The following is a 57671-nucleotide window of genomic DNA, read 5'->3' as shown; positions in this document are numbered from 1 at the left end:
CCCTTTAACTGTTGAGGAACAAAAAGCTATTGACTTTGCAGTACAAGAGGCTAAGAAAAACGATGTCATTATTGCCGTTTTAGGCGAAGGAGAAAATCAAACTGGGGAAAGTAAATCAAGAACTGGTTTAAACTTACCCGGCCGCCAAGAAGAATTATTAAGAGTGCTTTACGCAACTGGTAAACCCATAGTGTTAGTTTTAATTAACGGGCAGCCTTTAACCATTAACTGGGCAAATAAATACATTCCATCTATTTTAGAAGCATGGTTTCCGGCTGCATTTGGTGGGCAAGCCATTGCCGAAACTTTGTTTGGCGATTATAACCCAGGAGGAAAATTACCCATAACTTTCCCTAAAACTACCGGACAAATTGAGTATAATTTCCCTTTTAAACCGGGTTCGCAGGCTAACCAATCTTCTGGTACAGATAAAAATAATGGTTATGGAAATACCAGCGTTAACGGTGCACTGTACCCTTTTGGTTATGGTTTAAGTTATACAACTTTTGAGTACTCTAATTTGAAATTAAGTAAAGATCGTATCAACAGTCAGGAGGAATTAAAAGTTACTGTTGATTTAAAGAATACCGGAAACCGCACAGGAGATGAAATCGTTCAGCTTTATATCAAAGATATGTTTAGTAGTGTTACTACCTATGAAAGCCAATTACGTGGTTTTGATAGAGTAACGCTAAACCCTAATGAGACAAAAACAATTTCATTTACTATTAAACCGCAAGATTTAGAATTATTAGATAAAAACATGAATTGGGCGGTAGAACCCGGCGAATTTGAAGTGAGAATAGGTGCCTCATCAGAAAATATTAAATTGATAAAAAAGTTTATGGTACATTAATTTAAATTTTGCTTTTAAGAGTTTTTTGTTTTAAAGCCCAAATAAGCATCTACTATTAAATTATCCGATTTTTAAAAATAATTCTGCTGGTAGATTAAAGAAATCCCTTAATTTTTGAGCCGTTCTCAGCGTAATTTCCTTTCTACCTGAAAGCACAGAAGAAACATGACCTTTACTGCCAATAAGCGGTTCAAGGTCTTTGTTTTTTAAGCCTTGTTCATTCATTTTATCTCTGATGACTTCCAAGACATCTATTTCGGGCATTGTTACAGTTTTATCCTCATAATCTTTGATTAAAAGCAGTAATACACCTAATTCATCATCTTCTGGCGTACCTTGTTCCGCAAGGAATATTTCCATAGCCCTATCAACTGCCTTTTGGTGTTCTTCTTCTGTTTTTATCAATTTCCAGTTCATTGCTTTATAAATTAAGATTGTAAGAAACCGTTGTTACATCTATTTTATCGTACTCCTTATGTGTACCAAACCAAATAGTGTAACAAGCATTCTGCCTAAAATTAATAGAGACCACCAACCTATAATCATTACCTTTGATATTAAAAACTACCCGTTGGTTATTTACCAAACTGGCATTACCATATACCGCTTTTAATTCGTTGAAATTCCCAAAACTTTGTTTTAGAATCTCATTATACCAAACCAACAACTGCATTTTAGCTTGCGGATATTTTTCCGTGTAATAAATAATTGTCCTACGGTTGATGACATTCATGAATAACAAAGATAAATAAAAGTTTTCAAAAAGAAAACCTATTATTATTGAAGGAAGAAGTAGACAAACGTGGGTCTACCATTGATATTTATAAAAAGTACATAGCATTATTTAATCACTCCAATAACCAATTAAGAAATTCTACTTCTATAGCTAAACTGGTTAAATACCCTACTTAACAGGGTGCTAACAGGGTATTAACAGGGTACTAACAGGGTCATAACTCGTTTTTAACAGGGTAAATAACCCTATAAAGACCTTTTAATTTACTTGTTAGTACCGCTTTATTACTCTGTTAATACTTGCTTTGTATCAAATTTATGTTGAGGTCTCTATCATTAAGAACAATCTTAAAAATGATGTCATCATGTTTAAGAGCTTGGTAAGCATGATTGAATAATCTAGTTTTTTGATTTAATTGTACATGTTAATAGTGTTCTTACATGGGTATATTTAACCCGCTCTAAGACATAAATTTCCAAGTATAGAACCATCAAAAATGAAACTGCTTCTTTCACTTTCTTTATTCTGCATCATTAGCTCTTACGCTATAGCAAAAGAAAAATCTATTTCTCTTGCTGGTCAATGGAGATTTGAAATTGCAGATGCAACTTATCCGGCTTTTAACCAAACATTAAAGGGGAAAATTCGTCTACCCGGCACTATTGATGATGCCGGTATTGGACCAAAAAATACTGCAACAGCTACGCTTGAAGGACCTTACAGGAAGTTTAATTATGCAGGACCAGTTTATTATCAACGAGAGATTGAAATACCTAAAAATTGGAAAGGAAAGCGAATCAGCCTGTTTTTAGAACGTTGTCGTTGGACTACCAAAGTCTGGATTGATGATCAATACTTAGGAACTCAGGAGAGTCTTGTAGCACCTCATACTTATGAATTTGGGACAAATATTAAACCTGGGAAACATAAACTCACCATCTGTGTAGATAATACGGTAAAGCTAGATCTTGGTCGTTTCGTTTCTGCACTTTTTGGTGGTACATGGGGTAATATGAATGGCATTATCGGCCGTATTGCATTAGATGCAACACCACCAGTATGGATTCATAATATACAGGTTTATCCGAATATTGCTAAAAAAAATGCAGTGGTAAAAGTAGGTATTGGCAATGTAACAGGCAGGGCAGATAGTGGTGTGATGAATATCAACGGAAAAAACATTAAAGCCTATTGGGATAAAAAAGGAGGACAGGCCGAAGTAGAAATAGATATGAGTACTGCAAAACTATGGGATGAGTTTACACCAAATATGAGCAAGGTTATGGTGAGGTTGGGTGATGATGAACGTAATATTCAATTTGGGATGCGAGAGTTTGGAATAAAAGAATCGCAATTTATTTTAAATGGTAGACCAATTTACTTGCGTGGTACTTTAGAATGTTCGATTTGGCCACTTACAGGATACCCACCAACTGATGTTGAAGCTTGGAAGCGTATCTATAAAATCATGAAATCGTACGGGCTAAACAGTATTCGTTTTCATTCTTGGACACCACCCGAGGCAGCATTTATTGCGGCAGACCAAGAGGGTATCATCGTACAAACAGAAGCCCCACAAGCCAATGTGGCAGCAGGTCAGAATCCTGAAAGAGATAAATTCATTGAAGCAGAGTTAAAACGTATTGTTGATACCTATGGCAATCATCCATCCTTTTGTTTAATGACACCAGGTAATGAATATGGTGGCAAAGATGAAGTATTATCACGATGGGTTCAGATGCTTATAACGCATGATTCTCGTCATGTTTACTCCTCTCCTTCTAATGCACAAAAGACTCAAAATCGTCAGTTTACCGTAACCGTTGGTGGCCGAGGGATATTTGGGCCTGGTACTTTTCGAGATTTAAGAAATGCTGTTATTAAAGAGAAAATACCAATAATAGGTCATGAAATTGGAGAATGGATGTATTATCCTGATTTTAAAGAAATAAAAAAATGGAATGGAGTGATGGAGTTGAAGAATTTTGAAATGATTCGTGATGATCTTAACAAAAAAAATCTTCTTGACCAAGCACCAAAATATGTAGAAGCAAGCGGGAAATTTGCTACCTTATTGTATAAAGAAGAAATTGAAGTTCATTTGCGTACTCCGGGATATGGAGGATTTCAACTGCTAGATTTACATGATTATCCAACTCAAGGAACTGCATTGGTGGGTCCTCTGGATGCTTTTTGGAAATCTAAAGGCTTTGTTACGCCTAACAAGTTTCGTGAATATTGTTCTAGTACTGTCCCGCTATTACGTATGCCTAAACGAACTTATACGCAAGATGAATCTTTTAATGCAAGTATTGATGTGGCACATTACGGTTCTACAGATTTATCAAAAGCACAAGTTCATTGGAAGATTAAAGATGAGCGAGGACATTTGGTAGATGAGGGAAATCTTAAATCTGATGTTTTACCAACTGGAAAATTAAGTTCTATAGGAAATATTCAAGCATCTTTACTGAGTGCAAAAGCTCCTTGTAAGCTTACGGTAACAGTATCATTAACAAATGGAGTAAAAGCAATTAACAGTTGGGATATTTGGGTATATCCAACAAAAGTTGTAACCGAAGCTCCATCAACCGTAACGGTATGTAACAGATGGGATGTTGCCAAAAAAATGCTTGAAAGTGGCAAAAAAGTAGTGTTTTTTACGCATCATACTTACACCAAATCCTCTATGCCTGGCAGGTTTTTACCTGTCTTTTGGAGCCCAATATGGTTTCCTACGCAAAGACCAAATACAATGGGCTTATTGTGTAATCCGGATGAACCGTTCTTTGCAAAATTTCCTACTGAAAATCAAAGTAATTGGCAATGGTTTAACCTTATGGAGAACGCTCGTTTTTTCAATTTAGATAGTACTCCGGCCGCTTATCGCCCAATAATTCAGGTTATTGATAATTTTAAAAGAAACCATAAACTCGGAGTTGTTTTTGAAGCTACAGTTGGTAAGGGTAAGCTTTTAGTTTGTGGTTTTGATCCAACGGCAGCCCCTGAGGATGCTGCTTGTCGCCAATTTTTAAGCAATTTATACGATTACGCCGGTTCTGATAAATTTGAACCCACGCAAGAGCTGAATTTAGAAATACTTGATAAGCTTTTTACACCTGAAATTGCCAGTATCATTTCAGATAGTTTTGATGCAGTTGGGAAAAGAGAAACCTTTAAACCAGAAAATGCTATTGATGGTGATCCGATAACTTCTTGGCAGAGTAAAGGCAAAGACCCTGTCTCTCCTTATCCGCATGAACTTATTTTAGAACTATACCATCCTACTAAACTAAAAGGACTTACTTGTCTTCCAGCAAGAGATCCTGAATATACCGGAGAAAAAGCAAGCTGGATTAAAGATTACGCCATATTTGTTAGTGATGATGGTAAAAAATGGGAAAAGTCTTTAGTTGAAGGTGCCTTCAGTTATGATAATAAAATAAAGACGATTCTTTTTCCAGAGCCTGTAGCAGTGAAGTTCTTAAAACTTGTTGCCTTAAATGGCTTTAACCCTAAAGATCCTAAAGCATCATTAGCAGAAATAACACTTATTAAAGCTGATTAAAAAATATTCAGTAGCAGATTACTAAATATTTTTTAAGAATAGATACATTCAAAATCCGAATCAACATGCTGATGATAAATCATCATCTTGATTAAACAGTAAATGGAATTTTCGAAAATATCCTCTCTATAGTTAAGCATTCAAGCCATCCACAATTTTAAAAGAAGGTTTAGCCTGAAAGCTTGATGGAAAAAGACATCATCATACTTTTAAAGTTTATCTCATATATCGGAGAGGAAGGTTCTATCATTTATCTCATGTAATGATTTAGAATTAAAATATGTATTTAATTACCTATTAATACACACCCCATCATGGCTATTACAAGCATTTTCTAAAAAGCTAGACTTTGGTACAATCAAAATAGACTCTAGTACAATACTAAAGTTTATGTTTTGTCTAACATTGCTTTATAAACCAAATAAACCGATAAAGAAAATTTCAAATCAAATGAAAAGCGCACCTCATGTTGTGATGAACGCAGATGTTGGCGGTTCGCACATTATTGCAAAGCTTGTTTATAACAATCAGCAGCAACTCATAAGAGAAGTTAGCATAAACAAGGATTGCGAACATTTTAATTTCACTATACTTGGTCTTACGATTGGCCATAAAGGTATTTTGATGGTTAAAAATGTAGCCCAATTCAACACAGTTTTCTGCTTAAATGCGAAAAGAATGACTTTGAGTTACTTGGAAGAAATCAAGTATAATAAACCTAATTATAAACCAAACTAAATTTAGAAGTATGAATTTCTATGGTAGAAGCACTATACGTAAAAAGCAAAATTATACCTCCTTTAAAAGAAGTTTGCCCATGGTAAAACTTACACTTGTTTTAATTACAGCAATTATCTTGCAGACTAATGCCTTTGGATATGATCAAATTATTCTTTCAAAGCAATCAGAAAGCTTCAAGCAAACACAAAAACAGCTTACAGTTACAGGTAAAGTAACCGATCAAAACGGAGAAGCCTTACCTGGGGTAGTTGTAAAAGTAAAAAACACCAATACTACTTCACAAACTAATGTTGAGGGTAAATACAGCATAAAAGTTTCGGATGAAAATGCCATTTTGGTATTCTCTTATTTAGGTTTTAAAACCACGGAAAGAAAAATTGGTAATCAATCCATCATTGATGTTCAGTTAAGTGAAAATTACACCAATTTAAATGAGGTAGTAGTTGTAGGATACGGAACACAGGCTAAAAGTGAAATCACGGGTTCGGCAAGCTCTATAAAAGCCGATCAGCTAGATCAATTTGCAGGCGGTTCTATCAATACCAGCTTACAAGGTAAAATAGCAGGTTTGCAAATCACTACAAATTCTGGAGAGCCTGGGGCTGGTGCCAATATTACCTTAAGAGGTGTTTCTTCCATTAACGGGGCAAGTCAGCCTTTATTTATCATAGATGGAATACCTGTAAATAATGACACCTTTGAATCCTTAAATGATGGTGCCTCTTTTAGTCCTTTAAATGACATCAACCCAGCAGATATTGCGTCTATTGAAGTATTAAAAGATGCAGGAACCGCATCTATCTATGGTTCAAGAGCATCTAACGGCGTTATATTAATTACTACTAAAACAGGAACAAGTACTAAGCCAACGATTAATTTAGCCTACAATAGTAGTTTTGTTGATATAACTAGAAAAATCGGAGTTCTTAACGCTACACAGTTTAGAAGTGCAAATTATGATGCTGCTATTAATGCTACGGGCTTACCTCCTACACGTATTCCTTTATATGATTCTTTACACCCATATTATCGTGATTCTTATGATTATCAGGATATCATGTATCGCGAAACCTTTCAGCAAAAGCTAGATTTAAGTGTAAGTGGTACTTCTAAAGAGAAAAATGTAGATTATTTTATTAGCGCTGGTTACAGAGATTTAGCACCCATTGTTATAGAAACACAGTACAAACAAGTTTTTGGTAATGCCAAAGTAAATTATAATATCAGTAAATTTATTAAAGGCTCTACTAACTTTAATCTTTCAAACTTTAATTATAACAGACAAGATAATAGTATCATTTTTAGGTATTTAGGCAGTTTTCCGGTTTATAGCCCTTATGATCCTATTACGGGAAATATTATTCCTTTGTTTGAATCTTCCAGACCAAATCCTTTAGCGCAAGCTTTATACATGACCAATGATATCAAAAGATGGCGTATTTTAGGTAAACAGGAATTTACAGCTACTTTATTGAAAGGGTTAGATTTTAGAACTAATATTTCATTAGATTATAGTAGTACAGAGAGCTTTTTCTACAACCCTCCTATTTTATCCACTAACTTATCAGCACAATCCATTTTCAGTGATTATCGTCCTGAGATGAGATCTTCAATTGTAAATGAAAATACATTGACGTATAAAAAAACGATTAAGAAAAAGCATAATTTCAATTTTTTATTGGGTCAATCTTATCAGATTTTTAAAACCAACAGCACTTTTGTTAGGGGGATAGGAAATATCGACAATCAAATTACTTCTATTAGTGGCTCGGCAAGTATTTCAACCTTTAACCAAAGTATGCAAGAGAACGTTTTACTTTCTTATTTTACCAGAGCAAATTATAACTATAAAAGTAAATACCTATTTTCTTTCTTAATGAGAAGAGATGGTTCTTCGAGATTTGGAACTGCTAATCAAAACTCATATTTCCCTTCGGTATCTGGAGGCTGGCGTTTTTCTGAAGAAAAATGGAGCAAAAAATTAGGTTGGTTATACGATGGTAAATTAAGAGCGAGTTACGGTATCACCGGAAATCAAAATATTGCTAATTATGCTTCAAAAGGCTCTTTAGGAAGAGCAGGCTCTTATTTGGGTGAAGTTTCTATTACTGCTGATGCTCTAGGTAATGCAGATTTAAGATGGGAAACCACCAAACAACTTGATATAGGTACGGATTTATCCTTCTTTAAAGGCCGACTAAATTTTACAGCAGATTACTACACTAAAAACAGTAACGATTTATTGTTTAACGTACAAATACCTACCCAAACAGGTTATAGCTTTATTCCTTTTAATTTCGGTAGTTTAAGTAATAAAGGTGTTGAGCTATCTGTAGACGGAGTAGTTATTGATAAAGCCTTTAAGTGGTCATCAACAGTAACATTTGGTTTAAACAGGAATAAAGTTACCGCATTACCTGGTAATGAAGATTACAGACCAACTAATTTCAGTTTGGCCCGTGTTGGCGAAGCTGTGGGTGTTTTTTATGGCTTTAAAGCTTTGGGAATTTATGCCCGAGATGAAGACAATGTTTACATAGACGCTAATGGACAAATTTCTCAATATAAAAGGGGTTCGGCTGATGGAGATGTATACAAAGGTGGTGACGTTATTTTTGAAGATATTAATAACGATGGTATCATTGATATTGATGACCAGCAAATTATAGGTAATCCAACACCTAAAGCTTTTGGTGGCTTTCAAAACACTTTTTCTTACAAACGCTTTACCCTAAACCTATTTATTAACGCCGTTTTTGGTAATGATGTCTTTAACGATTTAAACAGACGTTTGGATGGTAATCAATTTGATGTTAATTATTCTACTAAGCAATTGAGAAGATGGAGACAGCAAGGTGATGTAACCGATGTTCCACGACTAGAAAGAGGTGACCGCATGAGAAATTATTCGGTAAGTAGCTTGTTTGTAGAAGACGGTTCTTTTATCAGAGTTCAAAATGTTGCATTAAGCTATAACCTACCACCAAAGGCTATAAAAAATATTGGATTAAACGCTGCTAATTTAGGCTTTAGTGTTCAAAATCTATTCACTTTTGGTAGTTATACAGGCTATGATCCAGAGGTTAGTGCCGGAAACAACCCACTAGGGTTTGGTGTTGACAATGGTTCGTTTCCTAGAACCAGATCTTATAACCTATCTCTAAACATTAAATTTTAATTACATGAAAAATATCATCAAACTTTTAACCGGATTAAGCTGTCTTTTAGCAGTTATTAGTTCATGTAAATCTGCTTTAGATCGTGACCCTTTAACAGAATATGCCTACGATAATTACTGGAATGAGCCTTCGCAAGCCAGTGCTGCCTTAAGTGGAGCTTATTTTAGGCTACAATCTACCTTAAATACAGAGTTTGTTTTATACGGAGAAGCCAGGGCAGATATGCTTGCCGTACCCAGAGAAGACAATGTAACCAACTTAGCACTTTTAGGAAATAGGTTAAACCCTGATTTAGCAATTACAGACTGGACCAACTTTTACAGAGTGATTAGCCAAGCTAATTTGATTGTTAAGAATGTAAAAGAAATGAGGGAAAGAGGTATATATGCCAACCAAACTACCGAGTATAATAGAGTTTTAGGTCAAGCTTTGGGCCTAAGAGCGTACTGTTATCTACTGATGACTAAAGTTTGGGGAGATGTCCCTTTAATTACCGAGCCTATATTAAATAATGGAGACATTAACTCTTTTAAAACCCCAAGAACAGAAGTTCTGAAAGTTTATACACAAATTGCGACAGATTTATTGCAGGCAAGGGATTTATTACCAGCATCTTATACTGATGCTAAAAGAACCAGAGCTACGCTAACCAAAGGAGGAATAGATGCAATTCTTACTGACTATTACATGTGGCGCAACAACGTTGATAGCGCATTAATTTTCTCCAGAAATATTCTAGATAATACCGCACAATACAGATTAGCAGCATTATATGATCCTACAATAGACTATTTAAGCAGGCCACAAGTAGACATTGATAATACGGAATATGCTAAAATGTTTATTGATGGATTTAGTCAGGAATCTATTTTTGAGATTGAATACAGCTTTGATGAGGGTACTACTTCTGGGTTATTAGCTTTATTTGCTGGTGGTGATGGTGTAGCCCAGTTTGTAGCCAATGCTAACTTTGCTTCTAAATTTTCATCAACAGATTTAAGGAATTTAACTAATTTTAGATCTAGCGTACAAATATTTAAACAATTTCCTAAAGGAACTTTTGATAGAAACACCCAAAACGACAAAAATGTAATATTGTACCGATTGGCAGATATCATGTTACTAAGAGCCGAAGCTTTTATTGCCAAAGGAGATAGAAATGCTGCTTGGAATTTACTTAAAAGAATTAGAGAAAGAACATTTGGACCTGTAGAAATACAAACTCCGAATTCAAATTCACCAACAGGTTATGTAATTAATAATCCAAATCCCAACAACAAATTTGATACTGGTCCAACGGGTAGTATTGAAATGGCTGCATTTATGGCACTTCCAAGAAATGCAGCAATTGATGTTATTTTAGAAGAAAGACAAAAAGAACTATGTTTTGAAGGCAAAAGGTGGTTTGATTTGGTAAGAACAGGTAAAGCAATATCAGTTATGGGACCAATAAATGGATTAAATAATCCGGAAAACATCCTATTTCCAATTAACTTAAATGTGATTAGGTTAAACCCATCGATAGAACAAAATAATTTTTACAAATAAAATCAAGAAATGATGAAGAAAATAACTTATCTAAAGATTTTTATCTGTACGGTAATACTCAGTATGAGCATCACCTCTTGTGAAAAATTTTCACTACTTAAAAATGAAAATGTAGAGCATATTTCAGCTGGTGTAAACCTTAAAACTAAGACTATATGGGAGTTTATATCAGAAAATAACTTTCATGAAAATGACCCTACCAAGATTGGTTTATTTGGTAAAGCCATACAACAGGCAGGTTTAAAAGATTTATTAAACGATACTAAAAAAAATCTTACTGTAATTATTCCTAATGATGATGTATTGCAAACCTTTATTACGGGCTTAGGCTATACTTTTGTAGAAGATGTACCTCCAATTATTCTAAAAAACATATTACTTAATGGTATTATTGAAGGCCGTGTAAGATCTTTTGACTTAGCAGCGGGCGTAAATTATTCATACCCTAGTTTAAGTAATGATAGTTTATATCTTACACGCTCTATAGCTACTGGGAATGAATATGTATTAACCGTTAATTCATCGCCAAATGCAAGCTCTGTCAACGCTAGCGTTAGAACTCAGAATCTAGAAATGATTAATGGAGTAGCGCATGTGGTAAACAGTTTCACTTATTATATAGCTAAAACAAATCCTCAAGATCAAGTAAATCCAGCAAATGTTTCTATTTTAACTGACACCATTTATGTGACCAAAGATACCTACCTTCAGAATGGAACTGCTAACAGGACATTAAACTATGGAAGTATACAAGACGTACAAACTAAATTGTTTGGTGCTACAGGTAATGCAGCAAGTTTTAGTAAGAGAACCTTAACCCAATATGCCGTTAGAGCGCCCCGTTTTAATGGTAGAATTGGAACTGTAAAGCTTGAAATGTATTTCAATACCATTCAAAATGCTACTACTATGAACTTTTTTGAAGACCAAAATATTGATTGGAATGAGAGTACAGTTAGCTGGGTCACTGCTCCAACTTTTGGTGCTATTGCTATTGGAAGTTTAAACTTAACTCAAGCCATGAGGAATACGTGGGCAAATATTGATATTACCTCTTTCTATAATGCAGCATTAACGCAAAATAAAACCTTTGTAAATATTGGTGGCGCTGTTGTTCAAGACCTAAATTCACATTTTCGCTCTAAAGAATTTAACAACGGAGCACTAAGATCTAGATTGATACTTAGCAGTCCACCAGTAAGTATTATTAGCCCAGCAGCAAATAATCCATTAGAAGTTCAGGTTTCAAACCCAGTTAAAGTATTGTCTTTAAATGAGCTTAAATTTCAAGGTACTGCTGATAAAAACATTTCTTATACGCTAACTCAAGCTCCTCAAAACGGATTCTTAGTTTTAAATGGTATCCCCTTACTGGTAAACTCTTCTTTTACACAAGAGCAGATAGCCAAAGGTGTAGTAAAGTACTTATACAATGGCACTGCTCCAATTACAGATACTGCAATTTTAGAGGCTAGAGATTTCCAAGGAGGTATATATAATCAGTTAGTTAACTTAACATTTAATATCAGATAATTATATCTGAAATATAGTTTTAGAGGCTGTCTCAAATCACCACTTTGTGTCAGGCTGAGCGGAGTCGAAGCCTTTTCTGAGTATATCAGAGAACATTTCGACTCCGCTCAATGTGACAAATATGATTTTTGAGACAGCCTCTTTTTTTATCTATGTAGAGATGACTGAAAGACATGATGATGCTATATTTTTGGTGGAATAAATAATTTCAACCATTTAAGAATTACACTGATATCCCTCATTGTAAAATAATTCAAACAAAAGAAATTAATACAAGCTAAACTTTAGCCGAGTCCATTTTTTTTATTAGTTTAGTACAAGCCAACATAAACGGGTAAAATATCATTGCTTTTTTTCTGTAGATTTTTAATAACAATCTGTGAGAGGATTACTTCTTCTTACAAAGATATTTTTAGACGTAAAATATCTATTGGCACTCTATTGCTGCTTTTTCTGCTACTCATACAACAGACTAGCTCTGCTCAGGTTAAATTCTTTAGCCAACAATTAGACAATAGTACAGGTTTATCTAACAGCTGTTTAAATTCCATCTATCAAGATTCTGATAAACTGATGTGGTTTGGAACTTGGGACGGCCTAAGTATGTACGATGGCTCCTCTTTTCACATATTTGAATACAGCCAAAGCAATACTAAAAAAAGTATCAGAAGCAATATAATTTATCAGATAAAGGAAGATAAAAACAAGAATATATGGATTGCAACAATTGAAGGCATATCTAAGTATGATAAGTTAACCGGGAATTTTGAACACTATTTTTATAGTAAAGACCTTAATGATAAGGTTATAAACAAGGGCTTTCTTTTAGCAAAGGATTTAGATGGAACTATTTACGGTATCCAGAAAACTGATTCGTTTGTTAACTATTACGATACCAAAACCTCTAACTTTAAGAGATGCTATTTACCTGAATTTAAGCAAGGGAAAATATCTAAAATTATAAGTGATCATTCTAATAGATTATGGATTGTTACCAGAGGCGGAGGTTTGCAGGCTTATCAAAAGCGAAACAATAAGTTTACCAAAATTAAAAATTTAAACCTGCCAGATGATGTAGTAGATGTTTATGATGTCAACAGCACTATATTTTATACTACCTCTAATAAACAACTGTTTAAAGCAAATGAGCAACTTAATTTTAAACAAGTAGCTGTTTTACCAAATGCTTTAAAAGCCATTACTTTCTTTAAAAACAACTATATCCTAGCTTGGTCTTCTAAAGGACTAGCTGAATATAATACTGATTTTAAGCCTTCTAATAATTTAGAAGATGAGCTGCAGCCTTTACAAAATACAAGAATTACTTCTTTATATGTAGGCACTCAAAACATACTTTGGATTGGTACTGATGGAAGTGGTGTAGTTAAAATTGCCGAAAAGCAAAATCATTTTGGTTTGGTAAAGCAATTGCCAGGAGGAGGAAAAATCAATACTCCTATTAGAGCCTTTAATGAAGTTGATCATCAATTATGGATTGGAACTAAAGGAAATGGTATCATCACCATAAGCAATTTGGGTAAACCTAATGCCTCTAGCAGTTCCATCAAAACGTTTTATTCTGTTTATGGCTTATTAGATAACTGTGTTTATTCTATCCAAAAAGGGAAAGATAATTTTGTTTATGTAGGTTCTGATGCATTAGGCGTTACCTTGTATGACCAGCAACAAAAAAAATGGTACACTTGGGACAAAATCTTAGAACATGATAAATACGACTCATTTAACTCTGTTCATAGTATTTTAATCGATAGAGACAGCTCTGTTTGGTTAGGATTAGAAACTTTTGGATTAATCCATGTTAAAATAAAAAGAAATAAGACTGGCTTACCTACCATCCAATACTTAAGAAAATATCCGTATACAGGTAATAGATTTGGACCTGGTAATAATGTGATTTATACTTTAGAGAACGGCAATAACAATCAGCTTTATGTTGGTTGTAGATATGGTGGATTGAGCATCTTTAACAAAAAAACAAAGACTTTTAGGACCATCAACGCCTTTTCTTATAAAAATAGTCTTTCAAATAATGATGTTCTGGCCTTATATAAAGATAAAACCAATAAACTTTGGATAGGCACCAGCTATGGACTGAATTATATTGAAGAAAAGGACTTAATTAAAGACAAGCCTGTTTTTAAGAAAATCACTAAAGAGAATGGTTTACCAAATAATACCGTTCATACCATTACGCAAGATAACGAAGGTTTTATTTGGGCAAGTACAAATAAAGGTTTGGTGAAGATTAATCCAAAATCTTTACAAATAGTAAGGTTTAAAGCAGCAGATGGCCTACAAAGTGATGAATTTAGTGATAACGCTGTTTGGAAAAACAGTGAAGGCTATCTGTTTTTTGGTGGGATTTATGGCTTTAATTATTTTCTCCCAAAGAATATAAAAACCAATAATTATCAGCCTAATTTGCTGCTTAGTGAAATTCAAATGGCTGGATTGTCAGAAGAAGTATCACAGTTTAACATTTTAAGTGCGAAAAATAATGCTCGTCCAAAAGAATATATTTTATCTCCGGGCGATAACTTTTTCGAGCTTAGAATTAAAGCAATAGATTATACAGGTTCTGAAAAATCTAATTATACCTATTTTTTAGAAGGAAATGATAAAGTGTGGCATTATTTAAGCCAAGACAATAAAATCACTTACAGTAATATTCCACCCGGTAATTATACCTTGAAATTAAAGTGGTCTAATGAAAGTGGCGTTTGGACTAACGAAGTTATAGCCTTTAACCTTCAAATAAAGCAATATTTTTGGCTTACATGGATAGCTTTTCTAGGCTATTTTGTTATAGCCGCATCAGGGCTTTATGTTTTTTATAGATATAGAAGAAATAAGGTGAAAATGCAATATGAGTTATCTATGGAGCACATGTTGAGAGAGAAAGACGAAGAAGTTCATCAAGAACAACTTAATTTCTTTACCAATATTGCTCATGAATTGCAAACGCCGTTAACACTTATATTGGGTTCTCTTGAACGCTATTTTCTTAAAGCAAAAACAGATACCAAACAAGGTCATAATTATTTTCTTTCCATTGTAAATCAACAGGCTTCTCGATTAAACTACTTGGTTTATCAGCTTTTAGAGTTTAGAAAAGCCGAAGCAGGGCATTTAAAAAACCATTATAGTTTTGTGAATATTAGTACACTTTTAACTAATATTTCTGAACTTTTTTTGCAGGTAAATGATCAAAACAAATTTCAATATAGTGCACAAATAGAACCTGATATAGAAATTTGGATAGATAAGGACAAGCTAGAGAAAATCATCTTTAATTTACTTTCAAACGCTTTTAAACATACTCTTGCAGGTAATACTATTCAATTTTCTGTAGTTAAAAATCTAGTAAATCAGCAATTAGAAATTAAGGTATCAAATTCTGGATATAATTTATCTGAAGAAGAATTATCTAATTTATTTGACAGATTTTTTGTTGCAGATGATACACAACAAAGCAAAATAAGCTCGGGAATTGGTTTAGCATTTACCAGAGAACTGGTTAACTTGTTAAACGGAGAAATAGCTGTTTCATCAAAAAATAATTGGATTTTTTTCACTGTACAATTACCGCTTAATTACATTCCTGCCGAGGAAGAGAAATTGAAGCACAGCAAAGATAGTTTAGATACACCATCTTACCTACTTACTTCTATGGCTATTGAACAAGATGGTACTGAAGATAAAATTATATTAGATAATAATAAACAAGCAATTCTAAATAGCGTTGAAAATCAAGAGAAGAAAAGTATTTTAATAATTGAGGATGAACCTTCAATCAGGTACCTATTAAAAGATGTTTTAAAAGATATTTACAATGTTTACGAGGCCGAGAATGGTAAAAAAGCATTAGATATTGTAAGAAAAATAATTCCTAACCTTATCATAAGTGATATTATGATGCCCGACATGAGTGGCTTAGAAGTTTGTAATATCATTAAAAACACCCCAGAAACATGCCACATACCATTTATCATTTTATCTGCCAGAGGAACTATTGATCAGCAAAATGAAGGTTATGAGGCTGGTGCCGATGCTTACCTCCCGAAACCATTTCATACAGAAAATTTATTATTAAGGGTTAGAAAATTATTGGAATATCAGCAAAGATTACATGATTTGTTTCATAAAGATCAATCTCCAATAAAAATTCCTGATGTTGGAATGAAACATAATGACAAAGAATTTTTAGAGCAAACCATCGCTTTGATAGAAGAGAAAATGGACGACGAAAGTTTAGATGCCGTTTATCTTGAAAATAAGCTAGGGATGAGCAAGGCCAACTTCTATAAAAAGCTCAAAGCTTTGTCTAATATGACACCTGGAGAATTAATTAAAAGTATTCGTTTACAACAAGCTTCTGAATTATTAAAAAATTCTGAGCTCACAGTTTTAGAAATATTTTATAAAACAGGCTTTAGCAACCTATCTTATTTCTACAGAGAATTCAAAAAGAAGTATAATTGCTCACCAGCAGAATATAGGGCAAACCACAAGTTACCGTTAAATTAACCCTCTTCTTGATGTTTTAGGACTAGTATATAATATTTAAATACTATAGTACAATAACTCATTTTAGGATAAACGTAAAATTGTATTCATTAAAAAACACTTTTTTTTAATATAAACCGTACCAATTAATCCTAAAAAAATGAAAAAAACTTTACTTATCTCTGCACTTGTATTCTATTTCGGAATAAAAGCTAATGCACAAACAACCTTATTTAGTCAGGATTTTAGTGCATCAAGTACGCTAACAGATTATGCTGATGGTTCAGCAGCTAACAAATTTACAGCTATATTTAGTGGTAATACCACTACTTCTACCCCATCAATAACCAATAATGCATTAAGAGTAGTTAAGACAACAGCGGGGTCTGCTAGTAATAATCCTTTTTATGCGATTCGTACCAGCGGATTTGGAAGTGCCAACATAGACTTAGTTCAATGTAAATTTAACTATACAGTTTCAAATGCTAGCCTTTTTCAAACTTCACCCAATGTGAATTTTTTAATTGGAAGCACAATAACAGGAGATGCTGTTGTTGGAACAAATTTTCATAGCAGAATAGCAATAACACACTCATCAACTACAGTAAATAGTTGGTTTGTATCAGGTAATGGGGCCACAACACCAGTGGGAACACTTTACACTGGAACTCAAACCATTACTCTTGTTGCGAACAATTCTGGTGCTTCAAAATCATATATTGCTCCTGATGGTTCAACAATAGCAACCGTTGGCGACGATAGATTTGATATTTGGGTTGGTAATAATTTAGAAGTAAATGAGGCGACTGCTTCTGCAACAGCATCCACTCTATCAAGTTTTAAATTTACCATACCTGGTCAAACGTTAGCTGGAACTTTTGACTTTGATGATATAACTATCACCTCATTACCTACCACTTTACCCATAAGTCTAACCTCTTTCAGTGCTAAAGCGGTTGATAAAAATGTTTTATTAAACTGGGAAACTGCTTCTGAGCAAGATAATGATTACTTTGAAGTATTGCGTTCTGCAGATGGTAAAAAATTTACGGCAGTAGCTAAAGTTGACGGTGCTGGCAATAGCACAAGCGTAAAAAACTATAGTTTAGTAGATGACAACCCATTTGCCGGAACTAATTATTACAAATTAATACAACATGATTTTGATGGTAAAACATCTGAATCAGAGGTGATTTCTGTAAATTCAAAAATTGCCGCCTCACAGCTTTCTGTTTACGCAAATCCGTCAGATGTAAAAATCACACTTTCATCAGCAAATAAAACAAAAGGTAAATTGCAGCTTTTTGATATCTCAGGAAGAAAATTAGCAGAAACCTTTGTTGAAGTAAATAAAGGCTACAATACGTTTTCTTTACCTGCTACACTTCAAAACGGAATACATATTTTAAGCTATAACACAGAAAGTGAAATCATTAACCAAAAGTTTCTGAAATAATGATTCTCTTACTTTCATAACAGCCTGATTATTAATTAAAATTAAACTTAATGAAACGAAATTATCTCATTAACAATAGCACACAATTACTTGCAACAGTAATGTTAGCAGTAACGATGGTATTATTCTCATGCAAGAAAATTGGCACTGAGGAAGAAAAAAAAGTAATTCTTAAAGATTTATTTGTTGAACGTGAGCCTTATAATTTCATACTAGGTACCCATGCTATTTCAGGAAGTTATAAATTAACAAACAGTAATGGCTTAATAGAGCAAGCTCAAAAAGTGAGAGAGATGGGCTCTAACATTCTTAAAATTTCTTTGGGTAAAAACTCTCCTGAAACTTACGGAATCAGAGAGACAATTGCTAGTAAAACTACATTAGATCTTTTTGCAAATAATGCAGCCTACAAAATAGCATGTGATTTGGATTTCAAATACATTTTCTTTTGGGTTCATACTTTAACAAATGTTGACTGGAAAAGCACTATTACGCGAGCAAATGAGAAAATTTTATATGATGAAATGTACAATTTTGCCACCTATATCCTTAATAGGTACAACAATTCAGGAAAAACATTTTTAATTGGAAACTGGGAAGGTGATTGGTTATTAATTCCTAATTACGACCGTAATGTAACACCATCTCCGGCTGTTTTAAACAATATGGCTAAGTGGTTTCAGATAAGACAAAAAGCTATTGATGATGCAAAGGCAGCAAGCACATCACAAAATGTTTATATGTATCATTATATAGAGGCTAATTTGGTTGAGAAAGGCATGAATGGTCAACCTTGCGTTGCACAATCGGTTATACCTCAGGTAAATGTAGATTTAATATCATATTCTAGTTATGAAGCTATCAAGGATAAAAGCTATGCTAGAAAAAAGACCGACTTAACTGCTATTTTTAATTATTTAGAATCAAAACTTCAACCTAAATCTGCACTCCCATTTTCTAGAAGAGTATTTATAGGAGAATACGGTTATCAGGCTGACGCATCAAGACCTGCTACTTTCCAACAACAATTTGATGAAAGCAAAGAAATCATGAAAATATCATTTGAGCTAAATATACCTTTTGCACTGCATTGGCAAATGTATAATAACGAGTATGATGATGTTACCAAAGCGTCTAAGCAGATGTCATTGATTAATGAACAAGGGGAAAAAACAAGGTTGTACCATTTGCATCAGAGTTTTTATCAACAAATGAATAATTATCTAAAGGAAGAAAAGCAAAAGAATAATGCCTATCCAACTTCAGAACAGTTTAGGACTAAAGCAATTGAAGTATTAGCTTCACTTTAGTTGTTTTTGAAACACCTTATATGAATAAATTTGATTTTAAAAACCTCCTTCTTTAAAGGATAATTAGTTTCTATAATTAAGTAATTAAGCCTGTTGTTCATTTAGAAATTAGAAGAAATAAGATTGTTAATAAGCTTAAAATATTTCAAAACTTATCTACTAAACATAGACAAAGGCAACATAAGGAAAAGAAATTCAGACTAGTTTTTTAAGCTCCTTGAATATCGTATCATCTGCGCCGATGGGAAAAAGGCCAGCATGACTGAATCTTGATTTTAAACTTACAGAAACTAGTTACAAACTACCAATGGTCTGATAAATTAATGGACTATTAGAAACCAATGATATATAATCAAATGAACATAAAGAGTCTTGTATCACTATTCATAATTTTTTACGGTCTACAACTTAGGGCTCAAGATAAAGACGACTGGCCTATTTTAAAGCATTACGACCAAAATCACCTCCTAAATATTGCACTTCCTTTAGGTGGTATTGGTACTGGTACGGTTTCTTTAGGAGGACGTGGAGAGCTGCGTGATTGGCAGATCATGAATAAGCCTGGGATTGGCTACAGCACTGTAACTGCCGGAAACAACGCTCCTTTCTTTGCTATTTTTATGCAGCCTGCCGGTGAAAAACCTGTCACTAGAGCGCTCATTGGCCCTTTTGCTGATACTGAATATCAGCATTACGAAGGCAGGCCCGTTAATCAGCATGGTTTCCCAAGATTTGCAAATGCGAGTTTTGATGCTTCTTATCCTGTAGGGATGGTTAACTTATCAGACCCTAATTTGCCATTAAAAGTTAAAATCATCGGGTTTAACCCTTTAGTTCCTGGAGATGCAGATGCAAGCGGACTTCCAATTGCTGTACTTACCTATCAGGTTACAAACTTAACATCAAAGCCTATGACAGTTTCTGTTTGTGGGTCTATGCGCAATTTTGTGGGAAGAGATGGCAGCAATTATCATCGTGATTGGAAAGGAGACTTTATTCCTGATGGTGCAAAACAAAACCAAAATACTTTTAAAGACAATGGAAAGTTTAGCGGTATTTATATGTACTCTGACAGTGTAAATAAAGCTGATCCTGCTTTTGGTACCATTGGTTTGCTAACCGATGAAAAATCTGGAGTAAGTTACCGTAGATCTTCTTTAGCCGACGGCTGGGTGGGGCTTTCTACTCTAGATTTCTGGGACGATTTTAGCGTAGATGGCGAACTAACCGACAAAATCAAATTAAATGATAATGATCCTATGGCATCTCTGGCGGTTAAAAAAGAGATAGCACCCAACAGTACCGAAACCTTTCAGTTTTATATCACTTGGAATTTCCCCAATAGATTTGCATGGTCAAAAACCGTTGTAGGTAATTATTACAGCACCAAATATGCAAATGCTTGGGATGTGGCAGAAAAAGTTATCCCACAAATCCCTACTTTAAAGCAAAAGACAAAGCTCTTTTTAAATGCATTTATCAATTCTTCCTTACCCTTAGTTGTAAAAGAAGCAGCACTTTTTAACCTCAGTACGCTACGTTCTCAAACTGTATTTAGGATAAAAGATGGACACATGATGGCATGGGAAGGTGTGATGGATGAATTTGGTTCTTGTAAAGGTTCCTGTACCCATGTATGGAACTATGAAGTAGCAACTCCTTTCCTTTATGGTGAATTGGCAAAAACTATGAGGGATGTAGAATTTAATTATGCCTCTAGAGATAATGGTTTTATGGCTTTTAGGGCAGATTTACCCTTATCAGAAGCATCTAAAGGCTCAATAGCCGCTGCCGATGGGCAAATGGGTACCATCATGAAGTTTTATAGAGAATGGCAGTTATCGGGTGATAACCAATTTTTGAAAGCTAATTGGCCTAAGGTAAAAAATGCCTTAGCTTTTGCTTGGGTAAAAGGTGGATGGGATGGTGATGTAGATGGTGTGATGGAAGGATGCCAGCATAATACCATGGATGTTGAGTATTATGGACCAAACCCACAAATGCAATTTTGGTATTTAGGAGCACTAAGGGCTGCGGAAGAAATGGCTAAATTTTTAAAAGATGATGCCTTTGCCAAAAAGTGTAATATGCTGTTTAAAAAAGGAAGCGCATGGACAGATGCAAACCTTTTCAATGGAGAATATTACATCCATAAAATTCAACTACCTACAACTGACATTTTTCCAGGACTAAGAGGCGGAGGTAAAATAGATATCAATAAAATGAAAAATCCGAACTTTCAGTTGGGTAAAGGCTGTCTGGTTGATCAGTTAGTTGGACAATACATGGCACATATCTGTGGATTGGGTTACCTAGCTCAAAAGGAGAATATCGATACCACGCTAAAATCAATTATGAAATATAATTATGTGGCAGATTTCTCTTCTACATTCAACAATATGCGCTCCTTCGTAATGGGCAATGAAAGCGGACTGATTATGGCGAGCTGGCCAAACGGACGAGAAAAAGTTCCTTTCCCTTATTTTGCTGAATCTATGACCGGTTTTGAATATACTGCTGCTGTTGGGATGATGTATGAAGGCCAAATGGATAATGCACTAAAATGTATTACGAGTATCAGAGATAGATTTGACGGAAGAAAAAGAAATCCTTACGATGAGCCAGAATGTGGTCACCACTATGGTAGAGCCATGGCTAGCTGGGCCTCAATTCTAGCGCTAAGCGGTTTTCAGTACTCTGGAGTAAAAGGCAGTATTTCATTCACCTCAACTCCTGGGAATTATTTTTGGAGTAATGGGTATGCTTGGGGTACTTGTAAAGTAGAGAATAAAAAAGCGGTATTAACTGTTTTAAATGGTACGCTTTCATTCTCAAAATTCAGTTTAGGCAATATATCAACGAAAGTAAAGCCCACTATATTGAAAGCTGGTGAGCAAAAAGAAATTAATTTATAATTTGATGAGAACGTTAAAATATTTATTAGCCCTTTTACTGATAATTAGTTGCGCTATTGCTTGTAAAAATGAAGCTTCAAAAATAGAGGAATCAACTTCTGAATCATGGAAATTAGAATTTAAAAAGAAGCTTTCAGAATACGGCCATAGAAATTGGATTTTAATTGTTGATAAAGCTTTTCCCTTGCAAAATTCTACCGGTATTGTTACCATTGATACCCACCAAGACTTGCTAAAAGTACTTGATTATACTTTAAGTCAAATAGATAGTTCATCCCATGTAAAACCTCTAATCTATACAGATAAAGAGCTCAACTATATTAGCAAAGAACAAGTTGAAAATATAGGTGATTACCGAGCTGCCTTATTAAAAAGTATTGGGAAGTATCAGCCCCAAAGCATGCTGCATGACTCTGTTTTTGTGAATATAGATAAAGCTTCAAAATTGTTTAAGGTGCTTGTTTTAAAAACAGATGAGGTAATACCCTATTCTTCGGTATTTATACAATTGGACTGTAAATACTGGACCACTGAAAAAGAGAATAATTTAAGAACTAATATGAGATTTCATCCTTAAGACCTGAAACAGAAAGAATTGGTTAGATATTTTTAAAAATTTTGAGGGCAATTGTATTTTTCCATTAGAGAAGGACTTTTAATGCCGCTTTTAATTAGAATCTGGTTTGTATAAAATATTTCTAAACTTAAGTAAGCATAATATAGTCCTCAATCAAATTGATGATTGTTAAACAGTAACTTATCCTCTACTAAGATATTTATTTATGCCTTTGCTTAACCCTTTCTGATTGGGAATTAAAGTTCATGATGTAGTTACTTAAGGATTATAGTTTTAGGACTCATATATAACTTTTAGATACTATAGTACAATCATTCACTTGAGGATAAACGTAAAATTGTTCTTATTAAAATGATTGAGTGAAGAATTTTATGATAGAAAATTAAGATCAAAAATTATAAACATTTAGTCTCTGCATTTTCTAAAGCCCATTATAAATTAAAATAGTAACCTATTATTCAGTTATTCTATTCATTTAAATATCAAATGATAGAAAATTTTTAAACGAAAAATATGAAACACTTAAGAATTAAACTGTTTTACATTGCCTTATTAATTATTCAGTTCAAAATTGTAAACGGGCAATCTGCAGCTGTACAACAAAAGGATGGCTCATTAAAACTGATTAAAAACTCGGGAGTAAAACCAAGAAATATTGTTTTTATTTTAACAGATGATCATCGCTTTGATGCTTTAGGATTTTTAAAAGCTCAATCATTTATTAAAACTCCTCATCTTGATTTTCTTGCTTCAAATGGTGCTTATTTGCCTAATGCATTTGTTACCACCTCGTTATGTTCGCCATCCAGAGCATCAATTTTAACTGGTATTTACGCACATAAACATAAAGTAGTAGACAATAACAACCCGGTATCTAAAGACTTAGTTTTTTATCCTCAGTATTTACAAAAAATAGGTTATCAAACTGCAATGATTGGTAAGTGGCACATGGGCGGAGAATTTGATGGCCCGCAAAGAGGTTTTGATTATTGGGTTTCCTTTAAAGGACAAGGTTCTTATTTACCAGAAAAAAATGGATTAAATGTAAATGGTAATCGTGTTAAACAAAAAGGATATATTACTACAGAGTTAACCGATTATGCTTTAGAATTTTTAGATAAAAGAGATGCTAAAAAGCCTTTTATGCTTTATTTATCGCATAAAGGAGTGCATGCAGATTTTATTCCAGAGGATAAGTACAAAGGAATGTCTGGCGATTTAGCCTTTAATCCACCGCTTAACATGAATGTTGGCACACACCAAGGTGCACCCATGTGGTTACAAAATCAACGTAATTCTTGGCATGGTGTAGAATATCCATATCACAGCAACTTAAATATTGGAGAGTATTATAAAAGATATGCAGAAACGCTTTATAGTGTAGATGAGTCTGTTGGTAGAGTAATCGAATATTTAAAGAAGCAGAATTTACTAGAGTCTACCCTAATTATTTATATGGGAGATAATGGATTCCAATTTGGCGAACACGGACTTATTGATAAACGTGTAGCTTACGAAGCATCTATGCGAGTGCCCATGCTGGCTTATTGTCCAGAAATGATTAAACCAGGAACTGTGGTAAAACAAGTAGTTGCAAATATTGATGTAGCATCTACTTTTTTAGAAGCAGCTGGTTTAAAATCCCCTAGCTATATGGATGGAAAAAGCTTTTTACCTTTCTTAAAAGGAGAAGATCAACCTTGGAGAAATGGTTTATTGTATGAGTATTACTGGGAACGCAATTACCCTCAAACACCTACCATTCATGCGCTAAGAGGTGAGCGTTATAAGTATATACACTATACCGGAATTTGGGATACTGATGAGTTATACGATTTGATTGATGACCCATTAGAGACTAAAAACCTCATTAGAAATCCCAAATACAAATCAATTGTGAAAGAGATGAATACCGAGCTGTTTAAGCAATTAACAGAAACAGGAGGCATGTTTATTCCGCTAAATCCCGATAGAGGAGGTCAAAGTATTCTAAGATATGAGTTTGGTTCGCCAGCAGCACAATTTCCCTCATATCTCAAGAGAGAAAAAACAGAGGCTCCGGGAGCACAGCATTAAAATTTTATCTAAAACAAAAGTCGGTCTGGATTTAAAAGAACGACTTTTCAAGACAATGTCAATCATTTTATGTGATGCAAATTTTGATTAGTATATAACCTAAAAATTAAACCTTATTGATGTTTTTAAAGAGGACTGAAACAGTGTCTCTCTAAAGTTTTTAATATAATTTCCCCAAACACCATGTTAAAAGACAACTTTTTTAAATTAAAAAAAACAACTATTTCTAGTTGTTTAATGTTTGCTTTTTCGGTTGCAGTAGCTCAAGACAAAATAAATTATGGTTTGTCTCAGCCACAAGATCCTGCAACGCTCCCTAAATCTAAGGTGCCTATTGTTTTTCCTCAAAAGAAAGATAAAATAAATGCGGTTACTGTTTTAAAACCCTTAAACCATAACGAGTTTGAAATTACAGGTGGTTGGGAAATGATACAGGCATCAGAAATTAATGGTTCTGGCGAGTATGTTTCTAACCCAAGTTTAAGTACACCAAAATGGTATAATGCAACCGTACCTGGTACTGTTTTAACAACCTTAGTGAATCAAGGTGTTTATCCAGACCCTTACTTTGGTTTAAACAACTTGGCTATTCCGGAAGATTTATCAAGACAAAATTGGTGGTACAGAACTACTTTTAAAACTCCAGACCTAAGCAATAAAAAGAAGGTTTTATTGGTTTTTAATGGCATTAATTATCAAGCCGATATTTGGATAAACGGTAAGTTATTGGGAAAAATTAATGGTGCTTTTAAAACAGGAAGCTATGATATTACCAAATATTTAAAAACTACTGGAGAAAATGCAATTGCAGTAAGAATTATTCCACCGCAAAACCCTGGTATTCCTCATGAAGAATCTCCTACAGCTGGTCGTGGTCCAAACGGAGGTCTTTTAACTTTAGATGGTCCTACTTTTATTGCATCAGAAGGTTGGGATTGGATGCCAGGTATTAGAGATAGAAATATTGGTATTTGGCAAGATGTAAGACTTAAATTAGTTGATGAGGTAACTATTTTAAACCCTCACATCGTAACAGATTTACCACTTCCTGATACTACAAAAGCTAATGTTTTTATCAGTACGGAGCTTGTAAACCAATCAAAAACGAACCAAAAAGTTGTTATAACCGGTAAAATCGGAGAAATAAAATTCTCGCAAGAGCTTGAATTAAAAGCTGATGAAACTAAAAAAGTTTCTTTTTCACCAGATCAATTTCCACAATTAAAAATGAAGAACCCACGTTTGTGGTGGCCAAATGGTTATGGTAAGCCAGAGTTATATCAATTAAACTTAACTGTTGCCATTAACGGCAAAATTTCTGATGAAAAATCAGTTCGGTTTGGAGTAAGAGAATATACTTATGATTTAACGGTTGATATGCCATCAGAACCAGCAAAAAGAGTTGAATTGAATCCTATTACCGCCTTTAAATCGGGTCAACCCATTTTTGATAATGCTAATAGAAGAGAATTAGTTAGACGAGTTTCTATTCCTTCTTTATTGCCAAACGTAAACCCAAACCTTTTACAACCAAGCTCTGAAACTAGTACAGCTCCATTTTTAGTATTAAAGGTAAACGGGCAAAAAATTTATTGCAAAGGTGGAAACTGGGGGATGGATGATGCCATGAAGAGAGTGTCTAGAGCACAGTTAGAACCTGCTTTTAAGCTACACAAAGACGCTAATTTTAACATGATTAGAAACTGGACTGGTGAAAGTACAGAAGAAGTATTCTTTGATTTATGTGATGAATATGGAATGTTAGTGTGGAACGACTTCTGGATCTCTACTCAAGGTTATAACCTAGATGTATCGGATGAAAATTTGTTTATGGATAATGCCATTGATGTGGTTAAACGTTATAGAAACCACGCCTCCATTGCTATTTGGTGTCCAAGAAACGAAGGTTATGCTCCTAAAGAATTAGATTTAAAATTGGCTACTTTAATAGCTCAAGAAGACGGAACTCGTTTATATCAAGGGAACTCAAGATCGCTAAATTTAAGAAATAGCGGCCCATGGGATTTTCAGAAACATCCCATGATTTATTTTAACAAAATTGCTGATGGATTTAGTACCGAATTAGGGACTCCGTCTATTCCTACAGCAGCTTCTATGCGTAAAATGATGGCAAAAGAAGATGTTTGGCCTATTAGTGATGTATGGTACTATCACGATTTACATTTCGGGCAAAAACCATATCTTAAAACAATTGATTCACTGTATGGACCTTCTGCAAGTTTAGAAGATTTCACTAAAAAAGCGCAAATGGTGAATTACGATAGCCACAGATATATGTTTGAAGCTTGGAATAGTAAATTATGGAATAACACTAGCGGTTTATTACTTTGGATGACTCATCCAGCATGGCCAAGTATGATTTGGCAAGTTTATTCATGGGATTTTGAAACTTTTGGGTCTTACTTTGCCTCTCAAAAAGCTTGTGAACCTATACATGTTCAAATGAATTTAAATGATAATCAGGTTGTAGTTGTAAATACATCTTTAAGATCTATACAAAATGCGGTAGTAACTTTAGAGGTATTTGACTTAAAAGGTAAATCAATCTTTACACAAAAAGCAGATTTAAATATCTTAAGTAATCAATTAAATAAAGCATTTAAAGCTACATTACCAGCTGATTTACCAAACAATTACTTGGTTAGATTAATTTTAAAAGATAAAAATGGTAATATTATATCTGATAATGATTACTGGAAAAACAATAAAAATGTTGGCAATTTTCTGGCTTTTAACGATTTAGAAAGCGCAAAACTAGGAATTAACGTTACAAGTACTAAGAAGGCAGAATCTTCAGAAACTTATTTTAACATCACTAATAAATCATCAGTTCCGGCAATTGCTATCAAGTTAAATCTTAAAGATTACCAGACTAAAGAGATTATCTTACCTGCTTATTTCTCTGATGGATATTTTAATTTATTACCTGGCGAAAGTCGTAAAATTAAAGTTGAGTATCCAAATCAAAATAAAGAGGTAGAAATTGCGGTGGATGGCTATAACATCCAAAACACAAATAATATTAAAATTGCTTCAACTAATTAAGATGACCGGATTTACAAAGAAAATATTAGCCCTGTATTGCTGTTTTTTAACTTGCAACGCAATAGCTCAAGACAAAGCGAAACTAAGTGATGCAGCTATTTTAAGTATTATTGAAAAAAATAAACCCTTAAAAGGTGCATTAATCCCAGAAGATATTAAACATAGGATAGGCGCAACCCACGTTGGAGGTAAATACTTTCATACTACAGAACCCTTTTTGGTAGAGGGGGCAAAAAAATTAGATAGTTTAGGTTTTGGCGTTTGTAAGCTATGGTTTTATAAAGATCCTAAAGGATATCAATACAATTCTAATTGGAATTTACCTGCTGAGTTTAGTTTAACTCAATTAGCAGAACATCCATATTACCAACAAGCATTTAATTTACCATTCTCTACTTTCATTTTAAGTACAAAAGGATCTGTTAAAAACATGATCAATGCTAAAGAAGAGGAGCTAAAAATTGAAGAGCAAGAGTATTATGAGCTAGCTAAATATTTCTTAAAAAAATATAAAGATAGATCAGTAAGTTTTGTATTTCAGAATTGGGAGGGCGATTGGATTCTTAGGGGTGGTGTTTCAGCGAAAATAAAATGGGATAAAGATAATTTACCAGCAAATCTTGACCAAAGGATAAAGAGTATGCAAAATATCTTTAAAGCAAGACAAGACGGAGTAAACAAAGCTCGCTCTGAGGTAAAGAATACAAAATGTAAGGTTTATCATGCTATAGAAGTTAACAAGGTAATGGAGGCTATGAATGGTATTCCGAGCTTGGCTACACATGTATTACCTTTTGTTGAAACAGATATGGTTGCTTGGTCTGCTTATGATGCAACAGCGCCTGACCCTACTGGTACGAGGTTATACAAAGGAGTATCATTTTTAAAAGAGCAAATGAAACCTACTGCTTACATAAAGCAGCCAACTGTATTTTTAGGAGAAATTGGTATCCCAGAAATGTTAACTAAAAGAAAACCTCAAGAAGTTAAAGATTCTTGGGATAATTATTTAGCAGTATGCTTAGCACTAAATGTTAAGTATCTGGTGCAATGGGAGCTTTACTGTAATGAGAATGCAACAGATAAAAAAATTATGCAACCTCAGTTTACCAGAAATGAAGCAGATTTAAAAGGCCTTTGGCTGATTAAACCAGATGGAACCATAGGGCTGGCGATGACTTATTTTGATCAGATTCTAAAAAATGCTGGAAAAAAATTAAAATAGTAAAGTAATTATCGTTTTCATGCTTATTATTTAATATTAATTTCAATCTTGCATACAGTTAGAGCTTATGTTCTATTAAACATTGCTCTAAAAACCTAAATTATAAAATTGTCTTTTTGATTTTTAACCAAATGGAAAGTACATCCCATATCGTGATGAGTGCAGATGTTGGTGGTTCTCATATAACCACAGCGCTTGTAAACATTACGCAACAAAGCCTTCTTCAGGAAACCTTAATCAGAGAAAGAGTAAACCCGCAGGGCACTCCAGAAGAAATTATTGATAACTGGAGTAGTTGTATTATCAGAACCCTCAAGGGCTACGAAGATGAAGTTCAACATTTTGGTATTGCTATGCCTGGTCCTTTTGATTATGAAAAAGGTATTTCAAAAATTAATAATGTATCTAAATTTAATTCGCTTTATGGTTTGAATGTGAAGGAAATGCTTGCCCATAAATTAGGAATAACAACTTCACAAATAAAAATGATGAACGATGCTGGTTGCTTTTTACAAGGTGAAGTTTATGCAGGTTCGGCAAAAGGATTTAACCATGTTATTGGATTAACATTAGGAACAGGTTTAGGAACAGCCCGTTACTATGATGGTGTTGGCGATGATGCTAATTTATGGTGCATGCCTTTCAAAAATTCTATTGCCGAAGATTATATTTCTACTAGGTGGTTTGTAAATAAGTATCAAGAATTGAGCGGCTTATCCATAAAAGATGTTAAAGCGTTAGCTGAAATTTATGAGACCGATGAATTTGCAAAGTCAATCTTTAAAGAATTTGGACTTAATCTGGCTTTGTTTATTGAAGAATTTATCAAAATAGATAATCCCGAAGTAATTATCATTGGAGGTAATATTGCAAACGCTTTTCATTTATTTAAAGGTGAAATGATGAATCACCTTAACCAATCAAATATGAACACAAGTATTCATCTTTCAAAACTAAACGAGGTAGCGGCTTTATTGGGCGCAGCTAATTTGTGGGCCAATAAAAATTAACCCAGTATTAAAAGTAAAATAGCGTAATTTAGAATAAAACGACTTATAAAAACATAATTATAAACTACAAATAACAAGTATGAGCGAACAAAAGAATTATAATTCGGCCCTATACACCCTTATAACAGTATTTTTTTTCTGGGGTTTTGTAGCCGCATCAAATGGTATATTTATTCCATTTTGTAAGACCCATTTTAATTTAACCCAATTTGAATCTCAATTAATTGACTTTACTTTTTATGGAGGTTACTTTATAGGGTCGCTAATCTTGTACTATGCTTCTCAAATTTTGAAGGTGGATTTATTAAATAAAATTGGTTTCAAAAATGGAATCATTTATGGCTTAGTCATTTCAGCTATTGGCGCATTATTAATGATTCCTGCAGTTAATTCAGGTTCTTTTGCCTTTATACTTACTACTTTTTTCATTATTGCCATTGGTTTTTCATTACAACAAACTGCAGCAAACCCTTTTGCTGTGGCCTTAGGAACCCCCGAAACCGGAGCTGATAGATTAAACTTAGCAGGAGGAGTTAATAATTTTGGTTCTATCTTAGGGCCAATCATCGTAAGTTTAGTACTTTTTGGTAGTGCTGCAAATGCGAGTCCTAAAGCAGTAGAAATTGGCGCCATCAATAATCTATACTACATCTTAGCAGGCTTATTTATCGCGGTAGCAATATTCTTCTCTGTATCAAAACTACCTAAGGTTACCAGCGATGAACAAATTGAAGCCAGCAAAAAGACCAATCTTCCTTTGTTGATAATGTTTATTGCTTTCTTATTGATATTGTTCTCAGATTCATTAGAAGCTTTAACTAGTATATCTACACCCATATTTGTATATACATCATTAGTTATTATAGTTTTTACTTTAGTATTAGCTTCATCAGCAGCTAAAAAAAGCCCAGAAGGATGGGGAGCCATGAAATATCCACAGTTAGTTTTAGGGATGCTAGCTATCTTTACTTATGTTGGGGTAGAAGTAAGCATTCAAAGTAATATGGGAGCTCTATTAGTACTACCCGAGTTTGGAGGTTATAACGATGCCTCAATTTCTCCTTTTATTTCATTGTATTGGGGTAGTTTAATGATTGGTCGTTGGACAGGTGCCGTAAGCGCTTTCAAACTCAGTTTAACTGCCAAACGGATATTAACCATTGTTGTACCCTTTATTGCTTTTGGTATAATATTATTTTTCAATCATATTTCGGGTACAGATATTAGCCAAATGTACATTTATGCAGTATTTGTTCTGGTATTGATTGCTGCTTTCTTTTACGGACAAGAAAAGCCAGCCAAAACGTTAGCCATATTCTCGGCTCTAGGTGTTATTGCAATGGTAATTGGTTTACTAAGCGAAGGTAAAATAGCCATTTATGCTTTTATAAGCGGAGGCTTGTGTTGCTCTATTATGTGGCCATGTATTTTTTCTTTAGCGATAACAGGTTTAGGAAAATATACTAGTCAAGGTTCTTCTTTTTTAATCATGATGATATTAGGAGGAGCAATTATTCCTCCAGTGCAAGGTATTTTAGCGGATGGTAGCGGAATACATTTCTCTTACATTGTTCCGGTATTGTGTTTTGTATACTTACTTTTCTTCGCTTGGAAAGTATCTAACGAATTAAAAAAGCAAGGTTTTGATGTCAATAAAATAGAAGCCGAAGGTGGACATTAAATTTAAAGTAACCCTTTATTAAAAAAATGAGATCGAGATTTAGCCACAGCTGTTAATCATGATCACTCAACATATCATCTAAGCGGAGTTTAAGTATAATAACACTTTGACTTCGCTTTTTTCCTTAATATATCTTATATAATCCCCTAGGAAAAACGCACTATAGTATTACAGGTTATAAAATTGAAATAATATCGAATTCATCATCTTTAAAATGGATTTATCTGAAAATATAAAAACACATATTTTCATATATCTATGTAAATGAAAATATAAAATCTTATATTTGCATTTGGCAACAGAATTTAACATTCAATGAATATTAGTGGTTTCAGGTCAGGAAAATTAGTACAAAGGTTTAAATACAAAAGTTTTGAACCAACATTAATTGATACCCAATGGCATTTAGATAATGATGATGTAGCATTATTATTAAGCCAAGCTGATCAAAAACTGGGAGAACTGAATGCTTTTAGCCAATTAATACCTGATGTTGATTTTTTTATAAAAATGCATGTCTTTAAAGAAGGTACAAAAAGCAGTCGTATAGAAGGTACTCAAACCAATATAGACGAAGCGCTGCAAAAAGAAGAATACATTAACCCCGAAAAAAAAGATGATTGGCAAGAAGTCCAAAACTATGTACAAGCTATGAATACTGCCATTAATAACTTGAATAGTTTACCTTTAAGCAATCGATTATTAAAAAATACTCATAAAATAATACTGCAAGGAGTTAGAGGAAAACATAAGCAACCTGGAGAGTTTCGCATAAGTCAAAACTGGATAGGAGGAAATAGCCTAGCCGACGCTAAATTTATTCCACCTCATCAAGATGGTGTATTAGAATATATGTCAGATTTAGAGCAATTTATTCATAGCGAAAACAGTAATCTCCCTCATTTAATAAAAATAGCCATCTTGCATTATCAGTTTGAAACCATTCATCCATTTTTGGATGGTAATGGTAGAATAGGCAGACTTTTAATAACACTCTATCTAGTAAATTCAGGTTTACTGGTGAAACCAACCCTCTATTTATCCGACTTCCTAGAAAAAAATAAAGAGCACTACTACGACAATTTAACCATGGTAAGAACTAAAAATGATTTAGTGCAATGGCTTAAATTTTTTCTAGAAGGCATGCGTGTAACTGCTGAAAACTCAATTCAAACTTTTAAAGAAATTATCGCTTTACGAGCTTCAGTAGAAACTAAAATTATTTCATTAGGTAAAAAGCAAATACTGGCCAAAAATGTGCTACAATATTTGTATAGTCAGCCTATCACAGATATGCAAAGTATTTCTAATGAGGTAAATGTAAGTATACCCACCGTTTCAAGATTATTAAATGACTTTGTAAAACTTGGAATATTATTAGAACTAACAGGTTTTAAGCGAAATAGAATATTTGCGTTTGAGCAATATTTAAAACTATTCCGTTAATAAGCAAAAATCAAATAGATTTTAGAAAGCATTTAAAAAAGCTTTAGCAGGGCAATATCAATAAAAGCACCAAAATTCAGAAAGCACCAGCAAGGCGTAATCAATCAACCATTATAGTACAAAAGGATGTTCTTGTGTTATTCGGCAAGCATAATATTGGCCTAAGAGACTAAAAAACTCATAAATTCATTTTTTTGTTAATAGAATTTTTTCTTTTGAAGTTGGATTATTAAACAACTATTGCTTGTTTACTTTAACATCTTTAAACATAAAAGTATTATCACTTACTCTTAAAGGTTTTCCGCTTAAAATATTGAGGTTTTTGATATTAACTTCTTTGGTTTTCACATAAGGAAATTTTTCCTGATAGGATTCATCTTTCATCTTGGGATTAAAATTTGCAAAAATTGCAGGTCCTTCATAATCTAATGGAGACTTTGTATCATCAATACGTAAGTTTTCTATCGTGATTTTTTCTGGCATATAACAAGTATATCCAAAATCATGCTGACCAGAATAAGACCCTCCAATAAGACTAGCCATTTTAACGTTTGAGGGTGCAAAAGTGCAATTACGAATGATAAACTCGCCTTCCCAAGTACTGCCATAATCAGGGCGTAGGTTGATTAAATGCCTTGAATAAATAGTTGAATTTTCTACTATAAACTTGCCACTCCCAATAGCATTAATACCTTGGTGCCCTAATTTAGAATTTCTGATGGTTGCATTAGCTACACCCATGTGCGCATCAAATCTTGAGAAAGAACAACCATCGTACAATAAATTTTTAGAATAGTTAGAACCTAGTATACCCCAATAATTACTATCATTAATATCATTGGTTTGACTGCAGTTGATAAAAGATACATTTAGAGCTTTGTTAACAGAAAGATCATAGGTACCCATAGATACCGGAACGCCTGCAGCGCCAATGGTTTTATAAACTTTATGACCTGTAAGCAGGGTATTTTTTACAGTCACATTTGCACAATCGCCAATGTTGATAAATCCGCCGTAAGGCGCTCCGGTTTCGCCTTCACCAATAATACGATGCTCTAAACCTTCTACCACAACGTTAGAACGTCTTATCGAAATCCCTCTACTATAATAGCTATATTTTGAGTTTTCTTTGTTAGCCATGGTCGTAAAATGTCCCCCTTTTAAAGTCAATGTAGTGCTATCCATTGGTAAAGCTGTCATATCTGTAATGGTATTAAAATCCCAAATGATAGGCGCTTTAGCATCTACATAACCATGCTTATCTACTATAAAAATATCGGTTTGTGCTTTTCCACTATTTTGGTTTGCACCAAAACGAATGTATTGCTTTACCGTAGCATTGCTTACCGTAACCAAATGAGGTCCGTTTAAACTAACATCTATTTTCTCTTGATTTTTTTGAAGAGAGGTTATCCCCTTTAATTTAAAGGATTTTAAAGTTGAACTCACCATAAACACAGGAAGATTACGGTTTTGTACCTGGGTATCATCAATCATAAAAGAGGCATCACCAAAATCAGTATTTGTTTGGATAATAGCAGTACGCCCTTTACCACTGATATAATATTTTGATTTACCATCAACTTTAACAGGAATTTGGTATTGATTAGCAAAAGCATGAGTTGCCGCTATGGCATCTATATCATCTGTTTTCCCATCTCCTACTGCACCAAAATCACTATAACTAACAAATGCCTTACTTTTAATTTTCTGTAAATCTTGAGGAGAAACGTTAACCAAAAGCTCTCCATTATCCTGAATACTTACTTTTGTTGCCGTTTTGTTTGAGGTAATGCTAATATTTCCGCTTTCATTTTTTGACTGTCCAAAAGTATAATTTACTATACTAAAAATTAAAATTAAGAACTTGTACTTCATCATGAATTGGTTATGTGTTTAGGTTTAATAAGAGGTTAAAATTCTAAGACTTTAATATTTGAAGATGGTTTAAAATTGTAAACAGAAGATGTATTAAACCATATACTTTAAACCATACTTAACAATACCAAAATTACCTAATCAAAACTTATATTAATCAACAAATACTTTTTAAGTTTTATTTAAAACCAAACTGTTAATTTTTAATTTTTAACAGATTTTTAACGTAAAAATCATAATTTTAAAAGATTTTTGGGTTATTCAAAAAATAAATTTTTAATAAAATTCAAAGTATAAAATAGTTTGCCATTAGAAAAAAGGTTTACTTAAACATTAGGGATAAATCCATATAATTAATAAAACGTCTTCATTTTTCATTCTTAAATTATTATCTCATGAAAAAACTTCTATCAATCTTTTTAATTTCATTTTTTCTTCAACAGGCAATCGGTCAAACTATTATTGATTTTGAAAACCCACCATCTATTGGAGCAATTAAGTCTATTTCAATAGGTGGATTTACATTTGCAGCCACAATAGCGAACCCTTCTTATAATATTGGCTTTAACAGTAGTGCAGGTTTAAACAACTCTTATGCTTTAGTAGATGGAAATTTAGATGTAGGTGGACTTACCCGATGGACTATCACTAAAGATGGTGGATCAGAATTTCAATTTGTAAGTATTTTCTTACGAAATAGAGACGGACTTAGTTCAGCTTCTGGAACTATTCAAGGTTTTAAAAATGGTGTACCAGTTGGGTCGGCAAAAAGCATAATTTTTAATGGGGTATCTCTATTTAACGCTGATCCTGATTTTTATGATGTAGATGAAATTAGAATTCAGGGAGCAGATTTATATCTTGCCATAGATAACTTCACCTATGGAGCGGTAGTTACAGTACCTGTTAATAATGCCCCAACAGACATTACTTTATCCTCAAATAGTATCAATGAAAATGTAGCAGCAAACTCAACAGTTGGATTATTATCCACCACAGATGCAGATGCGGGTAATACTTTTACCTATACTTTAGTAGCTGGTACAGGAAGTACTGATAATGCTAGCTTCAACATCAGCGGAAATAGTTTAAGAATTAGTAATAGCCCTAACTTTGAATCAAAAAGTAGCTATTCGGTAAGAATTAGAACAACCGACCAAGGAGGTTTAACTTATGAAAAGGCGTTTACCATTACGATTAATAATGTTAATGAAGCGCCAACCATTACTGGTCTACCAACCACTGTTACTGTCCAAGAAGATTCAAACAATGATCATTTTGATATTTCAGCTGCAACCATCAATGATGTTGATGCAGGAAGTGGAGAATTGACTTTAATTTTAACATCAACAGATGGTATTTTTGATGTAGCCGCTGGTACAGGAATTAGCTTAACTGGTCATCTTACCAATCAATTAACAGCCCGCGGTACAATTCAAAACCTTAATAACTACATAAACATACCGTCAAATATTTACTTTAGACCTAATGCTAATCTTAGTGGCATTGCGGTAGGCTCAGTAATTGTATCTATTAATGATAATGGAAATACCGGCATTGGTGGCGGAAATACTATCGTTATTGGAACAATCGGAATAAATATTACGCCAATCAATGATGCACCAACAGACATTACTATATCCTCAAATAGTATCAATGAAAATGTTGTTGCAAACTCAACAGTTGGATTATTATCCACCATCGATGTAGATGCAGGTAATACTTTTACCTACACTTTAGTTGCTGGTACAGGAGATACTGATAATGCAAGTTTCAACATCAGTGGAAGCAGTTTAAGAATCAATAATAGCCCTAACTTTGAGTCAAAAAGTAGCTATTCGGTAAGAATTAGAACAACCGACCAAGGGGGCTTAACTTATGAAAAAGCTTTTACCATTACCATTAATAATGTAAATGAATCCCCTACTGATATTACTTTATCAGCAACAGCTATCAACGAAAATGTAGCTGCCAACTCAGTAATAGGTTCTTTTTCAAGTACAGATCCAGATGCTGGTGACACCTTTACCTACACTTTAGTTGCTGGTACAGGAAGTACTGATAATGCAAGCTTCAACATCAGTGGAAGCAGTTTAAGAATCAATAATAGCCCTAACTTTGAGTCAAAAAGTAGCTATTCGGTAAGAATTAGAACAACCGACCAAGGAGGCTTAACTTATGAAAAAGCATTTACCATTACGATTAATAATGTAAATGATGCTCCTACTATAGCTAACGCCATTCCTAATCAAAATGCGACTCAAAATTCTGCGTTTAATTTTCAATTTGCGCTTAATAGTTTTACAGATGCTGACGCAGGAAATGTATTAACTTATACTGCACAATTAGTAGGTGGCGGTGCATTACCATCTTGGCTAAGTTTTAATGCTGCAACAAGAACTTTTTCTGGTACACCATTAAATGCAAATGTGGGTACCATAAGTATAGATGTAACAGCTGATGACAACAACGGTGGAACTGTTACCGATAATTTTAGCATAATTATAGCTAATATTAATGATGCGCCAACCGTAGCAAACGCAATTCCCAATCAAAACGCTACCGAAGACCAACTATTCAGTTTTCAATTTGCAACCAATACTTTTGCTGATATTGATGCAGGTACAATATTAACTTATACCACACAGTTAACAGGTGGTGGCGCTTTACCAACTTGGTTAAGTTTTAATGCTTCAACCAGAAGTTTCTCTGGCACACCATTAAATGCAAATGTGGGTACCATAAGTATAGATGTCATTGCAAATGATGGCAATGGTGGAACTGTTACCGATAATTTCAACATAACGGTAAGTAATGTAAATGATGCTCCTACTATAGCAAACGCCATTCCTAATCAAAATGCGACTCAAAATTCTGCGTTTAATTTTCAATTTGCTCCTAATACCTTTACAGATATTGATGCAGGTACTACCCTAACTTATACAGCTCAATTAAACGGTGGTGGTGTTTTACCAGCCTGGTTAAGTTTTAATGCTGCAACAAGAACTTTTTCTGGCACACCATTAAATGGCGATGTGGGTACTATCACTATTGATGTTACTGCAAATGATGGTAATGGAGGTACAATAACAGATAGTTTTGACATCATAGTAGAGACAGTTTTACCTGTTTCGTTAAATGAATTTGCAGCCAAAGCACAAACAGATGGAACAGTACTATTAACCTGGGATACTTTTTCTGAACAAAGTAATAAATACTTCGAAATTGCAAGATCAACCGATGGATTAAATTTTGAAACCTTAACTACCCTAGATGGCAAAAGAAATACCACTGAGCGTAATTTCTATAGCTATCTGGATAACAAACCTAAAAGTGGCGTTAATTACTACAAATTGCTACAAATGGATGTAGATGGTACTAGAAAAGAACTAGGTATTGTAACCGTAAATATCAATTTAAGCAACGAAATTAGCTTTAATATCTATCCTAACCCAAGTTCAGATATAGTAAATATTACTTTTAACGCTGGAAAATTCACAATTATGGCTTTGATGGATATGAACGGTAAAGTGATACTGAAAAAAGCATTAACAGCACCAGCTACAGAAATACTTCTTGACTTAAGAGATTTAGCACCAGCTAGCTATTTGATTCAATTTAGTGGTAATCAAAACATAGCAACCAAAATTCTTATAAAGAAGTAAATTATTATAGTATTTCCATTCGTGTTTTGCGAATGGAAATATTTTTTGATTTATTAGAGTTTGATAGCTTTATAAACTATAGGCTATACATACGTTATCTCAACAGTTTTTTACTTTTTCTTTTTGTAAGAAATTGTCACCCTGGCCACACCTACTTTATCTATGGCTATCTTTTTAGCCGCCTGTTTAGAGAGATCAATGATGCGACCTGCAACAAAAGGTCCTCTATCATTAACTCTTACCTTCACAGTCTTTCCGTTATTTAGATTGGTTACTTTAACTTTTGTACCGAAAGGTAAAGTTTTATGAGCAGCTGTTAGTTTATGATTTCTAAATACTTCGCCGCTTGCTGTTTTTCTGCCATCAAATTTATCGGCATAGTATGATGCTTTTCCACTTTGCGTAACTTTTGGAGAACAGGCCCCTAAAAAAGTGAGTACACCTAAAAAGTATGTAAAATTTTGTAAAATCATGATGAATGGTAAATTTCTATTCAACCTCTGGAAGCGAGTATGAAATTTCAACAGTAGCTATCCCTTGCCCCATAATACCAATTTCTCTGGCAGCAGATTGAGATAAATCGATAGCTAAGCCTTTACCAAATGGTCCCCTATCATTAACCACAACAATAACTGATTTTCCGTTTTTTGGATTTACAACCGTAACCTCAGTGCCAAAAGGCAAAGTTTTATGTGCAGCAGTGAATTTATCATGAGTATAAACTTGTCCGCTACTGGTTTTCCTACCTACAAATTTACTGGCATAGTAGGTAGCTCTTACCTGCTTTTGTACTAGATTTTTCTCTTTATCATTACTGAATGAAATACTAAAATTCATCAGTAAAAAAGTGCTTAAAAGAAGTAAAACTTTCATACTTATTGATTAACAGATAATTAGAAATTATCCGAAGATAGAAGAATTAGTTTAAAAATAAAAATCTAAGCTTCTTTAGGAACAAAAATCATACTTAAAGAGTTTACACAATGGCGTGTATTTTTTGGTGTAAAACGCTCCCCTTCAAATACATGCCCCAAATGTCCGCCACAATTTGCACAAACAATTTCTACCCTTCTACCATCTCTATCCATCACCCTTTTAACTGCACCAGGTATTTCATCATCAAAACTTGGCCATCCGCAGTGCGACTCAAATTTATCTTCAGATTTATACAAAGGGGAATTACATCTTTTGCAAACATAAGTACCAGCATCTTTTAGGTTGGTATATGCCCCGGTAAAGGGCATTTCTGTACCTTTATGTAAAATGATATATTCTTCTTCGGGTGTTAATTTATTGTAATTCATCATATAAATAACGTTAATTTATGGACTTAGTTTTATCCTAAAACAAAAAAAGAGGAAGATATTATCATTCCTCTTTCAACAAAATAAACTATTGTACAAAAATTATTTCATTTTAAAATACAAAGCCCAACGAAAGATCAAAGCGAGTTCCAGAATCTTTATTTTCTCCAGTATCCATCATTTTCACTAATCTTGCCCCACCATACAATTTACTTTTTGAAGTAAAAACATCTCCACCAATGGTAAATAAGGTAGGTAAAGCATAGTCGGGATTTTCTACATAATCATTTTTAGGATTTGCTACTTTTACAAAGGTGATATCATAATTCAGATAAGTATCAATCCAGATAGATTTATTAACCAGATAACTTACCAAAACATGAGGCCCAGCATAAAAATAATATCCGGCAGGGTCTGTTACCAAAGAGCCAGATTGCGTATTGGTTCTTCTTTTTGTACCTAGCAAAACATCGCCAAAACTTACGCCAGGACTAACAATAAGCCTATCTTTTGCCAGCACATTATAACTTGCCTGATGCCATCCTACGAAGCCTGATGCCAAAGTAAGTTCAGAGCGATTGGTTGTAACCCTACTTTCATCGTTACTTAACCTTTTAAATCCTCTTACAATAGTAAAAATACCATCACCAAGTGTAGGATTTTCAAATCTGTATCTGAACTGGTTTGCCTGAAAACGATCTCTTTTGGTTGCAACATTTACAGTAGGTCCAGATAAAGGTTCGGTAAATTTCCCTTTCAAATGGGTATATCTTACAAAAAGCTTAATGTTTCCCTCTGTAAATGGATTCTTATTCTTTTTATTTTTAAGGTCTTTAAAACTCTGTGCATATCCTGTTATAACAGATAATAGCATGAAAATTAGGAAAAGGTAAAGGTTCTTCTTCATATCTTATTTTTTTGATGAGGCTTGATAAAATCCTAGTACCGGAGGACATGTCATACAACTGATTATTGGATTTTTTTCTCTTCTTTTTAAACATTCTCTTACCTCCAATTTATAAATCACATAATAATTGGGTTTAAGATTTAAGTTAACAGAAGTATTGATATTTAAACTATTGGTATTATTCATCAGTAAGCCTGTTCTTGCTGATACCAATTTATTGCCGGTATTGGTAATCTCTACATCGTATTGACAGGTTGTACCCCAATGTCTTAATAATTTGGTTCTTACTTTAAGTACTTCACCTGCAACAATAACCTGCTGAAATGGTCCATATACTTCTACACTATCTCCCAAAACAAGAGGTAAATTTTGTGCTTTAACTGTCTTTACAGTAAGTGTACATAGCAAAGACAAGATGATTAAAATGTTTACTTGTTTAGTTTTCATCTCTATTTAATTTTAGAAACACCACCAGAATACACTGGTGGTGATAGCTCTGCAAAAGCTTCGTCTTCAACCATGAAGCTTGTGCAGTTACCTATAAATTATGCCCCAATAAACACCACCCTTAAAATAAAAACCGTCTATGGGTCTGTTTCCAATTTCTAAAGCCATATTCATACGCCCCAAAAATGGATTGTAAGCATTTGTTTGGTGCTTTTTAGCATAAGGATTTTGTACCCATACTACTCCTGCCCTTGCCCCTAGATTACCGCTACTGATTTGGTCTGACAAGAACGCATTATCAATTTTGCTTACCGGATAAACCATCACATCTGCAAATAATTTATAGATAGATCCTGTTGGTACTGCCTGTGGCTCTCCTTTAAGCTGTGTTTTAATCAGATGACTTGATGTTGATTGGATTCCGGCGTATATACCGGTCAGTTTAAAATCTGCTTCGGCTTGTGCTATCTTAATTCCATCAGTTCTTAAGCTACTACTGTTATGTTGTATCCCAGCTCTTAAACCCAAAACATGTTTAACTTTTGCCGGTATAGCTAAATAAGTATAAGTTTCTGTACTGCTGATTACATCAAGAGTTCTTTTATAATTTAAGATGACTTTGGTATCTCTCATTTTTTCTTTGGTAGAAAAGTTAAAAAATGCACCTCCCTGGACATAGCTTAACCCTTTAATACCTTTTGTTGTAAAGTAAGGAATGCCTGCATAACCCTCAAAACCAAGCTTGTGGTTAAAACCATAAACTCCGTTTATACCCAACATTAATGAACTGGCTGCATATTTACTGGTAGAAACAAAGCCCTCTACAGGAGCAATATTAAGCATGTGGTTAATGGTCTGTTCCGGACTATCAGCCACTTTAGCATAATCAAGCTTCTGTGCATGAGATTCTTTTATCACCATGCTTAGCACAAATGTTACTACCAAGAGTATATAAAACAGCACCTTCATTTCTAAAATTTTTACTGCTTAAAATCCTTTAAGAAACTCCTGAGTATGATGATCCATAAATTTCTTTGCTGCCATGTAAACTCCTTCGTAATACTTTGCGCCGTCAACCTCTACAACTTTAGAATTTTTAGCAGATTTGTTTTGCGCTGTAAAGAAAGTACCGTAAACCGTTTGATTGGCTGTACCGTAGCTTCTGTTAGCAAAGCTTTGAAGCTTAGTATCCTCTATTACACCATTAATTTCTAATGATTTACTTAGTGAACCAGAATATGTAGTAGTTGCCCCCATTCCCATCTTGCCATGATAGAAATTTACGCCGCTACTAGCCATAAAATATTCATTCTGTCCTTTAAACTTCACCTTATTATCGCTTGTCATTTCTATAGCTTCGGGGCCAGATATCCTGAGGTTGGTTTGCACCTTTATATTTGCACCATTACCTTTAAAGGCATTTGCACTTTCTATAAAAAGAACATACATATTTACCTCAGCAATAATAGCGTCATCTAACTCGCTAGAAAGTTTTGGATATAAAGTTGCAGTTGTACCTAAAAAGCCTCCACTTTTGACTTTACCAGATTTATCAACCTTTTTAACAAAATACTCATATCCACTTGGTGCGCTTGATAGTGTACCCGGTAATTGTGCTAAACTGATTTCCCCACCTTTAAGCTTCTCAAAATCAGCATACACACTAGTCTTTGCCGCTTCATCTGCGGTTACGATAGTTAATCCTTTTGATTTTAATTGAGCCACATAATCAGCATAAAGCTTATCGGTAATTTTTTGAACATCTTGGTTGGTAAGACCATCTAATCCTACAGAAATTTCAGCTAAAGCATCTCCTTTAAACCCTCCGCCCAATGTTGAACCTCCTTGTTTAAAATCCTGCTTTTCATTATAAACCTGATAGTTTACATTAAAGGCTGCTATATAAACCTTTTTAGCTTTACCTTTCAGCTTTCCTAAACCAAAAGAAGTATCCTTAGGTTTAAACTCACCTAACTGGATTTGTTGCGCCATAAGACTTCCTCCGGAAATCAACAGGCAAATCATTAAAATTTTTTTAATTTGTTTCATGGTTGCTTTTTTTTAGTAAAGCTAAACCATGTTGGCGCATTGTGTTTTCCGTTGAATTACTGATTTTGCATCCGTAACTTTACGTAGTTTATATGATTTTTTTTGAGAAGGCATATTTAATTAAGCCCACTGTGGATGTAGATTTTGTTTTTCTTAGTAGATTTTTTCTATGAGTTTCTACCGTACGCTCGCCAATAAATAGCTTTTCAGCAATTTCTTTACTGGTTAATTCTTCACAAAGTAATTTCAAAACTTCCAGTTCTCGATCTGTAAGCTCTGCCTCTTCTGGGGTTTGTGTATAACCTTTTACCAATAACTGGCTGATTTCTTTACTCCAAAAATGCCCGCCATTAATTACAATGGTTATGGCTTGTAAGAGTTCATGATGTGTATATTTTTTTAGAAGATAGGCATCTACGCCTGCTGCAACCATCTCTTGTACCATTTGGGCTTCATCATGCATAGTTAAAACAATCACCTTTAAATCAGGAAATAATTGTTTTACTTGTTTCACTAAATTTAACCCACTCATGTCTGGCATACTATAATCGGTAACCATTAAATCTATAGCGGTAGACTTTAGTGTAGCCAATGCAAAAACGCCAGAAGTTACCTTATGAATACTTTGTGGTTGCAAATGCTCTTTAATAAGATACTCTACACCCTCGCTTAAGATAATATGATCATCAACTAATAATATATTCATGAGTAAAATATTTGCGCTAAGATATTATCTTTAAATTAAGAAATGCAGAGCTAAAATCAACTTATCTTTATCGCTAATCCTAAAAAAGTCCGTGATTATCAAAAGTAAACCTAAACTCATCAACTTTAAAGCCTTTCGGCTTATCTTATGTATATATTTTGTAGGCCTATCCAACATGCAGGTATTAGCCTATACTAAAATTGATAGTCTTAAACATTTACTTAAAAGTAAGCAAGAAAATACCGAGGATGTAATGGCTAAAATTTGTTGGGAGTATAGGTACCATTATCCGGACAGTGCAAGGTTGTATGGAGCGAAAGCAATTTCTTTAGCACAAAAAAATAATAATCTACCCGTACTGGCAATTGCCTACCACAATTTAGCTGTGGTATATGAGGCGCAAAGTAATTTCGATAAATCTTTGGAACTCAATTTAAAATCTCTAGCTATTAAAAAAAGAATACATGATGTTATAGGCATAGCTAATAGTTATAACAATTTAGCGGGTATTTATGATCAGAAAGGAGATTTCCCAAAAGCAGTTTTTTATTATAAACAAGCTTATGAGATTTATAAAAAAAATAATAGTAAAGAAGATGTTGCCATGATTAATTTAAATCTGGGAATTTTATTTAAAGCGCAAAAAGAATATAAAAAGGTTTTAAAGTACTATTTAGAAGCTTATGAGATTTATAAAGAATTAGGTAAAACTTTTGAAATGGGAGCAAGCGAAGCCAATTTAGGCTCGGTATATTTCTATTTAAACAACTATCAGAAGTGTTTATATTATTCAAAACTTGCAGAAAAAAAGTTTATTGACTTAAAAGTAGATAAATTTTTACCCGTAGTAAGGGCAAATATAGGTTTAGCTTATGGAAAAATGGGGAATTTTAAACTATCGGTATCATTTTTAAAAAAGGCGATACAAGGCCATACTGCATTTAACAACAAGAAAGAGCTGGCCTTTACCTTTATTCACTTAGCTAGAAATTACATGCCAGTTAACCAAGATTCATCGCTTGCTTTTGCAAAAAATGCACTTAAACATGCCACAGATTGCGCCTCTATTCCAGAAATGATGGATGCTAGAAAATTACTTTCTGATATTTACGAGCTTAAAGGAGCGCATAAACTAGCCTTAGAAAATTACATTGGTTACAGTACGCTAAAAGACTCTTTGTTTAAAATAGAAAAACAAAAAGAGCTCAATCAGTTTAATGTGTTATTTGAAACAGAAAAAAAAGAACGTAGAATTACCGAATTAAATCAACAATCTGCCATACAAAAACTTGAAATAAAGCAAACCAATATCTACCTCTATGCAGCAGTTATCTTTATTGGTTTTTGTGTTTTATCTGCTTTTTTACTACTTAACAGACAAAAAATTAAAAATCAAGTGAGGCTTCAGCAAGAAATAAACAAACAACATGAAATTACTACAAAAGAGATTTTTAAAGCAGAAGAAAGAGAAAGAAGACGTATTGCTTCTGATTTGCATGATGGAGTAGGCCAGCTACTATCAGCCTCATTGCTAAATTTTAACAGCTTGATAGCCAAAACAAACTTACAAGACCCACAACTGATATTGTTATCAGAAAAATCTATCGCACTTCTAAATGAAAGTTATGAGGAAATGAGGTCCATTTCTCATCAAATGATGCCTAATGCGCTTTTAAAGTCTGGCTTGGCGTCTGCTATCAGAGAATTTATCAATAAAATAGATCATCAGGCACTAAAAATAAGTTTAGAAATTATTGGCTTAAACCATAAATTAGAGGAAAACATAGAAACTGTTATTTACAGAGTTATACAAGAAGCAACAAATAATGTTATCAAACATGCCAAAGCTACTGCATTAACCATACAAATTTTACAGGATGAGGAAGGTTTAACCGTATCTATAGAAGATAACGGCGTTGGCTTTGATAAACAAATACAGCATCTAGGTTTTGGTTTAAAAAATATGCAGAACAGGATATATGCCATGAAAGGCACCATAGAACTAGATAGCAGGCCACATAAAGGCACACTCATCACTTTCTTTTTACCGGTTTAAAATCCAGATTGTATCTATATGATAAACGCTTATGTAAAACTTTTTTTAACTATTGTATTAAGTTTATGTATTTATTTAATACCTATAAATGCACAAGAAACGGATGAAGTAGAGCTTAGAAAAAAAATAGACCTTTTAAATGAGCAGGCCAGAAAAAAACTACTCATGCCCGATAGTATGATTGTTTATGCAGAACAAGCCTACCAATGGTCTGATAAAGCAGGTTATGCCAAAGGGAAGGCAAATGCGCTAAAGTTTAAAGGTATATATGCGCATGCAAAAAGTAACTTTAACCAAGCTATTCAGTATTATCAGGATGCCTTAGAGATTTTTACCACCTTAAAAGATGATTTGGAAATTGGTAAAGCAAACCTCAATATTGCAACTTCTTATAATCATAAAAACGAGTATCCTTTAAGCATACAATATGGTTTAGAAGCCTTAAAATATTTCAGGAAAGTTAATGACCCCAATGGTGAAGGCCGGGTTTTAAATTTATTAGGAATAGCTACCTACATACAGGGCGATTATAGAACAGCATTGAAGTATTTTTTTAATTACAACCATCTGGTACAAAAAGCAAAAGACGAAAATGAGATTGCCAGCAGCTTCAATAATATTGGCTCTGCTTATGAAAAGCTTAAACGACCAGACTCTGCCATATTTTACTATAAAAAGGTTCTAGCTTATGAAATAAAAAAGGGTTCTGAAAGTAACCTTGGCATGACCTACCAAAATATAGGAAGCCTTTACAATAGTATCAACAAGCATAGGCTTGCTCTTGATTTTCATCAAAAAAGTAAAACCTCTTTTGAACGGGCAAACGACAAAAAATACTTAAGCCATAGCTATTACAATATTGGATTATCCTACAAGCTTTTAAAAGATACTACAGCAGCTATAAGTTGGTTTAAAAAAGCAATGAACTTAGCCTCAGTTATTCAGGAAACAGAAATACTTAAAGAAACCAACCAACAGCTCTCTAAAATTGATGCCTCTGATCAAAATTTTAAGCAAGCTTACCAAAAGCTTCTTGTATCAAATCAAATGCAAGACGCTATACTCAACTCTGATAAAACAAAAATTATAGAAGAGCTTAAGACTAAATACGAAACAGAAAAAAAAGAACTTAAAATTGCAGACCTTAACCAGCAGGCACAAATTAATCAGCTACAACTAAAACAAAAAAACAGCTATCTCCTGTTTGCAATTATTGTAATAGCACTAGGTATTTTAACAGCTTACCTTCTTTTCAATCGGCAGAAAATAAAACAACAAATGAGATTAAAAGAAGATGCTAACAAACAACAAGAGCTAATGGTTAAAGAAATTTTATTAGCAGAAGAAAGAGAAAGAAGACGTATTGCTAGTGATTTACATGATGGCGTTGGCCAAACACTCTCTGCCGCATTAATGAATTTACATAGTTTGGTTTCAAAAATAAATTTGCAAGACAAACAACAAAGTTTATTTGCAGAAAAAACACTCTCCTTACTTAATGAAAGCTATGATGAAATGCGCTCTATTTCGCACCAAATGGTGCCTAATGCTTTAATAAAATCTGGATTAACTACTGCTGTAAGAGAATTTATCAATAAAATTGACGAGCAAAAACTTAAAATAAGTCTTGAAACAGAAGGTTTAGATGAAAAGCTTGATGAAAATATAGAAACTGCTATTTACAGAATCATACAAGAAGCGGTTAATAATGTAGTTAAACATGCCAAAGCTTCAAAGCTTAGTATACAGATTTTTAAAGATACGCAGGGCATCAGCCTAACCATAGAAGATAATGGAATTGGTTTTAATGTGAAGGAAGTGAATCAGACTTCTGGCATAGGATTAAAAAATATACAAAACAGAGTACATGCATTAAAAGGAAATTTAGAGTATGACAGCCGTTTTGGAAGTGGCACATTGGTAAATATTTATATCCCAATAAGTCCATAAAAAAAGGCCGGATTGAGATTCCAGCCTTTAAAGTTTATTTTAGATTATTATTGTTTATGCAAGTTTTGCTAATTCTTCTGCCATTGCAGCACCAATACCAGCAGGAGACTCCACTACTCTGATACCGCACTCACTCATGATTTTCATTTTAGCAGCAGCAGTATCTTCTGCACCACCAACAATAGCACCAGCATGGCCCATTCTACGTCCTGGGGGCGCTGTTTGACCAGCTATAAAACCAACTACTGGTTTTGTTCCGTGTTCTTTAATCCAACGGGCAGCTTCTGCTTCCATACCACCACCAATTTCACCAATCATGATGATACCATGCGTATCCGGATCATTCATTAACAACTCTACAGCATCTTTAGTTGGGGTACCAATGATAGGGTCTCCACCTATACCAATAGCCGTAGTAATACCTAAACCTGCTTTTACTACTTGGTCTACTGCCTCATAAGTTAAAGTACCTGATTTAGAAACTACACCAACATTACCTTTTTTGAAGATAAAACCTGGCATAATACCAATTTTAGCTTCATCAGCAGTGATAATACCTGGACAGTTAGGTCCAATCAAACGGCAATCTTTATCTGCTATATATTCTTTTACCTGAATCATATCCTTGGTTGGGATACCTTCAGTAATACAAACGATAACTTTAATTCCAGCCTCAGCAGCTTCCATAATAGCGTCTGCTGCAAATGCAGGAGGTACAAAAATGATAGATACATCTGCACCAGCCTTCTCAACTGCTTCTTTAACCGTATTAAATACAGGTCTGTCTAAATGGGTTTGTCCGCCTTTTCCTGGTGTTACACCGCCAACAACGTTAGTTCCGTACTCAATCATCTGGGTAGCATGGTAAGTACCCTCATTTCCGGTAAAACCTTGAACAATAACTTTCGAATTTTTATTTACAAGTACACTCATGGTCAATTTTTTGTATCGCAAAACTAAGATAATCGGCTAAAACCGCAAAAGATTTGGCAAATAACTTTCTAAAAAAATAATTTGTGGCATTCCACAGATAAAATAGCGTAAAAAGCCAATTTCAGATCTTTTTACTTTCTATTTAAATCCTTCAAGTCAAAACCTCTGTTAATAATTTCATTTCTATATGTGGCGAATGCTTTTCATAAAGAATGGCATAAACAGCCCTAGCAATAGGCATATTCACTTTATAGGTTTTATTAATTTGATGAATAGAGTTAACTGCATAATAACCCTCTGCAATCATATTCATCTCTAGCTGTGCAGATTTTACAGTATATCCCTTCCCTACCATATTACCAAAAGTTCTGTTCCTACTAAACTGAGAGTAAGCAGTTACCAATAAATCACCTAAATATGCAGATTCTTTAATGTCTCTATTAATCGGGTGAATAGCAGCAACAAATCTCTCCATTTCTCTGATGGCGTTAGAAATTAATACCGCTTGAAAATTATCTCCATAACCAACCCCGTGGCAAATACCACTGGCAACTGCATAAATATTTTTTAAAACAGCAGCATACTCAGTTCCATAAATATCATCAGAAATATTTGTTTTGATGTATCTATTACTAATCATTGAGGCAAATGTTTCTGCTAGCTGTAAATCTGGCGAGGCTATGGTTAAATAAGAAAGTTTTTCTAACGCTACTTCTTCGGCATGGCATGGCCCACTAATTACTACAATATCTTCAAACGGTACTTGATATTGGTGATGAATAAACTCGGCTATAATTTGATTTTCATCAGGAACGATGCCTTTAATTGCCGAAATAATCTTTTTCCCTTTTAAATCTTTCGGAGTTAAATCAGCAAAAGCATCTTTCAAAAATGCCGCAGGTACATTTAACAATAAAATTTGTGCGTTTTTTACGGCCTTTCTTATATCTGTATAAATATGATTTGAATCTACCTTAATTTCTACGGATGATAAATAGTTGGGATTGTGTTTATATTTACGAATATGCTCAGCAGCATCCTTACTTCTCATCCACCAATAGATATCTTTTTCCAACAAATTGTCGCTCAGCATCTTCACTATTGCTGTTGCCCAACTACCACCTCCTATAACGGCTATCCTGTTTAACTTATCCTGCATGGCTGAATAAATAGTTTTTAAATAAAAATGTCCCGCTCTTGAGCAGAACGGGACAAATTACAGATTTTCCTCGAAAATCAAACGATTGCGTGATCTAAGTTAACCTAATCACTATTTCTTTTCAGTATTAAAAAGCTTTGATTTATCTACAATTTCAATCTCTATTTTATCTTTTAAAGTTTTAGATATGGCAGAGTAAGGCGCACTAATGACTTGCTGACCAGCTTTTAAACCCGATAAAATAATGATGTTTTGATCATCCTGAATACCTGTTTTAACAGCTACTTGTTTAGCCAACCCATTCTCTGCAACAAAAACATATTCTTTAGGCTTTTCTTTGCTTTTTCCATTTTTCTCGTCGTTATTACTTGGTCCATCCTTCTTCTCGTCTTTATTTTCTTCTTGCCTAATAGTTACACTTTGAATAGGAATAACCAAACCTCTTGTTTTTTCTGTTTGTATATCAACTGTTGCAGATAAACCAGGTTTAAAAGGTGATACATCAGCATTTTGTTGTCCTAAATTTTGATAAGATATTTTCAGAATTCTAATCTTCACTTTAAAATTAGTTACCTGATCTGCTGTTTCTCCAACCACATTTGCAGAACTTGCAATTTCTGTTACAATACCTTTAAATTTTTTATCCAAAAAAGCATCTACTTCTATAATTGCGGTATCGCCTAAGCTTAACCTGTTGATGTCATTCTCATTTACATCCACATTAACTTCCATACTATTTAGGTTGGCTATGGTCATCATCTCGGTACCAGTCATTTGTGCAGTCCCTACAACACGCTCTCCTCTTTCTACAGAGAGTTTAGAAACAACCCCATCTACCGGAGCATAAATATTGGTACGAGCCAAGTTATCACTAGCTTCTTTTACAACAGCGCCAGATTGTTCTAAGCCAAACTTAGCTCCTATCAAATTTTGCTTAGCTGTTTCTAAGTTTGATTTAGCTGTTAAATATTCTGCTTGTACAGCATCAAACTCTGCCGCAGATATTACTTTTTCTTTATAAAGTGTCTGGTTTCTTTTATATCTGGCCTCAATATTTTTGAAATTAGCCTGTGCTTGTACAATTTGCTGTTGTGCACTGGCAACTGTTGCTTTTTGTGCATTGTATGAAGCAACTGTTCGCTCATATCCAGAAGCTAAAATATCTGGCTTTATTTTACATAAAAGCTGTCCTTTTTTAACCATATCACCCTCTTTAACATGAAGCTCTACAATCTCTCCAGACACCTCAGGACTCAGTTTTACTTCAATTTCAGGTTGTATTTTACCACTTGCAGAAACTGTTTCAATAACATCTTTAACTTCTGCTTTGGTTACAGCCACTTGTATAGCTTTAGGCTTACCTATCCAGCCCATTTTCTTACTCACAACAAGTGCAATAGCAATTACACCTAATACAATTAATATATTTCTTAATTTCTTATTCATTTTGTATTGATTTATAAATTGATAGGATTACCCAAATAAAAGTCGATAACTTTTGCTCTAAAAAGCAAATCGTATTTTGCTTGTATAAAATCAAACTGGGCTTTGTTATAATTGGTTTGAGAAGTATTTAACTCTATAGCATTAGCCAAGCCAACATCATACCTTTTCTTAATAACTTCAAATGCGTCTTTTGATGAAGTTAAGCTGGATTGCGTAGAAACATATCTCTTTTCTGCTGAACGTAAATCTAAAACCGCCTGATTGATGATTTTATTTAAATTGTTTTTAGCAAGTTGCTCTGTTACTAAAGCGTCTTGATATCTTATTTTGGCGATGTTAACACTAGATCTGGAACGATAATTATTAAAAATAGGAATACTTAAATCAACACCAATGAATTTACTCACGTTATTTTCTAATTGACTTTTAAATGAAAAAGGTGAAATATTAGAATAAGATGTCCCTAATCCGCCACCAAAAGATAGAGAAGGATAAAACCCTCCTTTTGCGACTTTTATAGCTGTTTTAAAAGCCTCTGAGTTATATTGAGCAAGTTTTATGTCTGGATAATTTTCAACTGCTTTCTTGTAAACCTCATTTCCTTCACGATAAACATGTGTATATTGAAGAGATAAATTAGGGGTTTGCACTGTAATTTCTTGCTGAGGATTTAACTCCATCAATTGCTTTAACTCTAAAATTGAGAGGTCATAAGCATTTTTAGCATTTGTCAAATTCAACTCATTAGTTGCCAATTGGGCTTTAACTTGAGATAAATCTGCTAATGTTTTATTACCAACATCAAAATTCTTTTGTTCAACATTAAGTTGAGCATTTGATAATGCCACTTGTTGCTCACTTGCCGTTATTAAATCCCTATTAGTGAGAACCTGTAAATAAGATGTAACTACTGAAAGTGTAAGGTCATTTCTAACTTTCTCAATATTGGTCTTATCTGCCAGTAGTGTTACTTTATTTTGTAGAATTTGGTTTCTTAATTGCCCACCTTGAAAAAGAGTGACGGATGAATTTAAATTTCCATTTAAACCATCAGCATCATTAACAAGACGACCAGTAATTTGATCAAAGAATAATCCGAAACGCCTATTAGCAGAAGCAGCCCCTCTAATATTAGGCAAAATTTCATATCTCGATTGTTTAAGGTTCTCAGAAGTAATATCCGTCTGAAATTGCGCCTGCTTCACCTGTAGATTGTTTTGTAAAGTTAACCTAATTGCCTCATTAAGATCAATTCTTAGAGAATCTTGCGCTTTTACTATTAATGAAAGAATCAGAAAAAAGGCAAAAGCACTAAAATTCTTAAGTAAAAACTTCATTTTAATATATTTCATATTTATATTTCATCTTTGCTTCTTATTAATAAAGCAATCTTAAGCAATGTATTTGGTTAAAACACCCTGGCTATTAAAAAAGTTCTATCCTAAAAACTTAGTTTGGAACAATTCCAGAGCTGAAAAAATTATTTATTTGACTTTTGACGACGGACCCATACCTATTGTTACACCATTTGTGTTGGAAATCTTAAAAAAGTTTAATGCCAAAGCTACTTTCTTTTGTATTGGAGAAAATATCAACAAACATCCTCAAATTTTTGAACAACTTAAAACTGAAGGACATGCCATAGGAAACCATACTTACAACCATCTTAACGGCTGGAAATCAGACAACAATACCTACATCAACAATATTTCAAAATGTCAAGAATTAACTCAAACAAATATTTTTAGACCTCCTTACGGAAGAATTAAAAAATCGCAAATCACATTAATAAACCAGTTAAAAATTGAACAAAACTTAAAAATCATCATGTGGGATGTTTTGAGTGGAGATTTTGATGCACAACTATCTCCAGAAAAATGCCTTAAAAATGTTTTAAAGCATACAGAAAATGGTTCTGTAGTAGTTTTTCATGATAGTTTAAAAGCATTTGATAGGCTTAAATACACACTTCCAAAAGCTTTAGCACATTGGCAAGCTCAAGGATATGAATTCCGTTCAATCCACTAAATTCTCTCCATATCAATAATTATTTTTAGAGTTTTTCAGAAAATCTACTATAATATCTGGCAACACATCCTATTTAGACTCTATATAAATAATAAAAGTACACATAAATGGCATTCTAAAGTGCTTTTTTTTGTAAATTAGCCGCCCAACATAGAAACGTATATTAAACTTATAATCAATTCAATACCATGGCATTTGATTTAGACATGATCAAAAAGGTTTATAGCAACTACGGAAGCAAAGTTGATGCTGCTCGTAAAGTTGTAGGAAAACCTTTAACTTTAACAGAGAAAATACTTTACGCACACCTTTGGGACGGAAACGCTAGTACAGCTTTCAAAAGAGGTGCAGATTACGTTGATTTTGCACCAGACCGTGTAGCTATGCAAGATGCTACCGCACAAATGGCATTATTGCAATTTATGCAAGCTGGCAGGCCACAAGTTGCCGTACCTTCTACTGTTCATTGTGACCACTTAATACAAGCAGAAGTTGGCGCTGATAAAGATTTAGCAACTGCAAATATTCAAAATAAAGAAGTTTACGATTTCCTTTCTTCTGTTTCTAACAAATATGGTTTAGGATTTTGGAAACCAGGTGCGGGTATTATTCACCAAGTAGTTTTAGAAAACTATGCTTTCCCTGGCGGTATGATGATTGGTACAGATTCTCATACACCTAATGCCGGCGGTTTAGGGATGATTGCTATTGGCGTTGGTGGTGCTGATGCTTGTGATGTAATGGCTGGTTTAGCTTGGGAGCTTAAATTCCCTAAATTAATAGGTATTAAATTAACTGGAAAACTTTCTGGTTGGACTTCTGCTAAAGACGTTATTCTTAAAGTAGCAGGAATTTTAACTGTAAAAGGTGGTACAGGCTATATCGTAGAATATTTTGGAGAAGGTGCTCGTTCACTATCTGCAACAGGTAAAGGTACCATCTGTAACATGGGTGCAGAAATTGGTGCAACAACTTCCATATTTGGTTATGATGAAAAATCAGAAGCCTACTTAAGAAATACAGCCAGAGCTGATATTGCTGATTTAGCAAATGCCGTAAAAGAACATTTAACCGGTGATGACGAAGTTTACAATAATCCTGAGCAATACTTTGATCAAGTAATTGAAATCAACTTATCAGAATTAGAACCACACATCAATGGTCCTTTTACACCAGATTTGGCTTGGCCAATTTCTAAATTTGCAGCGGCCGTTAAAGAAAACGGATGGCCTGCAAAATTAGATGTTGGTTTAATTGGCTCTTGTACAAACTCTTCTTACGAAGATATTTCAAGAGCAGCCTCTCTTGCACAACAAGCTATAGACAAGAATTTGATTGCTAAATCAGAATATACCATCACTCCAGGTTCAGAACAAGTAAGATACACCGTAGACCGTGATGGTTTCTTAGATACATTTGGTCAAATGGGTGGAGTTGTTTTGGCAAACGCTTGTGGTCCTTGTATTGGTCAGTGGGCTCGTCATGGTGCAGAAAAACAAGAAAAAAACTCTATCATCACTTCTTTCAACCGTAACTTCGCAAAAAGAGCTGATGGCAATCCAAATACTCATGCTTTTGTTGCCTCTCCAGAAATGGTTACTGCATTGGCAATTGCTGGCGACTTAACTTTTAACCCATTAACAGATACTTTAACAAACGAGAAAGGTGAGCAAGTTAAACTTGACGAGCCTAAAGGTTGGGAATTACCAGCTAAGGGATTTGCTGTTGAAGATGCAGGTTACCAAGCTCCGGCAGAAGATGGCAGTAAAGTTGATGTTTTGGTAGATCCAAAATCTTCAAGATTACAATTATTAGATCCATTTAAAGCGTGGGAAGGCACAGACCTTAAAGGTTTAAAACTTCTTATCAAAGCTAAAGGAAAATGTACAACAGATCATATTTCTATGGCTGGTCCTTGGTTAAAATTCCGTGGCCATTTAGATAATATTTCTAACAACATGCTTATTGGTGCTATCAATTATTTTAATGATAAAGCTGATACCGTTAAAAATCAATTAACGGGCGAATATGGTCCGGTTCCTGCAACACAGAGAGCTTACAAAGCCGCAGGTATTGGTTCTGTAGTAGTTGGTGATGAAAACTATGGTGAAGGGTCTTCAAGAGAACACGCAGCTATGGAGCCTCGTCACCTAGGGGTAAGAGCAATACTGGTAAAATCTTTTGCCCGAATACATGAAACCAATCTGAAAAAACAAGGTATGTTAGCCTTAACATTTGCTAACCCTGCTGATTATGATAAAGTTCAAGAAGACGATTTAATTGATATCATCGGCTTAAATGATTTTGCTCCTGGTAAATCACTTCAGATTGTTCTTCATCATACAGATGGTTCTTCAGATACATTTGAAGTAAACCATACTTATAATGAGCAGCAAATAGAATGGTTTAAAGCCGGAGGTGCATTAAACATCATTAGAAAAAATATGGGAGCTTAATGTTTCCTTGATCATAACACACAGAAAGGCTACCAAAAGTAGCCTTTTTTTATACCCTTTAATTGCTCGTGTAATCAAGTCATTACCTTAATAAGTAAAAGATATTACATATTATAATGCTATATGCTTATATTTGAATATAATATCAATAATTTTTATGTTAGAATTACCCGTTGGATCAAGAAAAGAAGTAATGACGTATTTAGAACCTTTCATGTTAAATGAAATGTCTGAATATTTAAAGCCTGTGGAAGAGATGTGGCAACCAGCAGACTTTTTACCAGACTCTAGCAAAGAAACTTTTTTTGACGAAGTAAAAGAACTACAACGCAACACCAAAGAACTTTCTTACGATTTATTAGCTGTTTTAATTGGCGATACCATTACCGAAGAAGCTTTACCAACTTATGAATCATGGTTAACCATGGTTGATGATGTTTCTAGAAATGAACAAGGAGGATGGATGAGATGGGTAAGAGCTTGGACAGCAGAAGAAAACAGACATGGCGATTTACTAAACAAATATCTGTACCTATCCGGCAGGGTAAACATGAGGATGATGGAAGCCTCAACCCAATACCTTATTCAAGATGGTTTTGATATAGGCACTGGTCATGACCCTTACAGAAACTTCATTTATACCTCTTTTCAAGAAATGGCAACCAATGTTTCGCACAGAAGAGTTGCAAGTTTAGCTAAACAAGTTGGCGATAAATTACTTTCTAAAATGTGTGGTGTTATTGCATCAGACGAAGCCAGACACGCCAAAGCATACAAAGCATTTATCAGTAAAGCTTTTGAAGTAGATGCCAGCGAAGTGATGATTGCCTTTGAAGATATGATGAAAAAGAAAATTGTTATGCCGGCTCATTTTTTAAGAGAAATAGGCTTAAAAATGGGGCAAACTTTTGGTCACTTCACAGATGCAGCACAAAGATTAGGCGTTTATACAGCTGTTGATTATGTAGACATCTTAAAAGAACTTATTGTTGATTGGAAGATAGAAGAAGTTAAGGATTTAAATGAAGCCGGCGAAAAAGCCAGAGAATACTTAATGAGACTACCTGATAGACTAATCAGAATAGCAGACAGAATAAAAACCCCAAATCTAGAATATAAATTTAGCTGGATATTATAATATTACAGATTATCTTCATTAAAATGATTTAAACCGATATGTATGTATCGGTTTTTTTGTTTATGAAATTTTTACCAGTTATTGAAAAGCCTTAACTCT

Annotated in this window: 39 protein-coding genes (1 of these 39 running past the window's edge); 24 read left to right on the top strand and 15 right to left on the bottom strand. The window is 33.9% G+C overall.

Translation table 11 applies throughout. From position 1 onward, the window contains the following. Window positions 1-856, top strand: the final stretch of a protein-coding gene (locus tag H510_RS0109960) for a glycoside hydrolase family 3 N-terminal domain-containing protein (RefSeq protein ID WP_026904192.1). It extends 1559 nt beyond the left edge of the window; only the last 856 of its 2415 coding nucleotides appear in the window; its start codon lies off the left edge, out of view; it ends in the stop codon at window positions 854-856. Window positions 857-916: 60 nt separating this feature from the next. Here the strand turns inward: H510_RS0109960 and H510_RS0109955 are convergent, their stop codons facing one another. Beyond that, window positions 917-1273, bottom strand: coding sequence for a helix-turn-helix domain-containing protein (locus H510_RS0109955; protein ID WP_026904191.1), 357 nt, complete (start codon window positions 1271-1273; stop codon window positions 917-919). 4 nt (window positions 1274-1277) lie between these two features. Continuing rightward, window positions 1278-1589, bottom strand: coding sequence for a type II toxin-antitoxin system HigB family toxin (locus tag H510_RS0109950; RefSeq protein ID WP_036692518.1), 312 nt, complete (start codon window positions 1587-1589; stop codon window positions 1278-1280). Between the two features lie 47 nt (window positions 1590-1636). On the opposite strand from H510_RS0109950, the gene H510_RS20690 reads away from it, so the two are divergent. The 17 genes from H510_RS20690 (at window position 1637) to H510_RS0109870 (ending at window position 33450) form a co-directional block, all read left to right on the top strand. Beyond that, window positions 1637-1768, top strand: coding sequence for a hypothetical protein (locus H510_RS20690; protein WP_425413800.1), 132 nt, complete (start codon window positions 1637-1639; stop codon window positions 1766-1768). 320 nt (window positions 1769-2088) lie between these two features. Beyond that, window positions 2089-5160: a discoidin domain-containing protein gene (locus tag H510_RS18640; protein WP_051291143.1), complete on the top strand. Its 3072-nt coding sequence runs from the start codon at window positions 2089-2091 to the stop codon at window positions 5158-5160. Between the two features lie 450 nt (window positions 5161-5610). Beyond that, window positions 5611-5898 (top strand): hypothetical protein, encoded by a 288-nt coding sequence (locus H510_RS0109940; RefSeq protein WP_155977930.1) that lies wholly within the window; start codon window positions 5611-5613, stop codon window positions 5896-5898. A gap of 10 nt (window positions 5899-5908) precedes the next feature. Continuing rightward, entirely contained in the window at window positions 5909-9079 is a 3171-nt protein-coding gene (locus tag H510_RS18635; protein ID WP_051291142.1) for a SusC/RagA family TonB-linked outer membrane protein, read from the top strand. 4 nt (window positions 9080-9083) lie between these two features. Further along, complete coding sequence (locus H510_RS0109930; protein WP_026904188.1) at window positions 9084-10628, top strand: RagB/SusD family nutrient uptake outer membrane protein; 1545 nt, start codon at window positions 9084-9086, stop codon at window positions 10626-10628. A gap of 9 nt (window positions 10629-10637) precedes the next feature. After that, the gene (locus H510_RS0109925) at window positions 10638-12161 is read left to right on the top strand and encodes a CBM96 family carbohydrate-binding protein (RefSeq protein WP_081659249.1); all 1524 of its coding nucleotides are present in this window, start codon (window positions 10638-10640) and stop codon (window positions 12159-12161) included. 441 nt (window positions 12162-12602) lie between these two features. Then, window positions 12603-16709 carry a hybrid sensor histidine kinase/response regulator transcription factor gene (locus tag H510_RS0109920; RefSeq protein WP_051291141.1) on the top strand — a complete coding sequence of 1369 codons (4107 nt, stop codon included), beginning with the start codon at window positions 12603-12605 and terminating at the stop codon, window positions 16707-16709. Window positions 16710-16848: 139 nt separating this feature from the next. Further along, entirely contained in the window at window positions 16849-18144 is a 1296-nt protein-coding gene (locus tag H510_RS0109915; RefSeq protein ID WP_026904185.1) for a T9SS type A sorting domain-containing protein, read from the top strand. Window positions 18145-18194: 50 nt separating this feature from the next. After that, window positions 18195-19454, top strand: coding sequence for a hypothetical protein (locus H510_RS0109910; RefSeq protein ID WP_155977928.1), 1260 nt, complete (start codon window positions 18195-18197; stop codon window positions 19452-19454). Window positions 19455-19810: 356 nt separating this feature from the next. Beyond that, the gene (locus H510_RS0109905; protein ID WP_026904183.1) at window positions 19811-22369 is read left to right on the top strand and encodes a GH116 family glycosyl-hydrolase; all 2559 of its coding nucleotides are present in this window, start codon (window positions 19811-19813) and stop codon (window positions 22367-22369) included. Between the two features lie 4 nt (window positions 22370-22373). Beyond that, on the top strand, window positions 22374-22946 hold the full coding sequence (locus H510_RS0109900) for an RbsD/FucU domain-containing protein (RefSeq protein ID WP_026904182.1): 573 nt from the start codon (window positions 22374-22376) through the stop codon (window positions 22944-22946). 513 nt (window positions 22947-23459) lie between these two features. After that, a complete protein-coding gene (locus H510_RS18630) occupies window positions 23460-25022 on the top strand; it encodes a sulfatase family protein (protein WP_036692514.1) in 1563 nt (520 codons plus the stop codon). 183 nt (window positions 25023-25205) lie between these two features. Beyond that, window positions 25206-28088 carry a glycoside hydrolase family 2 protein gene (locus tag H510_RS0109890; protein ID WP_155977926.1) on the top strand — a complete coding sequence of 961 codons (2883 nt, stop codon included), beginning with the start codon at window positions 25206-25208 and terminating at the stop codon, window positions 28086-28088. 1 nt (window position 28089) lies between these two features. Further along, a complete protein-coding gene (locus H510_RS0109885; RefSeq protein WP_036692511.1) occupies window positions 28090-29313 on the top strand; it encodes a hypothetical protein in 1224 nt (407 codons plus the stop codon). A 131-nt stretch (window positions 29314-29444) separates the two neighbouring features. After that, a complete protein-coding gene (locus H510_RS0109880; protein WP_026904179.1) occupies window positions 29445-30323 on the top strand; it encodes an ROK family protein in 879 nt (292 codons plus the stop codon). A 79-nt stretch (window positions 30324-30402) separates the two neighbouring features. Next, on the top strand, window positions 30403-32004 hold the full coding sequence (locus tag H510_RS0109875; protein ID WP_036692508.1) for an MFS transporter: 1602 nt from the start codon (window positions 30403-30405) through the stop codon (window positions 32002-32004). Window positions 32005-32319: 315 nt separating this feature from the next. After that, window positions 32320-33450 carry a Fic family protein gene (locus H510_RS0109870; RefSeq protein ID WP_026904177.1) on the top strand — a complete coding sequence of 377 codons (1131 nt, stop codon included), beginning with the start codon at window positions 32320-32322 and terminating at the stop codon, window positions 33448-33450. Between the two features lie 237 nt (window positions 33451-33687). Here H510_RS0109870 and H510_RS0109865 read toward each other — a convergent pair whose 3' ends face one another. Continuing rightward, window positions 33688-35331 carry a hypothetical protein gene (locus tag H510_RS0109865; protein WP_211226567.1) on the bottom strand — a complete coding sequence of 548 codons (1644 nt, stop codon included), beginning with the start codon at window positions 35329-35331 and terminating at the stop codon, window positions 33688-33690. Between the two features lie 392 nt (window positions 35332-35723). Here H510_RS0109865 and H510_RS19600 point away from each other — a divergent pair, with 392 nt between their 5' ends. Further along, a complete protein-coding gene (locus H510_RS19600; RefSeq protein WP_051291139.1) occupies window positions 35724-38993 on the top strand; it encodes a putative Ig domain-containing protein in 3270 nt (1089 codons plus the stop codon). Window positions 38994-39103: 110 nt separating this feature from the next. Here H510_RS19600 and H510_RS0109855 read toward each other — a convergent pair whose 3' ends face one another. The 8 genes from H510_RS0109855 to H510_RS18620 form a co-directional block, all read right to left on the bottom strand. After that, the gene (locus H510_RS0109855; RefSeq protein WP_036692507.1) at window positions 39104-39466 is read right to left on the bottom strand and encodes a septal ring lytic transglycosylase RlpA family protein; all 363 of its coding nucleotides are present in this window, start codon (window positions 39464-39466) and stop codon (window positions 39104-39106) included. A 16-nt stretch (window positions 39467-39482) separates the two neighbouring features. Next, window positions 39483-39866 carry a septal ring lytic transglycosylase RlpA family protein gene (locus tag H510_RS0109850; protein WP_026904174.1) on the bottom strand — a complete coding sequence of 128 codons (384 nt, stop codon included), beginning with the start codon at window positions 39864-39866 and terminating at the stop codon, window positions 39483-39485. A gap of 65 nt (window positions 39867-39931) precedes the next feature. Next, complete coding sequence (locus H510_RS0109845) at window positions 39932-40300, bottom strand: methionine-R-sulfoxide reductase (RefSeq protein ID WP_245584815.1); 369 nt, start codon at window positions 40298-40300, stop codon at window positions 39932-39934. 109 nt (window positions 40301-40409) lie between these two features. After that, window positions 40410-41204, bottom strand: coding sequence for a hypothetical protein (locus H510_RS0109840; protein ID WP_155977924.1), 795 nt, complete (start codon window positions 41202-41204; stop codon window positions 40410-40412). A 3-nt stretch (window positions 41205-41207) separates the two neighbouring features. Continuing rightward, a complete protein-coding gene (locus tag H510_RS0109835; protein WP_026904171.1) occupies window positions 41208-41651 on the bottom strand; it encodes a hypothetical protein in 444 nt (147 codons plus the stop codon). Window positions 41652-41738: 87 nt separating this feature from the next. Continuing rightward, window positions 41739-42620: a hypothetical protein gene (locus H510_RS0109830; RefSeq protein ID WP_155977922.1), complete on the bottom strand. Its 882-nt coding sequence runs from the start codon at window positions 42618-42620 to the stop codon at window positions 41739-41741. A gap of 18 nt (window positions 42621-42638) precedes the next feature. Continuing rightward, window positions 42639-43700, bottom strand: coding sequence for a hypothetical protein (locus H510_RS0109825; protein WP_155977920.1), 1062 nt, complete (start codon window positions 43698-43700; stop codon window positions 42639-42641). A gap of 88 nt (window positions 43701-43788) precedes the next feature. Next, window positions 43789-44406 (bottom strand): response regulator, encoded by a 618-nt coding sequence (locus H510_RS18620; protein ID WP_036692505.1) that lies wholly within the window; start codon window positions 44404-44406, stop codon window positions 43789-43791. A 175-nt stretch (window positions 44407-44581) separates the two neighbouring features. On the opposite strand from H510_RS18620, the gene H510_RS0109815 reads away from it, so the two are divergent. Next, window positions 44582-46462: a tetratricopeptide repeat-containing sensor histidine kinase gene (locus tag H510_RS0109815; protein WP_026904168.1), complete on the top strand. Its 1881-nt coding sequence runs from the start codon at window positions 44582-44584 to the stop codon at window positions 46460-46462. A gap of 18 nt (window positions 46463-46480) precedes the next feature. Next, complete coding sequence (locus H510_RS0109810) at window positions 46481-48412, top strand: ATP-binding protein (RefSeq protein WP_026904167.1); 1932 nt, start codon at window positions 46481-46483, stop codon at window positions 48410-48412. Window positions 48413-48466: 54 nt separating this feature from the next. On the opposite strand, the gene sucD is transcribed toward H510_RS0109810, so the two are convergent. From sucD to H510_RS0109790, 4 genes are all read right to left on the bottom strand, one after another. Next, window positions 48467-49345, bottom strand: a complete 879-nt coding sequence (gene sucD / locus H510_RS0109805; protein WP_026904166.1) for a succinate--CoA ligase subunit alpha — start codon at window positions 49343-49345, stop codon at window positions 48467-48469. Between the two features lie 151 nt (window positions 49346-49496). Next, window positions 49497-50504, bottom strand: a complete 1008-nt coding sequence (locus H510_RS0109800) for an NAD(P)H-dependent glycerol-3-phosphate dehydrogenase (protein ID WP_026904165.1) — start codon at window positions 50502-50504, stop codon at window positions 49497-49499. A 111-nt stretch (window positions 50505-50615) separates the two neighbouring features. Then, the gene (locus tag H510_RS0109795; RefSeq protein ID WP_026904164.1) at window positions 50616-51950 is read right to left on the bottom strand and encodes an efflux RND transporter periplasmic adaptor subunit; all 1335 of its coding nucleotides are present in this window, start codon (window positions 51948-51950) and stop codon (window positions 50616-50618) included. A gap of 11 nt (window positions 51951-51961) precedes the next feature. After that, window positions 51962-53302, bottom strand: a complete 1341-nt coding sequence (locus H510_RS0109790) for a TolC family protein (protein WP_026904163.1) — start codon at window positions 53300-53302, stop codon at window positions 51962-51964. A gap of 46 nt (window positions 53303-53348) precedes the next feature. Between H510_RS0109790 and H510_RS0109785 the strand changes: the two genes are divergently transcribed. The 3 genes from H510_RS0109785 (at window position 53349) to H510_RS0109775 (ending at window position 57572) form a co-directional block, all read left to right on the top strand. Further along, complete coding sequence (locus H510_RS0109785) at window positions 53349-53978, top strand: polysaccharide deacetylase family protein (RefSeq protein WP_026904162.1); 630 nt, start codon at window positions 53349-53351, stop codon at window positions 53976-53978. A gap of 188 nt (window positions 53979-54166) precedes the next feature. After that, complete coding sequence (locus H510_RS0109780; RefSeq protein WP_026904161.1) at window positions 54167-56434, top strand: aconitate hydratase; 2268 nt, start codon at window positions 54167-54169, stop codon at window positions 56432-56434. Window positions 56435-56591: 157 nt separating this feature from the next. After that, complete coding sequence (locus tag H510_RS0109775) at window positions 56592-57572, top strand: acyl-ACP desaturase (protein ID WP_026904160.1); 981 nt, start codon at window positions 56592-56594, stop codon at window positions 57570-57572. Window positions 57573-57671 lie beyond the last annotated feature (99 nt).

This window comes from Pedobacter glucosidilyticus DSM 23534 (genome assembly GCF_000425145.1).
GTDB lineage: Bacteria > Bacteroidota > Bacteroidia > Sphingobacteriales > Sphingobacteriaceae > Pseudopedobacter > Pseudopedobacter glucosidilyticus.
The sequence above is the reverse complement of the archived record's forward strand: the minus strand, read 5'-3'. Positions and strand labels throughout refer to the sequence as shown.

Coding starts and splice junctions, on each gene's coding strand:
- H510_RS0109955 (WP_026904191.1), bottom strand. CDS start 1,273: ATGAACTGGAAATTGATAAAAACAGAAGAAGAACACCAAAAGGCAGTT.
- H510_RS0109950 (WP_036692518.1), bottom strand. CDS start 1,589: ATGAATGTCATCAACCGTAGGACAATTATTTATTACACGGAAAAATAT.
- H510_RS18640 (WP_051291143.1), top strand. CDS start 2,089: ATGAAACTGCTTCTTTCACTTTCTTTATTCTGCATCATTAGCTCTTAC.
- H510_RS0109940 (WP_155977930.1), top strand. CDS start 5,611: ATGAAAAGCGCACCTCATGTTGTGATGAACGCAGATGTTGGCGGTTCG.
- H510_RS18635 (WP_051291142.1), top strand. CDS start 5,909: ATGAATTTCTATGGTAGAAGCACTATACGTAAAAAGCAAAATTATACC.
- H510_RS0109930 (WP_026904188.1), top strand. CDS start 9,084: ATGAAAAATATCATCAAACTTTTAACCGGATTAAGCTGTCTTTTAGCA.
- H510_RS0109925 (WP_081659249.1), top strand. CDS start 10,638: ATGATGAAGAAAATAACTTATCTAAAGATTTTTATCTGTACGGTAATA.
- H510_RS0109915 (WP_026904185.1), top strand. CDS start 16,849: ATGAAAAAAACTTTACTTATCTCTGCACTTGTATTCTATTTCGGAATA.
- H510_RS0109910 (WP_155977928.1), top strand. CDS start 18,195: ATGAAACGAAATTATCTCATTAACAATAGCACACAATTACTTGCAACA.
- H510_RS0109905 (WP_026904183.1), top strand. CDS start 19,811: ATGAACATAAAGAGTCTTGTATCACTATTCATAATTTTTTACGGTCTA.
- H510_RS0109900 (WP_026904182.1), top strand. CDS start 22,374: ATGAGAACGTTAAAATATTTATTAGCCCTTTTACTGATAATTAGTTGC.
- H510_RS18630 (WP_036692514.1), top strand. CDS start 23,460: ATGAAACACTTAAGAATTAAACTGTTTTACATTGCCTTATTAATTATT.
- H510_RS0109890 (WP_155977926.1), top strand. CDS start 25,206: ATGTTAAAAGACAACTTTTTTAAATTAAAAAAAACAACTATTTCTAGT.
- H510_RS0109885 (WP_036692511.1), top strand. CDS start 28,090: ATGACCGGATTTACAAAGAAAATATTAGCCCTGTATTGCTGTTTTTTA.
- H510_RS0109880 (WP_026904179.1), top strand. CDS start 29,445: ATGGAAAGTACATCCCATATCGTGATGAGTGCAGATGTTGGTGGTTCT.
- H510_RS0109875 (WP_036692508.1), top strand. CDS start 30,403: ATGAGCGAACAAAAGAATTATAATTCGGCCCTATACACCCTTATAACA.
- H510_RS0109870 (WP_026904177.1), top strand. CDS start 32,320: ATGAATATTAGTGGTTTCAGGTCAGGAAAATTAGTACAAAGGTTTAAA.
- H510_RS0109865 (WP_211226567.1), bottom strand. CDS start 35,331: ATGATGAAGTACAAGTTCTTAATTTTAATTTTTAGTATAGTAAATTAT.
- H510_RS19600 (WP_051291139.1), top strand. CDS start 35,724: ATGAAAAAACTTCTATCAATCTTTTTAATTTCATTTTTTCTTCAACAG.
- H510_RS0109855 (WP_036692507.1), bottom strand. CDS start 39,466: ATGATTTTACAAAATTTTACATACTTTTTAGGTGTACTCACTTTTTTA.
- H510_RS0109850 (WP_026904174.1), bottom strand. CDS start 39,866: ATGAAAGTTTTACTTCTTTTAAGCACTTTTTTACTGATGAATTTTAGT.
- H510_RS0109845 (WP_245584815.1), bottom strand. CDS start 40,300: ATGATGAATTACAATAAATTAACACCCGAAGAAGAATATATCATTTTA.
- H510_RS0109840 (WP_155977924.1), bottom strand. CDS start 41,204: ATGAAGAAGAACCTTTACCTTTTCCTAATTTTCATGCTATTATCTGTT.
- H510_RS0109835 (WP_026904171.1), bottom strand. CDS start 41,651: ATGAAAACTAAACAAGTAAACATTTTAATCATCTTGTCTTTGCTATGT.
- H510_RS0109830 (WP_155977922.1), bottom strand. CDS start 42,620: ATGAAGGTGCTGTTTTATATACTCTTGGTAGTAACATTTGTGCTAAGC.
- H510_RS0109825 (WP_155977920.1), bottom strand. CDS start 43,700: ATGAAACAAATTAAAAAAATTTTAATGATTTGCCTGTTGATTTCCGGA.
- H510_RS18620 (WP_036692505.1), bottom strand. CDS start 44,406: ATGAATATATTATTAGTTGATGATCATATTATCTTAAGCGAGGGTGTA.
- H510_RS0109815 (WP_026904168.1), top strand. CDS start 44,582: ATGCAGGTATTAGCCTATACTAAAATTGATAGTCTTAAACATTTACTT.
- H510_RS0109810 (WP_026904167.1), top strand. CDS start 46,481: ATGATAAACGCTTATGTAAAACTTTTTTTAACTATTGTATTAAGTTTA.
- sucD (WP_026904166.1), bottom strand. CDS start 49,345: ATGAGTGTACTTGTAAATAAAAATTCGAAAGTTATTGTTCAAGGTTTT.
- H510_RS0109800 (WP_026904165.1), bottom strand. CDS start 50,504: ATGCAGGATAAGTTAAACAGGATAGCCGTTATAGGAGGTGGTAGTTGG.
- H510_RS0109795 (WP_026904164.1), bottom strand. CDS start 51,950: ATGAATAAGAAATTAAGAAATATATTAATTGTATTAGGTGTAATTGCT.
- H510_RS0109790 (WP_026904163.1), bottom strand. CDS start 53,302: ATGAAATATATTAAAATGAAGTTTTTACTTAAGAATTTTAGTGCTTTT.
- H510_RS0109785 (WP_026904162.1), top strand. CDS start 53,349: ATGTATTTGGTTAAAACACCCTGGCTATTAAAAAAGTTCTATCCTAAA.
- H510_RS0109780 (WP_026904161.1), top strand. CDS start 54,167: ATGGCATTTGATTTAGACATGATCAAAAAGGTTTATAGCAACTACGGA.
- H510_RS0109775 (WP_026904160.1), top strand. CDS start 56,592: ATGTTAGAATTACCCGTTGGATCAAGAAAAGAAGTAATGACGTATTTA.